At 59.5% G+C, this 56,546-nt stretch carries 54 protein-coding genes, 3 tRNA genes and 1 riboswitch (2 of these 58 only partly in view); of the genes, 23 read left to right on the top strand and 34 right to left on the bottom strand.

Annotation, left to right across the window (positions count from 1 at the left end; genetic code table 11):
• From nuoL to BSG20_RS20450, 16 genes are all read right to left on the bottom strand, one after another.
• On the bottom strand, positions 1–1,095 hold the 5' portion of the coding sequence (gene nuoL / locus BSG20_RS20375; RefSeq protein ID WP_072377922.1) for an NADH-quinone oxidoreductase subunit L. 906 nt of this gene lie to the left of the window's left edge; 1,095 of the gene's 2,001 nt are visible here — the first part of the coding sequence; it begins with the start codon at positions 1,093–1,095; its stop codon lies beyond the left edge, outside the window.
• A 6-nt stretch (positions 1,096–1,101) separates the two neighbouring features.
• Positions 1,102–1,410, bottom strand: coding sequence for an NADH-quinone oxidoreductase subunit NuoK (nuoK, locus tag BSG20_RS20380; RefSeq protein WP_072377920.1), 309 nt, complete (start codon positions 1,408–1,410; stop codon positions 1,102–1,104).
• Positions 1,411–1,439: 29 nt separating this feature from the next.
• Positions 1,440–2,054: an NADH-quinone oxidoreductase subunit J gene (locus BSG20_RS20385; protein ID WP_072377918.1), complete on the bottom strand. Its 615-nt coding sequence runs from the start codon at positions 2,052–2,054 to the stop codon at positions 1,440–1,442.
• A 141-nt stretch (positions 2,055–2,195) separates the two neighbouring features.
• A complete protein-coding gene (nuoI, locus tag BSG20_RS20390; RefSeq protein ID WP_072377916.1) occupies positions 2,196–2,687 on the bottom strand; it encodes an NADH-quinone oxidoreductase subunit NuoI in 492 nt (163 codons plus the stop codon).
• Positions 2,688–2,727: 40 nt separating this feature from the next.
• Complete coding sequence (nuoH, locus tag BSG20_RS20395) at positions 2,728–3,771, bottom strand: NADH-quinone oxidoreductase subunit NuoH (RefSeq protein ID WP_072377914.1); 1,044 nt, start codon at positions 3,769–3,771, stop codon at positions 2,728–2,730.
• A gap of 12 nt (positions 3,772–3,783) precedes the next feature.
• On the bottom strand, positions 3,784–5,865 hold the full coding sequence (gene nuoG, locus BSG20_RS20400) for an NADH-quinone oxidoreductase subunit NuoG (protein WP_072377912.1): 2,082 nt from the start codon (positions 5,863–5,865) through the stop codon (positions 3,784–3,786).
• A gap of 214 nt (positions 5,866–6,079) precedes the next feature.
• Positions 6,080–6,712, bottom strand: a complete 633-nt coding sequence (locus BSG20_RS20405; protein WP_072377910.1) for a 5' DNA nuclease — start codon at positions 6,710–6,712, stop codon at positions 6,080–6,082.
• Positions 6,713–6,717: 5 nt separating this feature from the next.
• Entirely contained in the window at positions 6,718–8,022 is a 1,305-nt protein-coding gene (nuoF, locus tag BSG20_RS20410; protein ID WP_018857053.1) for an NADH-quinone oxidoreductase subunit NuoF, read from the bottom strand.
• A 10-nt stretch (positions 8,023–8,032) separates the two neighbouring features.
• Positions 8,033–9,169 (bottom strand): NADH-quinone oxidoreductase subunit E, encoded by a 1,137-nt coding sequence (locus BSG20_RS20415; RefSeq protein WP_072377908.1) that lies wholly within the window; start codon positions 9,167–9,169, stop codon positions 8,033–8,035.
• Between the two features lie 16 nt (positions 9,170–9,185).
• Complete coding sequence (locus BSG20_RS20420) at positions 9,186–9,458, bottom strand: hypothetical protein (protein WP_072377906.1); 273 nt, start codon at positions 9,456–9,458, stop codon at positions 9,186–9,188.
• The gene (locus BSG20_RS20425) at positions 9,458–10,648 is read right to left on the bottom strand and encodes an NADH-quinone oxidoreductase subunit D (protein ID WP_072377904.1); all 1,191 of its coding nucleotides are present in this window, start codon (positions 10,646–10,648) and stop codon (positions 9,458–9,460) included. The genes BSG20_RS20420 and BSG20_RS20425 overlap by 1 nt, the downstream gene beginning before the upstream one ends.
• Before the next feature lie 73 nt (positions 10,649–10,721).
• A complete protein-coding gene (locus tag BSG20_RS20430; RefSeq protein WP_072377902.1) occupies positions 10,722–11,324 on the bottom strand; it encodes an NADH-quinone oxidoreductase subunit C in 603 nt (200 codons plus the stop codon).
• 15 nt (positions 11,325–11,339) lie between these two features.
• Positions 11,340–11,924, bottom strand: coding sequence for a NuoB/complex I 20 kDa subunit family protein (locus BSG20_RS20435; RefSeq protein WP_037117439.1), 585 nt, complete (start codon positions 11,922–11,924; stop codon positions 11,340–11,342).
• Positions 11,915–12,280, bottom strand: coding sequence for an NADH-quinone oxidoreductase subunit A (locus tag BSG20_RS20440; RefSeq protein WP_007789653.1), 366 nt, complete (start codon positions 12,278–12,280; stop codon positions 11,915–11,917). The genes BSG20_RS20435 and BSG20_RS20440 overlap by 10 nt, the downstream gene beginning before the upstream one ends.
• A 333-nt stretch (positions 12,281–12,613) precedes the next feature.
• A tRNA-Asp gene (locus BSG20_RS20445) sits at positions 12,614–12,690 on the bottom strand.
• Positions 12,691–12,742: 52 nt separating this feature from the next.
• Positions 12,743–12,819, bottom strand: a tRNA-Asp gene (locus tag BSG20_RS20450).
• A 397-nt stretch (positions 12,820–13,216) separates the two neighbouring features.
• Here BSG20_RS20450 and BSG20_RS20455 point away from each other — a divergent pair.
• From BSG20_RS20455 to BSG20_RS20465, 3 genes are all read left to right on the top strand, one after another.
• Positions 13,217–13,292 (top strand) — tRNA-Val (locus tag BSG20_RS20455).
• A gap of 405 nt (positions 13,293–13,697) precedes the next feature.
• The gene (locus BSG20_RS20460) at positions 13,698–14,744 is read left to right on the top strand and encodes a GGDEF domain-containing protein (protein ID WP_072377900.1); all 1,047 of its coding nucleotides are present in this window, start codon (positions 13,698–13,700) and stop codon (positions 14,742–14,744) included.
• Positions 14,745–14,875: 131 nt separating this feature from the next.
• Positions 14,876–15,481: a class I SAM-dependent methyltransferase gene (locus BSG20_RS20465; RefSeq protein WP_072377898.1), complete on the top strand. Its 606-nt coding sequence runs from the start codon at positions 14,876–14,878 to the stop codon at positions 15,479–15,481.
• 2 nt (positions 15,482–15,483) lie between these two features.
• Here BSG20_RS20465 and BSG20_RS20470 read toward each other — a convergent pair whose 3' ends face one another.
• Positions 15,484–15,885 (bottom strand): (R)-mandelonitrile lyase, encoded by a 402-nt coding sequence (locus BSG20_RS20470; RefSeq protein ID WP_072377895.1) that lies wholly within the window; start codon positions 15,883–15,885, stop codon positions 15,484–15,486.
• Positions 15,886–16,197: 312 nt separating this feature from the next.
• Between BSG20_RS20470 and BSG20_RS20475 the strand changes: the two genes are divergently transcribed.
• The gene (locus tag BSG20_RS20475) at positions 16,198–17,181 is read left to right on the top strand and encodes an aldo/keto reductase (protein WP_072377893.1); all 984 of its coding nucleotides are present in this window, start codon (positions 16,198–16,200) and stop codon (positions 17,179–17,181) included.
• A 64-nt stretch (positions 17,182–17,245) separates the two neighbouring features.
• Here BSG20_RS20475 and BSG20_RS20480 read toward each other — a convergent pair whose 3' ends face one another.
• From BSG20_RS20480 to clpP, 6 genes are all read right to left on the bottom strand, one after another.
• A complete protein-coding gene (locus BSG20_RS20480) occupies positions 17,246–19,456 on the bottom strand; it encodes an esterase-like activity of phytase family protein (RefSeq protein ID WP_177309866.1) in 2,211 nt (736 codons plus the stop codon).
• Positions 19,457–19,527: 71 nt separating this feature from the next.
• Positions 19,528–20,427 (bottom strand): DMT family transporter, encoded by a 900-nt coding sequence (locus BSG20_RS20485; protein ID WP_072377891.1) that lies wholly within the window; start codon positions 20,425–20,427, stop codon positions 19,528–19,530.
• A gap of 81 nt (positions 20,428–20,508) precedes the next feature.
• Positions 20,509–20,659: riboswitch (FMN riboswitch) on the bottom strand.
• Between the two features lie 122 nt (positions 20,660–20,781).
• Positions 20,782–21,057 (bottom strand): DNA-binding protein HupB, encoded by a 276-nt coding sequence (gene hupB / locus BSG20_RS20490; RefSeq protein WP_007531759.1) that lies wholly within the window; start codon positions 21,055–21,057, stop codon positions 20,782–20,784.
• Between the two features lie 207 nt (positions 21,058–21,264).
• Complete coding sequence (gene lon / locus BSG20_RS20495; protein WP_072377889.1) at positions 21,265–23,679, bottom strand: endopeptidase La; 2,415 nt, start codon at positions 23,677–23,679, stop codon at positions 21,265–21,267.
• A 415-nt stretch (positions 23,680–24,094) separates the two neighbouring features.
• Positions 24,095–25,372 carry an ATP-dependent Clp protease ATP-binding subunit ClpX gene (gene clpX / locus BSG20_RS20505; RefSeq protein ID WP_007792128.1) on the bottom strand — a complete coding sequence of 426 codons (1,278 nt, stop codon included), beginning with the start codon at positions 25,370–25,372 and terminating at the stop codon, positions 24,095–24,097.
• A gap of 293 nt (positions 25,373–25,665) precedes the next feature.
• Positions 25,666–26,295 (bottom strand): ATP-dependent Clp endopeptidase proteolytic subunit ClpP, encoded by a 630-nt coding sequence (gene clpP / locus BSG20_RS20510; protein ID WP_072377887.1) that lies wholly within the window; start codon positions 26,293–26,295, stop codon positions 25,666–25,668.
• 425 nt (positions 26,296–26,720) lie between these two features.
• Between clpP and BSG20_RS20515 the strand changes: the two genes are divergently transcribed.
• Complete coding sequence (locus tag BSG20_RS20515; RefSeq protein WP_072377885.1) at positions 26,721–27,920, top strand: GGDEF domain-containing protein; 1,200 nt, start codon at positions 26,721–26,723, stop codon at positions 27,918–27,920.
• Positions 27,921–27,969: 49 nt separating this feature from the next.
• Positions 27,970–29,214, top strand: coding sequence for a cytochrome P450 (locus BSG20_RS20520; RefSeq protein ID WP_072377883.1), 1,245 nt, complete (start codon positions 27,970–27,972; stop codon positions 29,212–29,214).
• Positions 29,215–29,293: 79 nt separating this feature from the next.
• On the opposite strand, the gene BSG20_RS20525 is transcribed toward BSG20_RS20520, so the two are convergent.
• On the bottom strand, positions 29,294–30,628 hold the full coding sequence (locus BSG20_RS20525) for a dicarboxylate/amino acid:cation symporter (RefSeq protein ID WP_177309865.1): 1,335 nt from the start codon (positions 30,626–30,628) through the stop codon (positions 29,294–29,296).
• Positions 30,629–30,865: 237 nt separating this feature from the next.
• Here BSG20_RS20525 and BSG20_RS20530 point away from each other — a divergent pair, with 237 nt between their 5' ends.
• Together BSG20_RS20530 and BSG20_RS20535 are read left to right on the top strand one after the other, a co-directional pair.
• Positions 30,866–32,731: a sensor histidine kinase gene (locus BSG20_RS20530; RefSeq protein WP_420884121.1), complete on the top strand. Its 1,866-nt coding sequence runs from the start codon at positions 30,866–30,868 to the stop codon at positions 32,729–32,731.
• Positions 32,728–34,092, top strand: a complete 1,365-nt coding sequence (locus tag BSG20_RS20535; protein WP_072377879.1) for a sigma-54-dependent transcriptional regulator — start codon at positions 32,728–32,730, stop codon at positions 34,090–34,092. Before BSG20_RS20530 ends, BSG20_RS20535 begins: the two co-directional genes overlap by 4 nt.
• An 89-nt stretch (positions 34,093–34,181) precedes the next feature.
• Here the strand turns inward: BSG20_RS20535 and BSG20_RS20540 are convergent, their stop codons facing one another.
• Complete coding sequence (locus tag BSG20_RS20540) at positions 34,182–34,526, bottom strand: cupin domain-containing protein (RefSeq protein WP_072377876.1); 345 nt, start codon at positions 34,524–34,526, stop codon at positions 34,182–34,184.
• A 1,486-nt stretch (positions 34,527–36,012) separates the two neighbouring features.
• Between BSG20_RS20540 and BSG20_RS20550 the strand changes: the two genes are divergently transcribed.
• Positions 36,013–36,294, top strand: coding sequence for a GYD domain-containing protein (locus tag BSG20_RS20550; protein WP_244551814.1), 282 nt, complete (start codon positions 36,013–36,015; stop codon positions 36,292–36,294).
• 856 nt (positions 36,295–37,150) lie between these two features.
• Here the strand turns inward: BSG20_RS20550 and BSG20_RS20555 are convergent.
• The 3 genes from BSG20_RS20555 to BSG20_RS20565 form a co-directional block, all read right to left on the bottom strand.
• Positions 37,151–37,948, bottom strand: coding sequence for a class I SAM-dependent methyltransferase (locus tag BSG20_RS20555; RefSeq protein ID WP_093041309.1), 798 nt, complete (start codon positions 37,946–37,948; stop codon positions 37,151–37,153).
• An 888-nt stretch (positions 37,949–38,836) separates the two neighbouring features.
• A complete protein-coding gene (locus BSG20_RS20560; RefSeq protein ID WP_072377864.1) occupies positions 38,837–40,120 on the bottom strand; it encodes an O-acetylhomoserine aminocarboxypropyltransferase in 1,284 nt (427 codons plus the stop codon).
• Positions 40,121–40,230: 110 nt separating this feature from the next.
• Entirely contained in the window at positions 40,231–40,659 is a 429-nt protein-coding gene (locus BSG20_RS20565; RefSeq protein ID WP_072377872.1) for a CoA-binding protein, read from the bottom strand.
• A 103-nt stretch (positions 40,660–40,762) separates the two neighbouring features.
• On the opposite strand from BSG20_RS20565, the gene BSG20_RS20570 reads away from it, so the two are divergent.
• Both BSG20_RS20570 and BSG20_RS20575 read left to right on the top strand, forming a co-directional pair.
• Positions 40,763–41,092 carry a hypothetical protein gene (locus BSG20_RS20570; protein ID WP_072377861.1) on the top strand — a complete coding sequence of 110 codons (330 nt, stop codon included), beginning with the start codon at positions 40,763–40,765 and terminating at the stop codon, positions 41,090–41,092.
• 410 nt (positions 41,093–41,502) lie between these two features.
• Entirely contained in the window at positions 41,503–42,339 is an 837-nt protein-coding gene (locus BSG20_RS20575) for a DMT family transporter (RefSeq protein WP_072377859.1), read from the top strand.
• A 1-nt stretch (position 42,340) separates the two neighbouring features.
• On the opposite strand, the gene BSG20_RS20580 is transcribed toward BSG20_RS20575, so the two are convergent.
• Complete coding sequence (locus tag BSG20_RS20580; protein WP_072377857.1) at positions 42,341–43,174, bottom strand: enoyl-CoA hydratase; 834 nt, start codon at positions 43,172–43,174, stop codon at positions 42,341–42,343.
• Positions 43,175–43,247: 73 nt separating this feature from the next.
• Between BSG20_RS20580 and BSG20_RS20585 the strand changes: the two genes are divergently transcribed.
• The 8 genes from BSG20_RS20585 to BSG20_RS20620 all read left to right on the top strand — a co-directional run bounded on the left by BSG20_RS20585 (position 43,248) and on the right by BSG20_RS20620 (position 49,010).
• The gene (locus BSG20_RS20585) at positions 43,248–43,679 is read left to right on the top strand and encodes a PaaI family thioesterase (protein ID WP_072377855.1); all 432 of its coding nucleotides are present in this window, start codon (positions 43,248–43,250) and stop codon (positions 43,677–43,679) included.
• Positions 43,680–43,902: 223 nt separating this feature from the next.
• A complete protein-coding gene (gene rplM / locus BSG20_RS20590) occupies positions 43,903–44,367 on the top strand; it encodes a 50S ribosomal protein L13 (protein ID WP_024314747.1) in 465 nt (154 codons plus the stop codon).
• 2 nt (positions 44,368–44,369) lie between these two features.
• Complete coding sequence (gene rpsI / locus BSG20_RS20595; RefSeq protein WP_072377853.1) at positions 44,370–44,837, top strand: 30S ribosomal protein S9; 468 nt, start codon at positions 44,370–44,372, stop codon at positions 44,835–44,837.
• Positions 44,838–44,974: 137 nt separating this feature from the next.
• Positions 44,975–45,277, top strand: coding sequence for a putative quinol monooxygenase (locus BSG20_RS20600; protein WP_072377851.1), 303 nt, complete (start codon positions 44,975–44,977; stop codon positions 45,275–45,277).
• A gap of 92 nt (positions 45,278–45,369) precedes the next feature.
• Entirely contained in the window at positions 45,370–46,329 is a 960-nt protein-coding gene (gene speB / locus BSG20_RS20605; RefSeq protein ID WP_072377849.1) for an agmatinase, read from the top strand.
• 63 nt (positions 46,330–46,392) lie between these two features.
• Positions 46,393–47,325 (top strand): N-acetyl-gamma-glutamyl-phosphate reductase, encoded by a 933-nt coding sequence (gene argC / locus BSG20_RS20610; protein WP_072377847.1) that lies wholly within the window; start codon positions 46,393–46,395, stop codon positions 47,323–47,325.
• Positions 47,326–47,340: 15 nt separating this feature from the next.
• A complete protein-coding gene (locus BSG20_RS20615) occupies positions 47,341–48,132 on the top strand; it encodes a sulfite exporter TauE/SafE family protein (protein WP_072377845.1) in 792 nt (263 codons plus the stop codon).
• Between the two features lie 104 nt (positions 48,133–48,236).
• Positions 48,237–49,010, top strand: a complete 774-nt coding sequence (locus BSG20_RS20620) for a bestrophin-like domain (RefSeq protein WP_072377843.1) — start codon at positions 48,237–48,239, stop codon at positions 49,008–49,010.
• A gap of 15 nt (positions 49,011–49,025) precedes the next feature.
• Here the strand turns inward: BSG20_RS20620 and BSG20_RS20625 are convergent, their stop codons facing one another.
• Both BSG20_RS20625 and BSG20_RS20630 read right to left on the bottom strand, forming a co-directional pair.
• Complete coding sequence (locus BSG20_RS20625) at positions 49,026–49,433, bottom strand: DoxX family protein (RefSeq protein ID WP_072377870.1); 408 nt, start codon at positions 49,431–49,433, stop codon at positions 49,026–49,028.
• Between the two features lie 156 nt (positions 49,434–49,589).
• Positions 49,590–50,480: an aminoglycoside phosphotransferase family protein gene (locus tag BSG20_RS20630; protein ID WP_072377841.1), complete on the bottom strand. Its 891-nt coding sequence runs from the start codon at positions 50,478–50,480 to the stop codon at positions 49,590–49,592.
• Positions 50,481–50,927: 447 nt separating this feature from the next.
• Here BSG20_RS20630 and dapA point away from each other — a divergent pair, with 447 nt between their 5' ends.
• The 3 genes from dapA to BSG20_RS20645 all read left to right on the top strand — a co-directional run bounded on the left by dapA (position 50,928) and on the right by BSG20_RS20645 (position 52,626).
• Positions 50,928–51,812: a 4-hydroxy-tetrahydrodipicolinate synthase gene (gene dapA / locus BSG20_RS20635; RefSeq protein ID WP_072377839.1), complete on the top strand. Its 885-nt coding sequence runs from the start codon at positions 50,928–50,930 to the stop codon at positions 51,810–51,812.
• A 142-nt stretch (positions 51,813–51,954) separates the two neighbouring features.
• Entirely contained in the window at positions 51,955–52,218 is a 264-nt protein-coding gene (locus BSG20_RS20640) for a hypothetical protein (protein ID WP_072377837.1), read from the top strand.
• 105 nt (positions 52,219–52,323) lie between these two features.
• The gene (locus tag BSG20_RS20645) at positions 52,324–52,626 is read left to right on the top strand and encodes a DUF1883 domain-containing protein (RefSeq protein WP_037117901.1); all 303 of its coding nucleotides are present in this window, start codon (positions 52,324–52,326) and stop codon (positions 52,624–52,626) included.
• Here the strand turns inward: BSG20_RS20645 and BSG20_RS20650 are convergent, their stop codons facing one another.
• Positions 52,627–53,943, bottom strand: coding sequence for a replication-associated recombination protein A (locus tag BSG20_RS20650; protein WP_072377835.1), 1,317 nt, complete (start codon positions 53,941–53,943; stop codon positions 52,627–52,629).
• The gene (locus BSG20_RS20655; RefSeq protein WP_072377833.1) at positions 53,940–55,343 is read right to left on the bottom strand and encodes a DegQ family serine endoprotease; all 1,404 of its coding nucleotides are present in this window, start codon (positions 55,341–55,343) and stop codon (positions 53,940–53,942) included. The genes BSG20_RS20650 and BSG20_RS20655 overlap by 4 nt, the downstream gene beginning before the upstream one ends.
• A gap of 350 nt (positions 55,344–55,693) precedes the next feature.
• Here BSG20_RS20655 and BSG20_RS20660 point away from each other — a divergent pair, with 350 nt between their 5' ends.
• Positions 55,694–56,050, top strand: coding sequence for a lysozyme inhibitor LprI family protein (locus BSG20_RS20660; RefSeq protein ID WP_072377831.1), 357 nt, complete (start codon positions 55,694–55,696; stop codon positions 56,048–56,050).
• Between the two features lie 36 nt (positions 56,051–56,086).
• Here the strand turns inward: BSG20_RS20660 and ilvD are convergent, their stop codons facing one another.
• Positions 56,087–56,546, bottom strand: the 3' end of a protein-coding gene (ilvD, locus tag BSG20_RS20665) for a dihydroxy-acid dehydratase (protein WP_072377868.1). The gene runs 1,379 nt beyond the window's last position; only the last 460 of its 1,839 coding nucleotides appear in the window; its start codon lies beyond the right edge, outside the window; it ends in the stop codon at positions 56,087–56,089.

Below are 56,546 nucleotides of genomic sequence, written 5' to 3' on the forward strand. Positions count from 1 at the left end.
CAGAGCCTTGAAGAAGGCGTGCGTGAAGAGGTGGAAGATTGCAGCGCCATAAGCACCGACGCCGAGAGCGACGAACATGTAGCCGAGCTGCGAGCAGGTCGAATAAGCGATGACGCGCTTGATGTCGTTCTGAACGAGGCCGACAGTTGCGGCGAAGAAGGCTGTGATGGCACCGATCGTCGTTACGAAGACAAGCGCATCTGGCGAAAGCTCGAACAACGGCGACATGCGGGCAACCAGGAAGACGCCTGCCGTAACCATGGTCGCGGCATGGATGAGTGCCGACACCGGCGTCGGGCCTTCCATGGCATCGGGCAGCCAAGTGTGCAGCAGGAACTGTGCCGACTTGCCCATTGCCCCCATGAAGAGCAGAAGGCAGGCCCCGGTCAGCGCATGTGCCTTGTCGAGGTGCATGCCGAAGAGGTTGAGAACGATTTCGCCGCCCGCGCCGCCGGCTTCGGCCGGAGCAAAGCTCGCTGCGTTCGCGAAGATGGTGTCGAGATTGATCGCGCCGAAGAGTACGAACAGGCTGGAAATACCGAGGATGAAGCCGAAGTCGCCAACGCGGTTGACGATGAAGGCCTTGATTGCGGCGGCGTTTGCCGATGGCTTCTTGAACCAGAAGCCGATGAGCAGATACGAGGCCAGACCAACGCCCTCCCAGCCGAAGAACATCTGGGCCAGATTGTCGGCGGTCACCAGCATCAGCATGGCGAAGGTGAAGAGCGAGAGGTAGGCGAAGAAGCGCGGGCGATGCGGATCATGATGCATGTATCCGATCGAATAGACGTGCACCAGCGTCGAGACCGTGTTGACGACGATCAGCATGACGGAGGTGAGCGTGTCGACGCGCAGCGACCAGGAAACGTCAATGCCGCCGGACTGGATCCAGCGCAGGACCTCAACCTTGATCGGGCCGCCTTCATGGTGACCCATGCCGACGGTGATGAAGACATACCACGACAGCACTGCGGCGATGATCATCAGGCCGCAGGTAACGTATTCCGATGCCTTGGCGCCGATCGCGCGGCCGAAGAGGCCGGCGATGATCGCGCCAATCAGGGGAAGAAAGACGATAGCTTTATATAAAAACATGAGCCCTCAGCCCTTCATCATATTGACGTCTTCGACGCCGATCGAGCCGCGGTTGCGGTAGAAGACGACGAGAATTGCAAGACCGATTGCTGCTTCCGCTGCAGCGACGGTCAGAACGAACAGTGCAAAAACCTGGCCGACGATGTCATTCAGGAACGACGAGAAGGCGACCATGTTGATGTTGACCGCGAGCAGGATGAGCTCGATCGACATCAGGATGACGATGATGTTCTTCCGGTTCAGGAAGATGCCGAAGACGCCGAGCGTGAAGAGGATGGCGCTGACCGTCAGGTAATGGGAAAGTCCGATGACCATTGTGTTTGTTCCTTAAGCTCGCGCCTGCCTTAAACGCCCTGCCCCGGCTTGACCTTGACCACCTCAACGGCGGTCGCCGGATTGCGGGCAACCTGTCTGGCAATGTTCTGCCGCTTGATGTGCGTGCGATGCTTGAGCGTCAGCACGATCGCACCGATCATAGCGACGAGCAGCACGAGACCAGCGATCTGGAAGAAGTAAACGTAATTCGTATAGAGCACGTCGCCGAGTGCAGCGGTATTCGTCCGCTCGGTCAGAGCCGGGATCGGCATGGCGACCGTCTTGGCGATCTCCGGCGAAATGACCGTACCGCCGACGACAACGATGAGCTCAGCCGCCAGGATCAACCCGATGATCGCACCGATCGGCGCGTACTCGAGAACGCCGGCGCGCAACTCCGTGAAGTCGATGTCAAGCATCATGACCACGAAGAGGAAGAGAACCGCCACGGCACCGACGTAAACGACGAGCAGGATCATCGCAAGGAATTCGGCGCCGAGCAGCAGGAAGAGGCCGGCCGCGTTGAAGAAAACCAGGATCAGGAAGAGAACCGAATGTACCGGATTCTTCGACCAAATGACCATGAACGCCGACGCTATCGCGACAAAGGCGAAAAGATAGAAAAATAGAGCCTGCAGACCCATGTTGGTGCCTTTTTCATCTTCCCCCGGGCAGCCGGGAGTTTCCCTGCCCGATGAAGCTTCGCATGGACGGGTCCGGCAAAGCCTCGGTGCATGTTGACCGGTGGCCGCGCGACGGGCGGCATTCCGGCATTTCAATTTCGATCAACGGTACGGTGCGTCCAGCGCGATGTTGCGCGCGATTTCGCGCTCCCAACGGTCGCCGTTCTCCAGAAGCCGCGCCTTGTCGAAATAGAGTTCTTCGCGGGTTTCCGTTGCAAATTCGAAATTCGGACCTTCGACGATCGCATCGACCGGGCATGCCTCCTGGCAGAAGCCGCAGTAGATGCACTTCACCATGTCGATGTCGTAACGAACCGTGCGGCGCGTGCCATCGTTGCGGCGGGGACCAGCTTCGATGGTGATTGCCTGGGCAGGACAGATCGCCTCGCAGAGCTTGCAGGCGATGCAGCGCTCTTCGCCGTTGGGATAGCGACGCAGTGCGTGTTCGCCGCGGAAGCGCGGGCTGACCGGCCCCTTTTCGAACGGGTAGTTGATTGTTGCTTTCTGCTTAAGAATGTACCGGAAGGTCAGCCAGAACGCACTGACGAATTCCTTCAGGAACAGCGAGCTGACAGCGTTGGACAAGCCTGCCATCTTCAACCTCCAATATTGCTTGAAACGAGGGCAGGCATGATCATGCCCAACCCGTCAGCTTCAGCACGAATGCAACGATAACGACCATGGCGAGCGACAAGGGAAGGAAGACCTTCCAGCCGAGGCGCATCAGTTGGTCGTAGCGATAGCGCGGGACAAATGCCTTGACCATCGCGATCATGAAGAACACCAGGCACGACTTCAGTGTGAACCAGATGACGCCCGGTACCCAGTTCAGGAACCATACGTCGACCGGCGGCAGCCACCCCCCGAGAAACAGGATGGTCGTCAGCGAGCACATCAAAACGATGGCCGCATATTCGCCGAGCATGAACATCATGTAGAGCGAGGAGCCGTATTCGACCATGAAGCCGGCGACGAGTTCCGATTCTGCTTCCGGAAGGTCGAAAGGCGGGCGGTTCGTTTCGGCCAGCGCCGAAATGAAGAAGATGATGAACATCGGGAACAGCGCCAGCCAATGCCAGTCGAGGAACGACGATGGCAGACCGAGGCGCGTGCCGAGGCCGGCCTGCTGGGCATGGACGATATCCGTCAGGTTCAACGAACCGACGTAGAGCAGGACTGTGACGATGACGAAGCCGATAGAAACTTCGTAGGACACCATCTGCGCGGCCGAGCGAAGCGCGCCGAGGAACGGATACTTCGAGTTCGAAGCCCAGCCACCCATGATGATGCCATACACTTCAAGCGAGGAGATCGCGAAGATGTAGAGGATGCCGACATTGATGTTGGCGATGACCCATCCATCAGCCAGAGGCACGACGGCCCAGGTCGACAGCGCCAGAAGCACGGTCACGAGCGGCGCCAGCAGGAAGACCGCCTTGTTGGCGCCGGCCGGAATGACCGGCTCCTTGAAGACGAACTTCAAAAGATCGGCGAAGGACTGGAAAAGTCCCCAGGGACCCACCACATTCGGACCCCGGCGGAGCTGCACTGCTGCCCAGATCTTGCGGTCGGCCAACAGGATGTAGGCGATGAAGACGAGCAAGCAAACCAGGAGAAGAAGCGACTGACCGACCATGAGGAGGCCAGGCAAGACATAAGTTGAAACAAACGATTCCATAGTCCCCTGCCCTTACTCTGCCGCGACTTTGAAGTTGTTGCGGGCCAATGCCGAGCACTCGGCCATCACTGCCGAAGCGCGCGCGATCGGGTTCGTCAAATAGAAGTCTTTGACCGGCGAAGCAAACCCGGATTTGTTCATCTTGCCGGCTTTTTTCGCAACTGCGGCAATTTTGGCGCTGTCGCTTTCTGCGATCTCGTCAAGCGCTGCGAAATGGGGGAAGGCCTGATAGAGCTTTGCACGCAATTCGCCAAGCGAGTCAAACGGAAGCTTCTTGCCGAGCACGTCGGAAAGCGCGCGCAGGATCGCCCAGTCTTCGCGGGCGTCACCCGGTGCGAAGCCGGCTCGATTGCCCATCTGAACGCGACCCTCGGTGTTAACCCAGGTGCCGGACTTTTCGGTGTAGGCAGCCGCCGGCAGGATGACATCAGCATTGTGGGCACCGTTGTCACCGTGCGATCCGATGTAGACCGTCAGCTTTGCCTTCTTGGCGGCGAAATCAAGTTCGTCGGCGCCAAGCAGGAAGAGAACGTCCATTGATGCCAGCATCTCTGCAGCGTTGACGCCCTTTGCGCCGGGCACGAAGCCGAGGTCGAGACCACCGACGCGCGATGCCGCCGTGTGTAGAACAGCAAAGCCGTTCCAGCCTTCGACGACTGCTCCGACCGTGCCGGCAAGCTTTGCAGCAGTTGCGAGAACACCAGCACCATCGCTGCGCGACAGAGCGCCCTGGCCGATGATGATCAGCGGCTTCTTGGCATCCGCCAGGACCTTCGCGAATGCATGGTTGTCGTCGACGAGGTCCTTCAGCGTGTCCGGGCCAGCGCCGAGATATTCATGGCCGTAGCGCAGTTCGCCAGCTTCGCCGATCACGCCGATCGGGAAGTTGCCGCGACGCCAGCGCTTGCGGATGCGGGCGTTGAGCACGGCGGCTTCGAAACGCGGGTTGGCGCCGATGATCAGCAGTGCGTCCGCCTGCTCGATGCCTTCGATCGTCGGGTTGAAGAGGTAGCTTGCGCGGCCGAGCGACGGATCAAGTGCCGTCCCATCCTGGCGACAGTCGAGGTTCTCGGAACCGAGCGACTTCACGAGTTCCGACAGTGCGTACATTTCTTCGACGGATGCGAGGTCGCCGGCGATTGCGCCGACCTTCTCGCCGCTCGTCGCGGCAACGGCAGCCTTGATCGCGCCGAAAGCTTCGCCCCAGGTCGCTGCCTGCAGGCGGCCGTCCTTGCGGACGTATGGGCGGTCGAGGCGCTGCGTCTTAAGGCCATCCCAGATGAAGCGGCTCTTGTCGGAAATCCACTCTTCATTGATCTGGTCGTTGACCCGCGGCATCACGCGCATGACTTCGCGGCCGCGCGTGTCAACACGGATTGCGGAACCGAGTGCGTCCATGACGTCGATCGTTTCGGTCTTGTTCAATTCCCACGGACGGGCCGTGAAGGCGAACGGCTTCGAGGTCAGAGCGCCAACCGGGCAAAGGTCGACGACATTGCCCTGCAGCTCGGAGGTCATCGCCTGCTCGAGGTAGGTCGTGATTTCGGCGTCCTCGCCACGGCCGATCAGGCCGAGTTCGGAAATGCCGGCTACCTCGGTCGTGAAGCGGACGCAACGCGTGCAGTGAATGCAGCGGTTCATGACCGTCTTGACGAGCGGTCCGATGTACTTGTCTTCGACGGCGCGCTTGTCTTCCTGATAGCGCGAGCTATCGATGCCAAAGGCCATCGCCTGGTCCTGCAGGTCGCATTCGCCGCCCTGGTCGCAGATCGGGCAATCCAGCGGATGGTTGATCAGCAGGAACTCCATCACGCCTTCACGGGCCTTCTTGACCATCGGCGTGTTGGTGAAGACCTCCGGCAGTTCACCGTTCGGGCCGCCGCGGATATCGCGCACGCCCATGGCGCAGGATGCCTGCGGCTTCGGCGGGCCACCCTTTACCTCAACGAGGCACATGCGGCAGTTGCCGGCAACCGAAAGGCGCTCATGGAAGCAGAAGCGCGGAACTTCAGCACCGGCTTCCTCACACGCCTGAATGAGGGTGTAATGATCCGGAACTTCGATCTCGTTACCGTCAATCTTCAGTTTTGCCATCGTCACTCAGTCCTGTTTTCCGTTTGCCGGATGGCGGCAAACAAACCCACTTTGCAACAGTTTCGCTGCCAGGCCGGATTCTCGTCCCGTTGGCATCGGTGTCGCTCAAATTCTCTGCCGATCCCGAGACCCGGGATCAGCCTTCGGCCTCCGCAGTTTCGGGCGCCTGCCCGTCACTAGCCTTGCCCCTGCTCCGGCCGTTTCGGCCGAAAATTCACTTCCGCTTTCGCCCCTTGGCGATCAGCGCCTTGGCCTGCGCAACCCAGCCATCGCGGGCGATCCGCCCGTCGAAGCCGAGTTCGGCGTCGATGTGCGCCGCGGCCTCGTCCGACCAGCCGGCGATTATGGCGAAGGAGCGAATGCCCCTGGCATTCAGCACCTGCTCGATCTTCGGACCGACGCCGGAAATCTGCTTCAGATCGTCCCCCTTTCGAGCGCGTGAAGCGGGTTTGGCAACCACTTCAGGCTCGGCATCCGGTTGCCTTGCCGGAACAACCGAAAGCTTGACTTTGTCTGCAACCTTCCTAGAAGGCGCCGGGCGAACATTCTCCGGCCGGACCTCGACTTGCGGCTTGCCCTCATCAGGCGGCGTCTCGTCGAGAACGGAGGCGAGCTTGCTCGTTGCATCGAGCGCGCCCTGCAGCGCTCCGAAGAATGCGCCGGCCATCTGCGTCGAAAAGCCGAAACCGATCGCGGTAGCCGCCGCCATTGCCGCAGCCGGATTGACCATCACCGACGGCACCGGCAGCGCACGGGCGTTTTCCAGCATCGCGGCGGCAAGACGGCCGAAGTCGGCCGAGAAATCAGCCACCCCTTGCTTGTCAGTGCTATCGGACGCCTTCGTCATCAGCCTTACTCTGCAGCCTCGAGAACCGCCCCGTGATCCAGTGCGCTTGCCGTATACTGGTCGATACGCGCTTCGATCTCGTGACGGAAATTACGGATCAGACCCTGCACCGGCCATGCGGCAGCATCACCGAGCGCACAGATAGTGTGACCTTCGATTTGCTTGGTGACCTGGAACAGCATGTCGATTTCGCGCTTCTGGGCATTGCCTTTGGCCATGCGCTCCATGACGCGCCACATCCAGCCGGTACCTTCGCGGCACGGCGTGCACTGGCCACAGCTCTCATGCTTGAAGAAGGCCGAGATGCGGGCGATGGCCTTGATGACATCGGTGGATTTGTCCATGACGATCGCAGCGGCCGTACCGAAGGAAGAACCGACAGCGCGCAGGCCATCGAAGTCCATCGGGCAGTCGATGATGTCCTTGGCCGGAACGATCGGGCACGATGCACCGCCCGGAATCACTGCGAGCAGGTTGTCCCAACCGCCGCGGATGCCGCCTGCGTGGCGATCGACGAGCTCACGGAACGTGATGCCCATTTCCTCTTCGACGGTGCACGGCTTGTTGACGTGACCCGACAGCATGAACAGCTTGGTGCCGACGTTGTTCGGACGACCGATCGACGAGAACCAGCCAGCGCCGCGGCGCAGAATGGTCGGAGCAACGGCGATCGATTCGACGTTGTTGACCGTCGTCGGGCAGCCGTAGAGACCCATGTTGGCCGGGAACGGCGGCTTCAGGCGCGGCTGGCCCTTCTTGCCTTCCAGGCTTTCGAGCAGCGCGGTTTCTTCGCCGCAGATATAGGCGCCGGCGCCGTGATGGACGAAGATGTCCATGTCCCAGCCCAGCTTGTTGTTCTTGCCGAGCAGGCCGTAATCATAGCATTCGTCGATCGCCGCCTGCAGGGCTTCACGCTCACGGATATATTCGCCGCGGACGTAGATATAGGCCGCGTTTGCACCCATGGCGAAGCTGGCGATCACGCAGCCCTCGATCAGCGTATGCGGATCATGGCGCATGATGTCGCGGTCCTTGCAGGTGCCGGGCTCCGATTCGTCGGCATTGACGACGAGATAATGTGGGCGTCCGTCGCTTTCCTTCGGCATAAAGGACCACTTGAGACCGGTCGGGAAACCCGCGCCGCCGCGGCCGCGAAGGCCCGATGCCTTCATCTCGTTGATGATCCAGTCGCGACCCTTTTCGAGGATCTGCTTGGTGCCGTCCCAGTGGCCGCGGCTCATCGCGCCCTTCAGAGACTTGTCCTTGAGGCCGTAGATATTGGTAAAGATGCGGTCTTTATCTTGTAACATGCTTCACCCCTTACCGCGGCTTCTTACCGAAGACTTTAATGTATTCGGCTTCGCCGCCCTTGGCGAGCGCCTTGGCCTGCTTGACCCAGTCGTCGCGCTCGATGCGGCCCTTGAAATTCAGGTAGCCATCGACCCATTCCCGTTCGGCCTTCTTCCAGCTCGCGACCTGCGCGAAGGTGAAGATGCCGAGTTCGTGGAGGGTGCCTGCGATCTTCGGACCGACGCCGGAGATCAGCTTCAGATCATCCGGAGCAGCCGGTTTTTCGATGCCGGCCGGACGGTTTTTGTCGGTAAGCGAGGGCTTTGCCATGGCAACCGGAACCGCTGCCGGCGCAGCAGCCGCCTGTTCTTCGACAGCCTTCACGTTCCTGGCGGCCGCCTTCGGCGCCGTTGCCGGCGTCTTCAATGCAGCGTTGGTTTCAGCATCGGTGCTCTTCGGGCGCGCAGCTTCAGACGGCGGAACCGGAGCAGCATCGACCTTTGCCGTCGCAGCTTCGGCAATGGCCTTCTTTGCGGGCGCCTTCTTTACCTTCGGTTCGTCTTCCGTCAAGGAAGTCGGGCCGCCTTCCGGCGACGAGAAGTGACGGTCGATCTGCGGGCCGGGCGTGATGCTCGCGCCATTGCCGGCCTCGAAGGTATCAATGATTTCTTCAAGACGTTCCGGCGTCAGGTCCTCGTACGTATCCTTGCCGATCATGACCATCGGCGCGTTGACACAGGCCCCAAGACATTCGACTTCTTCCCAGGAGAGCGTGCCGTCGGCGTTACGCTCAAAGGGGTGATGGTGGATCTTGCTCTTGCAGACCGCCATCAGGCTTTCTGAGCCGCGCAGCATGCAGGGCGTTGTGCCGCACACCTGGATGTGGGCGCGCGTACCGACCGGGTTCAGCTGGAACTGCGTGTAGAAGGTCGCAACTTCGAGAACGCGGATATAGGCCATGTCGAGCATGTCGGCGATCTTTTCGATCGCGGGGCGCGTGACCCAACCATCCTGCTCCTGGGCCCGCATCAACAGCGGGATGACCGCGGATTGCTGACGGCCAGCGGGATATTTCTTGATCGTCTTTTCCGCCCAGACCGCGTTCTCGTCATTGAAGGCGAACGCGGCAGGCTGGAATTGATCTTCGGCTAATCGACGAACGGACATTCTTCCTCACGCCTTGTCAGTTTATGGTCCCACACTGCGATGCCGTCAGAGACTTCATCTCGCACGCGTAGGCCGACTGGTCTTTTTGCAAAAACACAACGAACTTGCCGCCGTTCGGAACGGCGGCCTTGATTTCATAGCCCTTGGACAACAGGTCGCCCATAGAGGCCTTTGCTGCCGGCGGCTGCACCTCGCCCTGGCCCAGCTTCGGGCCCATTCCGCCGACTTCCTGGGCAACGACCCCGGAGGCAGCAAGGAGAACGACAGCAGCAAGCGGCAGCAGCTTCATCAGCGGTCTACCTCACCGAACACGATGTCGAGCGAACCGAGCACGGCCGTCACATCAGCGAGCATGTGGCCCTTGCAGAGGAAGTCCATCGCCTGCAGGTGGGCGTAGCCCGGTGCGCGGATCTTGCAGCGGTACGGCTTGTTGCTGCCATCGGCGACGACGTAGACGCCGAATTCGCCCTTCGGTGCTTCGACGGCCGCATACACTTCGCCGGCCGGCACGTGATAGCCTTCCGTGTAGAGCTTGAAGTGGTGAATGAGCGCTTCCATCGAACGCTTCATCTCGCCGCGCTTCGGCGGAACGACCTTGCCGTCGATCGACGAGACCGGACCGGTCTTGGCACTGCCCATCAGGCGCTCGACGCACTGCTTCATGATGCGAACCGACTGGCGCATCTCGATCATGCGGATCAGGTAGCGATCGTAGCAGTCGCCGTTCTTGCCGATCGGAATGTCGAATTCCATATCGTTGTAACACTCGTAGGGCTGCGAGCGGCGCAGATCCCAGGCAGCGCCCGAACCGCGCACCATGACGCCCGAGAAGCCCCACGACCATGCGTCTTCCAGCGATACGACGCCGATATCGACGTTACGCTGCTTGAAGATACGGTTGTCGGTCAGCAGGCCTTCGATATCGTCGAGGATCTTTAAGAACGGATCGCACCACTTACCGATATCCTCGACCAGTTCCGGAGGGAGGTCCTGGTGAACGCCACCCGGACGGAAATAGGCCGAGTGCATACGGGCGCCGCAGGCGCGCTCATAAAACACCATCAGCTTTTCGCGCTCTTCGAAGCCCCAGACCGGCGGCGTCATCGCACCGACGTCCATGGCCTGCGTCGTCACGTTCATGATGTGCGACAAGATTCGGCCAATTTCCGAGTAGAGAACACGAATGAGCTGACCGCGAATCGGAATTTCGAGCTTCAGCATCTTTTCGACGGCGAGCGCGAAAGCGTGTTCCTGGTTCATCGGCGCGACGTAGTCGAGACGATCGAAATAGGGAACCGCCTGCAGGTAGGTCTTCGTCTCGATCAGCTTTTCGGTGCCGCGATGCAGAAGGCCGATATGCGGATCGACGCGCTCGATGATTTCACCATCGAGCTCAAGCACGAGACGCAGAACACCGTGCGCGGACGGATGCTCCGGTCCGAAATTGATCGTAAAATTGCGAACGTTATGTTCAGTCATAGCGACGCGCTCCGCGCTGGCAATTGGCATGAGACGAAAAGCAGAGAGGCTTCAAGAAATCCGAGCCTCTTCTTCACTTCGCCGCCTTCTCGTCTCCCGGCAGCACGTAGTCCGTGCCTTCCCAAGGGGACATGAAGTCGAAATTGCGGAATTCCTGCTTCAGTTCGACGGGTTCGTAGACAACGCGCTTGGCGGCATCGTCATACCGCACTTCGACGTAACCCGTCGTCGGGAAGTCCTTGCGCAGCGGGTGGCCCTCGAAACCGTAATCAGTAAGAAGACGGCGCAGGTCCGCATGACCGGAGAACGGAATGCCGTACATGTCCCAGGCTTCTCGCTCGAACCATTCGGCACCCTTATAAACGGCGGTTGCCGACGGCACCGACTCGCCGTCAGCCACGGCAACCTTGACACGGATGCGCAGGTTTTGCTTCGGCGACAGCAGGTGATAGACGACATCGAAACGCTTTTCGCGCTGCGGCCAGTCTACACCGCAGATATCGATCATGCTGATGAAGCCGCAGCGTGCGTCGTCGCGCAGGAACGTCAGCAGTGCCAGAATCGTTTCCGGCGTCGCAGCGACGTTCAGCTCATCGTAGCTGATGGATGCATCGAGAAAGAGATCGCCGCGCATCTCGCGGAGATACGAAGACAATTCGCTCAAGGCTTCAGTCATGACAGTCCTCCGCCCTTAGCGCTCGATCGTTCCGGTTCGACGGATCTTCTTCTGCAGAAGCAGCACCCCATAGAGCAGCGCTTCTGCCGTGGGGGGACAGCCCGGCACGTAGATATCGACAGGAACGACACGGTCGCAACCACGGACGACCGAATAGGAATAGTGATAGTAACCGCCGCCATTGGCGCAGGATCCCATCGAGATGACGTAGCGCGGCTCAGGCATCTGGTCGTAGACCTTGCGCAGCGCAGGCGCCATCTTGTTGGTCAGCGTGCCGGCAACGATCATAACATCCGACTGGCGCGGCGAAGCGCGCGGAGCAACACCGAAGCGCTCCATGTCGTAACGGGGACCGGAAACCTGCATCAGGCCTTCGACGGCACAGCATGCCAGACCGAACTGCATCCACATCAGCGAGCCCGTACGGGCCCAGGTGATCAGGTCGCGGGTCGAGGTAACGAGAAAGCCCTTATCGGCCAGTTCATCGTTGATTTCGCCGAAGAAGGCGCTGTCGCTGCCGATGGGCTTGCCCGTTGCCGGGTCAATGATGCCCTTCGGGTGTGGCGCGACGAGCGCCTTATCGCTTTGGGCTACTCCCATTCCAGGGCTCCCTTTTTCCATTCATAGATAAAGCCGATGGTCAGCACAGCGAGGAAGACCATCATGGACCAGAAGCCGAACCAGCCGATCGCGCCGAACGAAACGGCCCACGGAAAGAGGAAAGCGACTTCGAGGTCGAAGATGATGAAGAGGATCGATACCAAGTAGAAACGGATATCGAACTTCATGCGAGCGTCATCGAATGCGTTGAAGCCGCACTCGAAGGCCGAAAGCTTTTCGGAATCAGGCGCCTTGAAGGCAACGGCAAACGGCGCGATCAGAAGCGCCAGGCCGATTACAAGGGCGATACCAATGAAAATAGCGATCGGAATATAGGAACTGAGCAGTCCAGTCATCAGGTTCATCCCTGCTTGCGGGCTGCGCCAGGAAGGCGCAAATGGGCAATTGCCCGGCAAGCGAACGTGCGTTGCAACACCGCCGTGGTTAGCGCAGCCAGCGCCACGGCGCAAGACTTTTAGAGCACCAATTCGACTGTCGAGGCGCGACATTATCAAGCAGATGCAATGATGTCGCGACAAATCCACAGAAGTCGATTCAGACTGCATGCCAGCCCGTCGGATATTGCATGGCTCGCGGCGAAAGACGAACTCCAAGCCAAAGGAAAGACCGGAACCGGTGACCAAGCAGGCACCCAACAAAGAGAGAAAAACAGCATATCCGGGACGGAATGGCGCGAGTGACGGGGCTCGAACCCGCGACCTCCGGCGTGACAGGCCGGCACTCTAACCGACTGAGCTACACCCGCGCATGGTGGACCAAAGGACCGGATCAAGCACCAGGTGGTGCCTTTCTTGAAATGGCGCGAGTGACGGGGCTCGAACCCGCGACCTCCGGCGTGACAGGCCGGCACTCTAACCGACTGAGCTACACCCGCATTCATTTCAAGTATCCGGAAGCTTTCGCGTCCATGTCAAAGCAGCCTCGCCGCTTCGATGAGCGGCTAACTAAGGGGTTCGCATTTCAGTGTCAAGCAGCTTTAGAGACAAAACGATGACAGTCCGCGAATTGTTTTCGGGGCCTCAAATTCCATGGGCAAAATCGGTGTACTGTTAGGTGAGTGCCTGCCGAGCTGCGGGCAGGCAACCAACTCCCCAGCCCTCGCCTGACCAGCCTGCGGTTTTCCACAGTTCAGAAATCGCCGAGACCAAAGCAAGGTGAGCAGCTTCACTCAAAAAAATCAAAAAATCTTCGCAAACACTCTTGCGGTTTGTCTGCGATCCGCATAGATCACGGCCACCGACGCGGCGGACCGAACCGGACCGTTCTCGCGAGGGCGATTAGCTCAGTTGGTAGAGCGCCTCGTTTACACCGAGGATGTCGGGAGTTCGAGTCTCTCATCGCCCACCATTCTTTCCGTTCGTATCCGCAATGTCATTTGCTACTGGCAAGAGGTCTTTCGCTGCCCGCGCCAGCAGACGCCTGGCTACCGGCCAGAAGCGAAGACCACCGGTCTCAAGCGGCTGGGAGCCAAACGCGCGCCAGCAGGTTCATATCATTCTATGCCAAGTTCGGCATTTACTCCGTTTTAATTGAGCGCGCTCAATATTGTTCTTATAAGTTGTCTGCCGTGCGAGCATGACGCTCTGCGGTTTCTCTCATACATATCTCTTATGCTTTTCGGCACGGCCCAAGGTCGCTGCAGGAAGTCCCCAGCATACCTTGCCCAAACAGTGACTGCCATGCTGGCCGGTGATCCGGCCCCTTCCCGCAGTTCATCGATGGTAAACGCAGAGTCACGGTGGAGAGCATCTGGTGCAGCCCAATACGCACACGAATCTGGCCTTTCGCGTTGCAACGGTCTTGCAACAATTAGGTATCGAGGGGCTGCCGCGCAACTATGAGCTCGTGTTCGAGGCCATGACCGGCAACAGTCCGGATCTCGCCCGCGAACTCCGGTCGCTCGGCCCGGTCAAGACGCAGGATGCTCTGGACGCGATTTGCCGTCGTTACCTGCCCCATCACTTCGAAGGCAGCCTACTCGAGGCGCGTTCCGGCCAGGTGCAGCAGGAGCTGCAGAGCATTCTCTCCCTGCTCAACGAGGAGAAGTCCGCTCTTACGCGTTGCGGAAGTGTCATTAGCCAAGCTGCCCGAATCTTCGAAGCCAATGATGTGACAGACAAGGTCGCTCTCACCCAATCGTTGCAATCGGTGAGCTCGGCCACACACGCTCGCGAGGCACAAAGCTCAATGCTCGCCTCGAAGGTGGTGGAGAAATCGCAGAAACTCGAGGAGGTGCAGCGAGAGACCGCCGCGACGAACGCTGCCAGATTTGTCGATACGCTGACCGGGCTGGGGAACCGCCGGGGGTTCAACAAGGAACTGGCCAAGATCTACGAGAAATCAGGGCTGCCCGATCTTTGTGGAATCGCATTTGCGGACATCGACGGCTATGAGACTATTGCCGCCGTTCCGCACCTCCTCGAACCCGTCCTCAAGAAAATAGGCGAGCTGATCCAGCAGATCTCCAGCCAAGAAGACCTGGCCTGCCGCTTCGATCGCGGTCGCTTCGGTTTCGTTTTCCGAACCGCAGACGAGACGGAAATCATGCGGCTCATCGACAGGCTCCGCGATCGAATAAAGGGGCTTCCGGTGGTGCATCCAGTATCCGGAAAACGGGCCGCTGCGCTTTCATTCTCGGTCGGGATATGTATGTCGAGGGAGGCCCTGACTGCTGATGCCCTGATCGCATTCGCCGAGCAAGCGCTCGCTATGGCAAAGGCATCGGGCGGAGACAATGTCTCCATACATGGCGTGGCGAATGTCTCGCACGTGCCGAAGGACTGGCTCATCTATCGATAGAATCAGACGTCGGCGATCTGCGTTGTGCCTTCCTCAGGAAGAAGCCTAGCCAACTTTACGTCGCACTGGCTATAAGGTGGTTCTCACGGGCCGCACGGTCCAATTTCACAAGCATCATCCGAGACATCATCATGAAAACACGCGCGGAACGGCAGGCACAACGGGCGAGCATGCCGAGGACCCAGCTTGCCGCTCATCACATGGAGAACGCAAGGCTGCTGCCGGATCGGGGCGAGTTGCTCTATCGTATCCCGAACGGCGGCATCGGTGTCGAAGTCGGAGCTGCCTTTGGGGAGTACACGGCGGAGATCCTCGAAAAGAACCGGCCAGCGCAACTTTACCTGATCGATCCCTGGAGCATGGACCGCTATAGTTCGGGGCTCGATCAAATCCACAATCAATTCAAAGACCAGATCGAGAGCGGACAACTGCACCTGATGCAGGGCACATCGCTCGAAAAGCTCGCCGAGTTCGACGATGACTTTCTCGACTGGGCCTACATCGATACGGACCATTCCTTCGAGCTCACCTGGCAGGAACTCCTCCTTTGCGAGAGGAAAGTGAAACGAACGGGAAGAATCGCCGGGCACGATTTCTGCACCGGCAACACTGTGAAGCCGATCGTCTACGGCGTCGTCGAAGCGGTCACCAAATTCTGCAAGGATTATGGCTGGCAGTTCGAGTTCCTAACGGTCGAATCGCACGCGCATTTTTCCTACTGTCTGAAGCGTCTCTGACCTCAGGCCGTTCCAGCGTATTGCTCGTCGGTAACGTGTTCCATCCAGTCGGCGGCGCTGCCGTCAAGCGCTTCATGGATCGCGATGTGCGTCATCGCGGTATCGGGTGCGGCGCCATGCCAGTGTTTTTCGCCCGGCGCGAACCAGACCGTGTCGCCGGCGCGAATTTCACGAAGGGGGCCGCCCTCGCTCTGCGCCAGGCCTTTTCCGGCGGTGACAAAGAGGGTCTGTCCCAGCGGATGCGTGTGCCAGGCGGTTCGGGAACCTGGTTCGAAGGTGACGCTCACCACCCGCACCCGGGCCGGGCTCGGCGCATCCATCAATGGATCCTGGCGGACGGATCCCGTGAAATACTCTGCCGGCGCCTTCATCGAGGGTCGTGATGCGCAGGGTTTGATCTCCATCAGATTTTCCTTTCGAACTTGACCTGCCCGTCTGAGCCGACCGTAAGCCAAGTGTGCGCATCATCCAAGCGATGTATGGCTCGATCGCACAGCCTGTCTTGTTGACCGGCAGGCCCTCAGTCACCGGCCAGTGACTACGACGCGTCCGACGACAGCGGTGTCTGGCAAATCGGCCGCCGACCGCGCCGTTTGCGTCGCTCTTCGCCAGAATTGGCAACGCTCGGCAGATGCCGCCCTATCTCCGCTGCAGGCGCTTGCTCCTTACCTGGGCGACTGCTAGTGCCTTGGCATTTCATCACGCGGAGGATTTCCATGAAACAGCATTCTTTCGGTCACCTGCCCCACACCGTCACGAATATTGGCTTCGGCGCATGGCAGATCGGCGGCGCCTGGGGCGATGTCAGCGAAGCAGACGGTCGTGATGCGCTGAATGCGGCCCTCGACGCCGGCATGACCTTCATCGATACCGCCGACGTTTACGGCGATGGCCGGTCGGAAAAGATCATTGCCGACGTTCTCGATAGCCGCGGCGAACGGCCGATGGTTGCGACCAAGGCAGGTCGGCGGCTCAATCCGCATGTTGCCGACGGCTACACCAAGGCCAATCTCGAAGGCTTCATCGATCGCAGCCTGACGAACCTGCGCGTCGACAGCCTCGACCTCGTGCAATTGCATTGCCCGCCAACCGAGGTGCTTTATCGCCCGGAGGTCTTCGAAGGCCTGAATGAGTTGCAGAAGGCCGGCAAGATCAGGGGCTACGGCGTCAGCGTCGAAAAGGTCGAGGAAGCGCTGAAGGCGATCGAGTATCCTGGCGTCGTCAGCATCCAGATCATCTACAACCTCTTCCGCCAGCGGCCCGATCACCTGTTCTTCCAGGAGGCGCGACGAAAGAACATCGCGGTCATCGCCCGCGTGCCGCTCGCAAGCGGGTTGTTGTCCGGGAAGATCACTCGCGAGACGAAGTTTGCGAACGACGATCACCGCAATTTCAATCGCCACGGCGAGGCCTTCGATGTCGGCGAGACATTTGCCGGCGTTCCCTTCGAGGTCGGCCTGCAGGCTGTGGAGGAAGTGCGCAAGCTCGTGCCGGCCGGCGCAACAATGGCGGCCTTCGCGCTGCGCTGGATCCTGATGAGCGATGCGGTAACCGTCGTCATCCCCGGCGCACGCAACGCCGAACAGGCACGCGCCAACGCAGCAGCTGCTGGCCTCGCACCACTATCGCATGACGTGATGGACGCAACACGCGAGATCTACGAGCGGCTGGTCGCTCCCTATGTCCACCAGCGCTGGTAAGACGACCACAAGAAAAAATGGCCGCGCGTAGACCCGGCCATTCTGTTTCCTTGATAGATCAATCTCAGTTCGTGTCGACGAGATTGACCGGGAAGAACAGGGTTTCACCCGAGGAATCGTCGACGCCGTCATTGTCCGTGACCGCGTAGGCCTTGCCGGAGGCATCGAAAGCGAAGCCTTCGAGCTTGTCTGGAACATAGCCGTTGGTGGCGGCCTTTAACTCCGGAAGGAAGTCGTGAGCCTCAGTCTTCCTGACCACCGGCAACTCGCCGCCCAACTTGGCGGGCTTCAGATCTGATATCGCCACCTTGTAGAGTTTCTTCAGCTTTGCCGCGTCACCGACCAGATTGTCGCGTTCGATGATGTAGACGCTGTCGCCGTGAGCGGAGATTTCGGAAAGACCGACCCAGCCCCCTTCGGACTTGTCGAGCGGGTAGCGGACAGCACCCCACTCCTTGCTCTTCGCATTGTAGGAAACGAGTTTGACAAAGCCCTTCTCGTCATCCTTCCACTCACGCTGAACGGCCATCCAGAGTGTCGCGTCGTCGCCGGAGCCGACGATCGTCACGCCTTCGAAGCCGTAGCGGATTTCGTTAGCCGCCAGCTCCTTCGGGAGTGCTATCTCTTCCTTGATCTCGCCCTTTGGGTTGACGTGATAGAGAGCGTGCGGCACCAGCTTCTCACTGTTGCCTTCCGACGCCAGCCAGACCCAGCCCTTTTCATCGACAGCCACACCCTCGATGTCGAGCTTCTGTGCCGGCTGGCCGTCGCGCTTCACGGTCAGCGCCTCGGTGATCACGGCTGGCTTCTTGGTTACGTCGATCGTGTAGATCGTCGGCTGCATGCCGAGCACGCTATCGCCGACGGCAAACAGCTGGCCCGGCTTTTCCGGAACGGCAGCAAGGCCGGAGAGCGCCGAAAAGCCAACCGGGTTGCCGTCCTTTTCGGCGGCAACGATCTTCGGATAGGCGATCTCACCCTCGGCAAGTTCATAGATCATCACATGCGACCGCGGGCCACCATCCTTGCCGAGATCGACTTCGTTGGCGGTGGCGAGAAGATTGCGCGACGGAACGGCGACAGCGCCCTCAGGTGAAACGCCGGAGGGAAGGATCTGGACGAGTTGAGGCACGGCACCGGTATCCTTGTAGACGCCGACGACAGAGGCGCGCTCCGCGAGCAGGAGTATATATTTCTGACCTCCGATCGTTGCCACTTCCAGGCCTTCCGGCTCGACACCCTTGGCGGATGAACGCTTGTCTGGATAGTGACCGATATTGGCAACGGCGCGTTCGAAGGAGGCACCGGACTCATAGAGTACCTTGCCGGTTGTGTCGAAAATCGTGAAACCGCGCGAACCGCCTTGATAGTCGCCTTCGTTGGCGACAACCAGACGATCATTGTCGAGCCACTTCACAGCGTCAGGCTCGCGTGCGACGTTCTTGAGCTCACCGGTGAACTTCAGCGCGCCATCGCGCCTGGTGTCGATGCCTGCAAGATCGACGCTGCCCGCGGAGAAGTGCGTTTTCACAGACGCAGTTACCGCGTCAATGATGACGATTTCGTTGTTTTCCTGAAGGGTCAGGGCGATCTCGTTCTGATCGTTGAAGGAGACGAATTCCGGTTCCGGGTCGTCGGCCGCGATCCCGGCAAGTCCGCTCAGCGCGACGTGCTTGATCGAGCCGCAATCAACCGTGCCATCCTTGACCTGGAATACGACCAGGTCGCCTGCTGGCATCTGCGGAATCTTGCCGTCGTTCACCTCTTCGTCACGCTCGTTCTCGATTGCGATCGTGCCGAGGGTCTTGTCCTTGTTGAGCGCGATGGAATCCGGCTGACCGCCAAGATCACAGGTGCTCTCGATCTTTTCGGCGGCAATGTCAACGATCGCCAGGCGCCCCGAGGGCTTTGCCTTGCTCTTCGACGTATTGACGGCAACCAGCGCCTTGCCCGCGGCGGATGTCACGGATGTCGGCTCGCCGTCCATCATGAGCGCGCCGCCAGCCTTTGGTGCCTTGGCGTCTGAGATATCGACAAAGCCGATCGCACCGAGCGGGCTATCGCTGTAGATCAGCGTCATGCCGTCGTCAGTGGCCGTAATGATTTCCGCCGAAGTGGCCGAAAGCTTGTCTTTTCCCTCCGGCAGGTTGGATGCCACCGGGAAGGTTGCGATGCGGTTGAAAACGGGCTCTGCGGCGGCCGGAAAGGCCGCCGTCGTCAGAAGCGCGGCAACAACCGCTGTCTTGCGCGAAAATACTGTCATGAAATCCCCCATGAATTCAAACACAGGGTTTTTGCGCGACGGGCATGACAGCGCAATGACACCGGCGCCGTATTCCGGCTGCGTTAGCCGGCCCCCCGCTCCTTCTTCATTTCGTTCCGCATGATAAAGAGCGATGCCCCGAGGATCAGCAGCGCACCCAACCAGAGATAACCGGTCGGGGCATAGCCGAAGACCAACCAGCCGGCGAAAACATTCAGGGGAAGCTTCAGATCGTCGAAAGGCTGGATGTAAGCGGCATCGGCTGCGTTGTAGGCGAGCGTCAGGAAATATTGGGCCATGACGGTCAGCAGACCTGCCGCGACAAAAAGGAGAAGCGTCAGGCCGGAGGGAATGCTGAAGCCGGCGGCCATAGCCAAGCCGCCGTTGATCGGAGTGAGGAGTGCCAGCAGCCAGACGGTGATGGTTTCGGGCCGTTCCACTCCGGTGAGACTTTTGGTGATCAGCGACGAGGCGCCCCAGAGAAGGGCAGAGAGGATCGGCAAAAACGCCGCCCAACTGAAGCTGTCGGACCATGGCTGCAGGATGATCATCGCTCCGACGAAGCCGGTACCGGTCGCTGCCCACCTCGCGCCACCGATATATTCACCAAGGAAGATGCGTGCACCCATGATGATGAAGAACGGCGAGGTCATCACCAGCGCAATCGCCTGCCAGATCGGTACGGACGCGAGTCCTGCGACCCAGGTCGTCACGCCGAATGCCGCGAAGGCAACGCGCACGACATGGCGCCAGGGATGGCGCGTTCGCATAGCCCCGAGGCCGACGCGCCGGAGAAAGGGCAACGAGAAGACCAGCGCAATGGCATATTGCCAGAAGGCTGCCGAGGCCGAGGGAAAGGCGAGCTTCATCGTCAGCCACTGTATGAGGACATTGAGGATCGAGAAGGCAATGCCCGCGGCGACCATCCAGGCAGCACCGACGATTGCACGCGAGGCAGAAGATATTTGGGAAGTCTGATCCATGTCTTTCATCCGAAACCAACACAAATCAGGACGCATGAGCGCGATGTCACGGCAAGGACAGATTTCGCCCTCGCCTGCTCCGCTCATTCTCTTTCATCCGGACTGTGACCGTCGGCTCCGGAGTTGCACCGGATCTGCTGACCCTTTCGGCAGATCGGCCGAAAGACGCTCGCGGGCTTGAGCCGAAGCTCTTACCGCCGGTGGGGACTTTCACCCCGCCCTGAGAACAACCATTTCATAGGACGTGCTTCGTGTGCCGACAAGGCCGCGAAAAGCAAAAAGGGTTCGGCCGTGGCCGAACCCTTCGAAACTTACACCGCCGGTCTCGTGGTCCGGCCGCCAAGCAAATTCATATCAGCCGTTTACGGCATCCTTCAGGCCCTTGCCGGGCGTGAACTTCGGCACGTTGCGAGCCGGAATATCGACTTCAGCGCCGGTGGACGGGTTGCGGCCCTTCGTGGCAGCGCGATGGGAAACGGTGAAGCTACCGAAACCAGCGAGACGAACGTCGCCCTTGCCCTTCAGTTCAGCCTGGACGACTTCGAAAACAGCATCAACTGCGGAAGCAGCGTCGGTCTTCGAGAGTCCTGCCTTTTCGGCAACTGCGGACACGAGTTCATTCTTGTTCATGTTTCCACCCCTTTCTAAATGGTTCGAAACGACTCAAATCTATAAGCTAGGCGCAGAACGGAGTTCATCAGGCCCGCCGCACCCCAAAGACCCTGCAAATCAAGGAAATGCAAGCGTCTGCGTGTCGATTTCACAAAAAAAGGCTGGCGAAAACGCCAGCCTTTTCAGGGTTTTTAAGCAATTGGGCGCGAATGTGGCAAACATGGCTCAGTGAGCTATGGTTGCACCCGTTTCGTCGAGCCCTTCGACCGTTGCAATGACCGGCGTTTCCACCGTGCCATCCCACTCGATCGCCTCGGGTCTGCGGACCAGCGCATGCTTGATCACCTCGCCCATGCGGGACACCGGGATGATCTCCATATTGTTCTTCACGTTGTCCGGAATTTCCGCCAGATCCTTGGCATTTTCTTCCGGGATCAGCACCTTCTTGATGCCGCCGCGAAGCGCTGCGAGCAGCTTTTCCTTCAGACCGCCGATCGGCAGCACGCGGCCGCGCAGCGTGATTTCACCGGTCATCGCGACGTTCCTGTCAACCGGGATACCGGTCATGATCGAGACGATCGCGGTTGCCATGGCGACACCGGCCGACGGACCATCCTTCGGCGTCGCGCCTTCCGGCACGTGCACGTGGATGTCGCTCTTGTCGAAGAGCGGTGGCTGGATGCCGAAATCGACTGCGCGCGAGCGCACATAGGATGCCGCTGCGGAAATCGATTCCTTCATGACTTCCTTCAGGTTGCCGGTAACGGTCATGCGACCCTTGCCTGGCATCATCACGCCTTCGATCGTCAGCAGTTCGCCACCGACTTCCGTCCAGGCAAGACCGGTTACAACGCCGACCTGATCTTCGCGTTCGGCTTCGCCATGGCGAAAGCGCGGAACGCCCAGGTAGTCGTCAATGTTCTCGGCGGTCACATGAACCGACTTCGTCTTGCCCTTGATGATCTCGGTGACCGCCTTGCGGGCGAGCTTCATCAATTCGCGTTCGAAGTTACGAACACCGGCTTCGCGGGTATACTGCTGGCTGATCGCCATCAGTGCATCGTCGCTGACCGAGAATTCGTTCGGCTGCAGCGCGTGTTCCTTGATGGCCTTCGGCAGCAGGTGCCGCTTGGCGATCTCGCGCTTTTCGTCTTCGGTGTAGCCGGCGATACGGATGACTTCCATGCGGTCCATCAAAGGTGCAGGAATGTTCAGCGTGTTCGCCGTCGTGATGAACATCACGTCCGACAGGTCGTATTCGACTTCCAGGTAGTGATCCATGAAGGTCGAGTTCTGAGCCGGATCCAGCACTTCGAGCAGAGCCGACGACGGATCGCCACGGAAATCCTGGCCCATCTTGTCGATTTCATCGAGCAGGAAGAGCGGATTGGATTTCTTTGCCTTCTTCATCGACTGGATGACCTTGCCGGGCATCGAACCGATGTAGGTGCGGCGGTGACCGCGGATTTCGGCCTCGTCACGAACGCCGCCAAGCGCCATGCGGACATACTCACGGCCGGTCGCCTTGGCGATCGACTGGGCAAGCGAGGTCTTGCCGACGCCCGGAGGGCCGACGAGGCATAGGATCGGCCCCTTGATCTTGGTCGCGCGAGCCTGAACGGCCAGGTACTCGACGATGCGCTCCTTGACCTTGTCGAGACCGAAGTGATCGGCTTCGAGGATCTTCTCGGCGTTGTTGAGGTCTGACTTGATCTTCGACTTCTTGCCCCACGGAATACCCAGCAGCCAGTCGAGGTAGTTGCGGACGACGGTCGCTTCAGCAGACATCGGGCTCATCTGCCGCAGCTTTTTCAGCTCGGCATCGGCCTTTTCGCGGGCTTCCTTGGACAGCTTCGTCTTCGTGATGCGCTCTTCCAGTTCGGCCATCTCGTCGCGGCCTTCCTCGCCGTCGCCGAGCTCCTTCTGGATCGCCTTCATCTGCTCATTCAGGTAGTACTCGCGCTGGGTCTTCTCCATCTGGCGCTTGACGCGCGAGCGGATGCGCTTCTCGACCTGCAGAACCGAAATCTCGCCTTCCATGAAGCCGAGCGCCTTTTCGAGGCGAGCCTTGACGCTGGTGGTTTCCAGCATCTCCTGCTTTTCGGTGATCTTGATCGACAGATGCGAAGCGACCGTATCGGCGAGCTTCGAATAGTCATCGATCTGGCTGGCCGCCCCGACAACTTCCGGCGAGATCTTCTTGTTGAGTTTTACGTAGCTCTCGAATTCGGAGACAACCGAACGGCTCAGAGCTTCGAGTTCGACCGGATCGTCCTGCGGCTCTTCGAGAACATGACCCAGGGCTTCATAGAAATCCTCGCGATCGGTGTAGGCATCGATCTCGGCGCGTGCGCGACCTTCGACCAGGACCTTAACGGTGCCATCAGGCAGCTTCAGCAACTGCAATACGTTGGCGACGGTGCCGACATTGTGGATGGCCGACGGTTCCGGGTCGTCATCGCTCGCGTTGATTTGTGTGACGAGCATGATCTGCTTGTCCGATCCCATCACCTCCTCCAGCGCACGGATCGACTTCTCGCGGCCGACGAACAGCGGCACGATCATATGCGGGAAGACGACGATGTCGCGCAGGGGCAAAACCGGATATGCGATGCTCGCAGCTGACGTTTTCTTCGTCATTTTATTTCCTTTCCATCGTCCCGTTGCCGGGCTCTTCTGGCGCGGCCACTAGAACCGGGCCGCACTCCACTTGAGACACAAGTGGAGGTTCTGATTATGCTTTTCAAGCTGCGCCATGGCCGGTGTCCCCTCGGACATGACAGCTATGCTACAACGGAACACCTTCACTCTGAAGCGCCAGGCTGGACCGGCGCTTGCCACTTCCACGCCGGCTAACACACAAGACCGAAACACACCAAACGGAATCATTCCATAATTGCCACGGACGTGGGAATCCGCAACGGCAGCAGAGGCGCTTTCCGACCTCTTTAGCAAGATTTATCAGGGTCGTGCACTGGTTTTGAAATAGAAAGAGGCCTGCCGACGGCAAGCCCCTTAAATTCACGGTTCGTATCGCAAAGATATCTCTAACGTCTCACGCCGAAGCGTTGGCCTTCTCGTCCTGTCGATCGGCGTAGATGTAAAGCGGACGGGCAGAGCCGCGTGCCACTTCCTCGGAGATGACGACTTCACGTACGCCTTCCAGCGCCGGCAGTTCGAACATCGTATCGAGCAGGATCTTCTCCATGATCGAGCGAAGGCCGCGAGCGCCGGTTTTGCGGACGATGGCCTTGCGGGCGATCTCGCGAAGAGCATCCTCGTGGAAGGTCAGTTCCACGTCTTCCATCTCGAACAGGCGCTGGTACTGCTTGATCAGCGCGTTCTTCGGCTCGGAAAGGATCTGGATCAGCGCATCCTCGTCGAGATCCTCAAGCGTCGCCAAGACCGGCAGACGGCCGATGAACTCAGGGATGAGACCGAACTTGACCAGATCTTCCGGCTCGAGTTCACGCAGGACTTCGCCGACACGGCGGTCGTCTGGAGCCTTCACCGTTGCACCGAAGCCGATCGAGGTCTTCTCGCCGCGGGCAGAAATGATCTTGTCGAGGCCGGCAAAGGCGCCGCCGCAGATGAACAGGATGTTCGTCGTGTCGACTTGCAGGAATTCCTGCTGCGGATGCTTGCGGCCGCCCTGCGGGGGCACCGAGGCAACCGTGCCTTCCATGATCTTCAGAAGCGCCTGCTGAACGCCCTCTCCCGAAACGTCGCGGGTGATCGACGGGTTGTCGGACTTGCGGGAAATCTTGTCAACTTCGTCGATGTAGACGATGCCGCGCTGGGCGCGCTCGACATTGTAGTCTGCAGCCTGCAGCAGCTTCAGGATGATGTTCTCGACGTCCTCGCCGACATAACCGGCTTCGGTCAGCGTCGTCGCGTCGGCCATCGTGAAGGGAACGTCGATGATACGGGCAAGCGTCTGGGCAAGATAGGTCTTGCCGCAGCCGGTCGGGCCGACCAGCATGATGTTCGACTTCGCCAGTTCGACTTCGCTATTCTTCGTGGCATGCGCGAGGCGCTTGTAATGGTTGTGAACGGCAACCGACAGGATCTTCTTCGCCTGGCGCTGACCGATGACGTATTCGTCGAGTACCTTGATGATGTCCTGAGGCGTCGGGACGCCGTCACGGGACTTGACCATCGAGGATTTGTTCTCCTCGCGGATGATGTCCATGCACAATTCGACGCATTCATCGCAGATGAAAACGGTCGGTCCGGCAATAAGCTTCCGGACTTCGTGCTGGCTCTTTCCGCAGAAGGAGCAGTACAGGGTGTTCTTAGAGTCGCCGCCGTTGCTGCCGCTGACTTTGCTCATATCACTTTCCTTCCAGCACGCCGCATTTCAAGGTGAAATAACGGTCCACTCATTGGCCTGCTCCATGCTTGGAGCCCCAGCCGGCCAAGGCCGTTAAGGGGTACGAACCGGTCCAAACTATGCTGTCCTGGCTCCGGCGGCAACGAATTCCCCTTCGACTGCCGATGCTATGTCGTAAAAATTCAACATAGCATTAATACTTGAGATTGCCGCACCCGCCACCGGGTTTCTTCCCTTGTTCGATCACAAATGAGATAGAACTGTGGCGGATACAACACCATCCCTACTTCTCACTAGGCGGCATCACCTTCCATCTCGACACGAGATGTCAGGACCTTGTCGATGACACCCCAGGCCTGGGCCTCGTCCGCATCCATGAAGTGGTCGCGATCAAGCGTCTTTTCGACTTCCTCGTAGGTTCGACCGGTGTGCTTGACGTAAACTTCGTTGAGGCGGCGCTTCATCTTCAGAATATCGCGCGCGTGACGCTCGATATCCGATGCCTGGCCCTGGAAGCCGCCCGATGGCTGGTGCACCATGATGCGGGAATTCGGAGTGGCAAAGCGCATGTCCTTGTGGCCGGCAGCCAGCAGCAGCGAGCCCATCGAGGCGGCCTGGCCGATGCAGAGCGTCGAGACCGCCGGCTTGATGAACTGCATCGTATCGTAGATCGCCATGCCCGCTGTTACAACGCCGCCCGGAGAATTGATGTAGAGCGCGATTTCCTTTTTCGGGTTTTCAGCCTCGAGGAAAAGAAGCTGGGCGCAAACGAGCGTCGCCATGTGATCCTCGACCGGGCCCGTCAGGAAGATGATGCGTTCCTTGAGCAGGCGCGAATAGATGTCGTAGGAGCGTTCACCGCGGTTGGTCTGTTCCACGACCATCGGCACGAGGGCCATAGCGGTATCGACTGGGTTTCTCATGTGCGTCCTTTGTCAACGTCTGCCGGCTATGGCCGGGAATCAAAGAAAATGCCTTATCCCTACATAGAGCTTCCCTGCCCTCCTCTTCAAGACGCGCTGATGGATAACGTTAAGAGGGGCCGGTGCAATGCGAACAACTTTTCGCCCGATGTGGAGTCATTCTTGCAAATCGCCTCAAAGAGCGAGCGGCGATCACGCTGTCGCACAGCTTTTGTCGGCGTCAGGATGAACGAATTCTGAATCCGTTTACGACTGTGCTGCGTTTACAGACCAGAAAGCCTAACGACAAGTCCGCACAAAAATGCACCGACGGGCCAAGCGCAATTAATGAAGTTGCCAGTTTCTTCCGAAAGAATGCGCGCAATGCAAGGGGTATTGCCGTGTTCAATATTACGACTGGATTAGCCATTTGGTGCTCGGAAGCCATGACGCTCGCGCTGGTAGCGTTCATGGCCTGGCGCCACAATGTCCGAAACAAGACCTATTTCTATTGGGGAATGGGTTTTCTTCTTAGCGGCGTGGGTTTTGCAATGGTGGCCCTGCGCGGGCAGATATCCGACATTCTCTCCATCGAAATCGGCAACGCGATCGCGCTATGCGGGCAGAGCGCGTGGGTTGTCGGATATCTGGCGCTTGACCGTCGCAAGGTCGAATGGTGGGCGCTGCTGCCCCCACTCGTATGGCTCGCAGGCGTCTTCCTGCCGTGGGTCAACGACGACTACACCAATCGCGTCATTCTCTACAACCTGGCCTCAGCCACCGGCGCGACGGCGCTAGCAATGGCTGTATGCACGGCCGCCTGGCGCAACGAGGGCTCGAGAAGCAAACTGGGCGCTATCTTTGTAATCCAGAGTCTCCTGTGCTTCGGCACGGCGATGGCAATGGCGGTCATCGGCCCCACCGAGGCGGAAGCCGCCAATTTTGCGGGCGCCGCCGCTATGGCGACAGGCTTCCTGCTGACTTTGGCGTGCGCCCTCACCTGCCTTGTCATCATGGAACGCTCGGAGAAGCACCTTCGCATGCTCAGCCTGACCGATTCACTGACGGGTGTCTTGAACCGACGCGGTCTTTTCGGCCGGTTCGATGCCATTCAGGAGAGCGCATTCCAAAACAACCGCCAGGTCGCCGTGCTGCTCTTCGACCTCGATCATTTCAAACGCGTCAACGATCGGTTCGGCCATCAGGCTGGCGACATCGTACTGACTGTCTTCGCGCGCATGGCCCGACAGTTTGTTCCTGCCGGTGCCTTCGGCCGCATGGGCGGCGAGGAGTTTGCTGCCTTCGCGACGGCGGCCGACCAGACCGAGGCGGAAGCGCTCGCAGAATCGATCCGCGCCGAATTCTGCCGGATCCCGGTGAGCACCGGTGATGCTATCATTCCAGCAACGGTCAGCACCGGCGTCGCTCTTGCCTCTGCGATTGAGGCCAACAGGGACAAGCTGGTTTCGGCGGCCGATCGCGCGCTGTATGCCGCCAAGGCCGCCGGCCGCAACTGCACCGTCATCTTCGGTGAAGCCGAAGCTGCGGCACCGCCGCCTCCGGAACCAGATCAAACAAGTGGCGAACTCGTCCCCACACTCGACGACCAGATTCACGCGCTTCGTCGCGTCGGCTCACTGTCTTGAGGTTGAACCCATCTTTTCGAGGCTTGGCAAATCCGCTAAGCCTCGAGGCATGATGATCCCACCTTTTCTTTCCATCGATCCTGCCACGCGTCACGTCTCCCTCGACGCAAGCAATCCGGCTTTCTACCGCGATCCGAACGCCGTTTACGTCGCTTTGCACGCACACTGCCCCACATTCTACTGGGAGCAGCAGAAGCAATGGTTTTTCACCGGCTACGACCATGTCAACAGCCTGCTTCGGGACCGTCGCTTCGGCCGCCAGATCCTGCATATCGCCACGCGCGAGGAGCTTGGCCTTCCCGAGCCGGATCAGCACGTGGCGAATTTCGATCTCGCCGAACGATACTCCTTGCTTGAGCTGGAGCCACCCGAGCACACCCGTCTTCGAACGCTCGTCAACCGCGCTTTTGTCTCTCGCCACGTCGAGAGGATGAAGCCGGAGCTTGCCGAGCTCGCCAACAAACTCATCGACAGCTTCGAGAAAAACAACCAAGTCGAGCTGCTTTCGGCATTTGCCGATGTTATCCCGGTGACGATGATCGCCCGTATGATCGGCATTCCGGAGGAAATGGGACCGCAGCTCCTGAAGTGGTCGCACGCCTATATCCGCATGTATCTCTTCGGCCGCAACCGCGAGGACGAGGATGGCGCCGAACGGGCCGCGAAGGAGTTCTCGGATTATGTAAAGACGGTCATCGCGCAACGCCGCGCCAATCCGCTGGACGACCTGCTGACGCACATGATCCACACGGAGCACAAGGGCCAGTACCTGACCGAGGACGAACTTGTCTCGACGACGATCGTGCTGCTCAATGCCGGCCACGAGGCGACGGTCCACCAAATCGGAAACTCGGCCCGCATCATCTTGGAAAGCGGGCGCGATCCGGCCGCTCTCTTCAAGGACGAGGCGACGACCGAACGAACGGTGGAAGAGTGCTTGCGTATCTGCGCGCCGGTTCACATCTTCCAGCGTTGGGCGCTGGAACCTGTCGAAATCGACGGCATTTCGTTCAAGCGAGGCGACAAGGTGAGCCTCATTCTGGCCGCGGCCAATCTCGACCCGGCGAAATACAGCGATCCCCTAACGTTCAAGCCTGACCGGAACGAGGCTCCCAACCTCTCCTTTGGCGCGGGCATCCATTTCTGCATCGGGGCGCCGCTGGCAAGACTGGAACTGAACGTCGTCCTGCCAATTCTGTTCGAGCGGCTGCCAGGGCTCAGGCTCGCCCATACACCGATGGTGAAGGACGTCTACCACTTCCACGGGCTGGATCGCCTGGATCTCGCCTGGTAGGCCACCGATAAAAGAACCCGCGCTCCGGAGAGAGCGCGGGCTTTATCGTTGCTTTCTGGCGCCTTATGGCAAATGCGCGCTATTCCGCAGCCTGCAGAGCCGGTACGCCGTCTACCGGTTCCGGCGGCAGCTTGCCGGCCATGGCAGCAGCAAACTTCGTCTGGTCAAGCTCATTTTCCCAGCGGGCGACAACGACCGTCGCAACGGCGTTGCCGACAAAATTCGTCAGCGCGCGGCATTCCGACATGAAGCGGTCGATGCCGAGGATCAGCGCCATGCCGGCAACAGGAACCGAGGGTACCACGGAGAGCGTCGCGGCAAGCGTGATGAAGCCGGCGCCGGTGATGCCGGCAGCGCCCTTCGAGCTCAGCATCGCAACCAGCAGAAGCAAGATCTGATCTGCCAGGGTCAGCGGCGTGTCCGTCGCCTGAGCGATGAAGAGGGCCGCGAGCGTCATATAGATGTTCGTGCCGTCGAGGTTGAAGGAATAGCCCGTCGGAATGACGAGACCGACGACAGAGCGCTTGCAGCCTGCCTGTTCCATCTTTGCCATGAGACCGGGAAGTGCCGCTTCCGAAGAGGACGTGCCGAGTACCAGCAGCAACTCCTCCTTGATGTAGCGGATCAGAGCCAGGATCGAGAATCCGTTGTACCGGGCAACAGCACCGAGAACGACCAGGACGAAGAGCAGCGACGTCAGGTAGAAGGTCCCGATCAGCATTGCCAGATTTGCAATAGAGCCGATGCCGTATTTGCCGATCGTGAAGGCCATGGCACCAAAAGCGCCGATCGGAGCAGCCTTCATCAGGACCGCGACCAGCTTGAAGATTGGTGCCGTCAGGGCCTGCAGAAAATCGACGACCGGACGGCCGCGATCGCCGACCATGGCGAGCGCGATGCCGAAGAGGACCGAGAAGAACAGCACCTGAAGAATGTCGCCGTCGGCAAAGGCACCAACGATCGTGTTCGGAATGATGTTCGTCAGGAAACCCGTGACAGTCGTGTCATGAGCCTTCGCCGCGTAGCTTGCCACGGCCTTGGCATCCAGCGTTGCCGGATCGATATGCATGCCGGCGCCGGGCTGTATGACGTTGGCGACCAGCAGACCGACCGCCAGGGCCAGCGTCGAAAAGACGAGGAAGTAAAGCATGGCCTTGCCAGCAACGCGCCCAACCTTCTGCAGATCGGACATGCCGGCGATGCCGGTCGCGACCGTCAAGAAGATGACGGGGGCGATGATCATCTTGACGAGCTTGATGAAGGCATCGCCGAGTGGCTTCAGAGCGGTGCCTATGTCGGGATAGAAATGGCCGAGCAGGATACCAGCACAGATGGCGGCAAGAACCTGCACGTAGAGAAGCCGATAGAAGGGAACCTTGCCGCGCGGCTGCGCGACTGGAAGTGCTGCACCCATGATGTCCTCCATGTGCCCCAAAACCAACGTGGCCTCCCGGGGCGATTGCGTTACCAAGTCAACAGCCCACACGGCTGTTTGCAGAGGTTTTGCAACATGCGTGCCAACTCATAGACAGCAGCTTTACATTATTGATTTATAATAATTTTTTCTCGGAGACCGTTGATAGGATCGAAGACGTGCGCGCATTTTCGCACAAATTGATTTGACCTCAGTGCGAAATTACGCACACATTGCATGATGCTTCAGTCGTCATCGATGTCAGGCTTGGGCTCTTTCGACCGTGTCCGCCGTCGGGCACGGCGGGTGTGGATTCTGTTTGCCTCCGTTTCAGCCGCGCTCATCCTTGCCGCTCTGTTTGGTGCTGATGTTTATGGGCGACGCTCCGCCATTGCCGCGATTGAGGGTCAAAGCCGAACCGACGCCAACCTCAAGGTCGCACTCCTCAACGCAGTCCTGGAGAGACCTCGCGCGCTACCGCTGCTTCTTGCGGAAGACCAACAGGTTCTCGATGGCCTCTCCTCCAAAGGCAACGATGCGATCGACATATTGAACCGGAAGCTTGAGCGACTGGTCACGGGAACACAGGCCGCTGTGCTCTACGTCATCGGCCCCAATGGTATCGCCGTATCCTCGAGCAATTGGCGGGAACCGATCAGTTTCGTCGGCAACGACTACACCTTCCGCGACTACTTCCGAAAGGCGATGGAAGAAGGAACCGCCGAGCATTTTGCCCTGGGCAGTGTCAGCAAGCGCCCTGGCCTCTACATTTCCCGACGTGTGGGCAGTGCTGCTGCGCCGCTTGGCGTGGTCGTCGTGAAGCTTGAGTTCGACCGGCTTGAGAGTGACTGGCGCGACACGCATCGCCCGGTTTATGTCACGGATGATCGCGGCGTCGTTCTGATCACCAGCATTCCCTCCTGGCGCTTTATGATGAACAGGCCTGTGCCGGCGGCCGACCTTGCTGCCATACGCGACAGCCTTCAGTTCGGCGATGCGCCGCTGGCGACATTGCCAATCATGCGCCCACAGCCCATCGACGCCGAAGCATCGCTTGTTTTCGCTGTTCTTCCCGGTGGTGGCGAGGGTCAGTATCTGCGCCTCGCGACACCAGTCCCCACCACCCCATGGCATCTCGAATACCTCGTGCCCACCGACGCGCCGGTCGCGGCCTCGGTTCGTGAAATTCGGCTGATGTCCCTGGCCGTGCTTCTGCCCCTTCTCGCCATCGCAGCGCTAATTCTTTGGAGACGCCAGGCGGCTGCGACGAAGATCGCGGAAGAACAGGCCATGCGCGAAGAACTGGAGCGGCGGGTGGTTGAGCGAACAGACGATCTCAGCCGGGCACGCGACAGTCTGCAGGCCGAGATCTCCGACCATCGGGAAACGGAAGCTAGGTTGCAGATCGTCCAGCAGGAGCTAGTGCAGGCAAACCGGCTCGCAATCCTCGGCCAAGTGGCCGCAGGCGTTGCGCATGAGATCAATCAACCGGTCGCGACCATACGTGCCTACGCAGACAATGCCCGCGTCTTTCTGGAGCGCAAGCAAACCAATCCGGTCGACGAAAACCTCGAGGCGATCGCCGGCCTCACCGAAAGGATCGGCGCGATTACCGAAGAATTGAAGGCATTCGCGCGTAAGGGCCGAGTGGCGCCGGAGCCCGTGGAATTGCGCAGCGTCATTGATGGGGCTGTCGTCCTGCTGAAAAGTCGATTTGCCGGCCAGCTGGAAGCGCTCGATATTCGGCCGCCGCCCGCAGGGTTATGTGTGCTCGGCAACCGGATCCGGCTTGAGCAGATTCTGATCAACCTCTTCCAGAACGCCTTGGAAGCCCTCGATGGGCGCACCGACGCGAAGGTCGACGTCTCTGTGACCGAGACGCATGATGAGGTTGCAATTGACGTTGCCGACAACGGCCCGGGCATTTCGTCTGCCATCCTGAAGTCGCTTTTCACGCCATTCAACACATCCAAGGAACGAGGCCTAGGTCTCGGCCTCGTCATTTCCAAGGACATCGTGGCTGACTACGGGGGCCGCATCGACGTGACGAGCGGTGAAAACGGGACCTGCTTCACGGTGCATTTGCGGAAGGCCATGGAATGAGCGATGTAACGCCGATTTTCCTCGTCGATGACGACAGGGACCTGTTGCGGGCAACCAAGCAGACGCTTGAACTCGCCGGCTTTTCCGTTTCCGCCTTTTCCGACGCTGGCGAAGCGCTGGCGGCATTGAACCCGGATTTCGCAGGCGTTCTCGTTTCCGATATCCGGATGCCGCAAATCGATGGCTTGCAACTCTTCGACCGCGTGCGACAGCACGACGAGGACCTGCCGGTCATCCTGGTCACCGGCCACGGCGACATTCCGATGGCGGTGAAAGCCATGCAGGATGGCGTCTACGACTTCATCACGAAACCCTTCGCGACGGACCGGCTTATCCAAAGCGTTCGGCGCGCTGCTGAAAAGCGTCGTCTGGTCATGGAGAACAGATCTTTGCGGAAAGCGACCGAACAGGCGCGTGACGACCTGCCGCTGATCGGCCAGACACCGGCCATGGAACGGCTGCGCCACACCTTGCGGCAGATTGCCGATACCGATGTCGACGTTCTCCTGATGGGAGAAACCGGCAGTGGCAAGGAGGTGGTGGCAAGCCTGCTCCACCGCTGGAGCCGGCGCGCATCCGGGAATTTCGTCGCGCTCAACTGCGGGGCGCTGCCGGAAAGTGTGGTTGAAAGCGAGCTGTTCGGACACGAGCCGGGCGCTTTCACCGGCGCGCAGAAGAAACGCATCGGCCGTATTGAACATGCAAGCGGCGGAACGCTCTTTCTCGACGAGATTGAGAGCATGCCGCCGGCAACGCAGGTGCAGATGCTGCGCGTGCTCGAAATGCGCGAGGTCACGCCGCTCGGCACCAACGAGGTCCGACCCGTGGACCTGCGCGTTGTCGCAGCCTCCAAGATCGACCTCGGCGATCCCCGCCAGCGCGGCGACTTTCGCGAGGATCTCTATTACCGGCTTAACGTCGTGACGATCTCCATTCCGCCGCTCAAGGAGCGCCGAGACGACATTCCACTTCTTTTCGGCTACTTCGCCGAGCGCGCCGCGAGCCGCTTCAAGCGGGACGTGCCCACGATCCCCTCGTCGATTCACCGTCACCTGCGGGAACACGACTGGCCGGGCAACGTGCGCGAACTGTCACATTTTGCCGAGCGGTTTGTGCTGGGTGTCGGGCACGTCTTCGACCGTATTCCGGCAGCAGCACCGGGGGCGGATGAAGCCCTGTCCCTGCCTGACCGGCTCGAACGGTATGAGGCTCACATCATTCGCGAAGCTCTGAACGCTAACGACGGCGACGTACGTCGTACCATCGCGGACCTCGGCATCCCCAGGAAGACGTTCTACGACAAGCTCCAGCGCCACGGCATCGTCCGTAGCGATTTCGCGTCGTCTTCCGAAAGGAGTTAGGTCCTATCCAGCCTTTCGAAAGGACAAGACGGAAACGCGTCAACTGACCATCCTTGGGCACCTTGCCTCAGCCTGTTGCTGCGCTGAAATCAGAGCCGGATGACGTAGTCTTTGCGCGTAGTTTCAACCACTTCCCAGGTTCCCTTGAAGCCTGGCTTGAGGATCATTCGATCACCCGCCTGAAGATGCACGGCATCGCCGCCATCCTCCGTCACGATGGAGTAGCCCGAGAGCACACTGAAATATTCCCACTCGTCATAGATGATGCGCCACTTGCCGGGGGATGCTTCCCATATGCCGGAGTAGAGGCCGCCATCGGCCTCCTCGAGATTCCAGGTCTTGAACTGCGGTTCGCCTGCCAGCACACGGTCGGCATCCGGGGCGCCGAGCTCCGGTTCGACGCCATTGGTGTCAAAGGTCAGGTAGTTTGCCATATCGTTTTCATATGTCCTTAGCAGCAAATCGTTGCATGCGGTCGCTTGAAATCGTTAGCAATTTGTATCCAGTCGCAAAATACGTCCAGCACATTCGCAGCATACCGTTGTTCGGCTGCGAGGTGATCGCAGCATACCTATGTTCAACTTTGCAACCAGAAGAACATGCTCACCGCGGCAAATTTAGTGATGCGCTTCTCGGCTGGATCGAAACTTGTGCTCGAGTGGCTCAAAAAGCGGGGAGGACAAGAAGACAGCGTTGTCTGGCGATTTCGTCGAAAGACAGATGGCGCTTAAACAGGCTGCCTTGCCCTACGGCACCGTTGAAGCCGGCTGGTCGCCGGGGTAGATGAGAACCTGAAAGCCGGAACGCCCCCTCGCTGTCCGGCTGGGTGGGAGCATTTCACAGTCGCCTCCCGCATCAGATGCTTTGCAGCAGGCTGGCGGTCGCCGCGTCATGAGCGTAAAGGATGCTGCTGTCGGAGAACATATCTGTGGCCGCGGCAGCGTCGAGGACAAGCATCGTTGCGGTTGGCATCCCGAGGGCCCTCACCGAAGCTCAACACAACAACGACATCATACTCCTGCGTTGGGTTTGAGTAATGCGAAATTGCATCGACCCGTCCAAATCCATATGTGGATCGTCGCTATGCTGGTCTCCAAGGATTGCTCGCAGCTTGCAGGCCGGGCAACGAGCGGAGAAACGCCAATATCTCGCCTCCCTCAACATTATCTGCTCTATGTCTTTGTCGACTACTCCGGCAAACCCGCTAGTCGCAGACCTTCGATGTATTTCGCCATGAGTCTCTTATCGAGATATGGAGCACGGGCGCTGTAGCGTCCGATCGAGAAGTCCGGATTTACTTTCAAAAGTTCGGCCGCGGCCAAGCGCGCCTCCTTCGACCGTCCGAGCTGGGCATAAGTCGCTGCAAGTAGACGGTATGCGGGTCCAGGCTCCGCCATTTTCTCAAGGAGAGATAGCGCCTCCGAATAAGAGATTTGGCTGCGGCGATATCCCAAAAACACCAGTCGGGGCGGCTTGGATTGAGCCGGACGGCAACTTCTCCCATCCTGACGGCATCTTCCGCGAGGAGATCACGGTTGTTCGGAGCCAGTTCCCGAGCACGCTCATAGCAGGCCGCGGCCCGCTCAGCCTCCCCTTCCAAAGGTGGACAGTGCCGAGAGCCCAATGTGTATCAGCGTCAACCGGATTCAGCCTGAAGGCTTTGCTCAGTAGAACCGATGCGGTCTCGAGTGCAGTGTCGATCTCGACCACTTCGTGCCATTTTTTGTTTACGCAGCCACTGCGCGTCGCCGAGTTGTGCGCGACTAATCTAGCGCTCTGCAGCGGACGCTCGTCTAACACCAAGTTTTTTGAGATAGTGAGTATTCGGCAGATCACCCGATCTGCCGAATTATCGAGGGAGGATGTCCTATGCCACTTTTCGTAACAACAGGGTGCTATACAGCCACGTCAGCGAAGGGAATGCTTGACAATCCATCGAACCGCGAAAAGGCGGCCCGTGGCATCATGGAAGCAGCGGGCGGGAAACTGCATTCTTTCTACGTCACGACCGGCGAAACCGACTGGATGGCAATCACGGAATTCGACGATGGTGCTGACCTGATCCCCGCACTTCTCGTCATCGGCGCATCGGGAGCCGTATCGAATGTCAAAACCGTGCGAGCCTACACGGGCGCGGAATTCAAGGCTGCGCAAGAGAAGGCGGGCACAATCGCATCTACCTACAAGCCCCCGGCAAAATAGGCAGCCACTGGTTGAAACATCTCTGGCAGCGGATCGAACTCCGCTGCCAGAAACGATGTGTTGGCGCATTTTCCCCGACGCAGGTTCCTCCCGCCACAGTACAGTGCCGCGCTTTGGTGTTGTACTTGGCGACAATGTTCACGTGTTCGCTCGCGATAGTGACCGGCACGCCCTAGTCATAGTCGCATGTTCCGCCCGGATAGTGAGCGGATAATCGAAGCAATGCACCCTTATCGCCATCAGTCGCCCCCTGGATGTCAACTTCGGATGCGGAGAGCTGACACGCGATCCTTCTGAGCTACGCGTTAGCGACCGCCCAGTGACCAGCAGTGAGATAGCGCAGGTGGCGATGAGAGGCGGCGACGCGCGCGAAAGGAAGTATGTTTCCGCGCTCGTGAAACGTGTGCCCAAAGCCCTCCGACAGTAACGCGACGAGAGCAACGATTGATCGCTCAGGGACCACCAGGGGAACCACGCATGGGCGAGAAAGGGGTCTAAGATCGCATGATCCCTAGACCACCGGGAATAGGGCTGGATGACGGCTTTCGGGCGCTGAGCGGCCGTAGCGCTCCCCGGTTGATCGTCGCGTTCGACAGTGGTTTCACTTGGCCGTGTTTGAGTTTGGATTTTCCCCACCGAAACTGTTCGCGTTTGTACGCGACCAACGCGGTGATCAACCGCCGTCTGGGAAGGTCCGCAATGGAGGCGCTTTCCGGAAGCGATTTTATGCTATCGGCCCTGAGTCGACCTACACCGAATTGACACCAAGCGAGTCGTGGCTCGCGGCAGGTTATGGCAGCGCTATTTGAGCGGGTCTGCCGCTCGCAGCGAACTCGTCCACTTTGGCGCGATGAGGTTAAGCCATGCCTCGGACCGCAAAGGCAACGCTCGAAAATCCACGAGGACCGTCGTCGCCATCGCCGCCAAGATAGGCTGCTCTCATCGCGTCTCGAAGACGATCGCGCCTCACCGTGGGCAACGCGTCAAAAAAGGCTGCGAAGGTCCCTTGCCCGTAAACCTTCGGATGCCAGAAATCTTCGAAATTGGCATAGTTCATAGGGATCGTGAGCATCGTTTCGGCAACGCCCGTGAAGCCGGCACTCTCAAAAACCTCACGTAATTCGCCTTCGGCTGTCAGCGGCCGCCTGCCGGATGGCACACCTCTGCCGGTTGCTTCCGGCTCGAGTGCGAGGACCGTATCCCAAAACAAGCGCCAACTCGGCATGCCGCCGTAAGACCAAACTGCAGCCGCGGCGATGGCACCCGGGCGCAGAACGCGCCGCATTTCCCGCACCGCTCGATGTGCATCGGACACAAATTGGAGCACCAGCAGGGAATAGACGCCATCGAACTCCTGGTTGTCGTAAGGTAAGGCACAAACATCGCCCTGTTGTGCCCTTATCCTGACATCGGTCGTGCGCGAGCGCAGGGCTGCCACGAAGTTTTCCTCGAAATCCAGGGCTTCGATGGCGTCCAACTCGGGGAAAGCCGCCAAGGCCAGGGTCAGGCTGCCGGTCCCACATCCCGCGTCGAGGACGCGACCGCGGGATGGCACGCCGGAAAAATTGAGGAATGGTGCGGCCAGCCGCTGGCTCCAGCGCCCCATGCTGGCTTCATAAGCCTTCGCACCTTTGGCGACGAAGTTGGATGGCATATGCTCCCTGACGTCTCCCGATCCCTCTTAGTGAGGCGCCTCTATCGCTGCACGACTATAGCGCATGCGTCGGGACAGTCCATCTTCGCGGAGATTGGCAACTGTTCAATTGCCAGGAGGTTTGCTGTCCCTCTCCGCAAAAATCTTGCCACCACAGCAAAGAGCGAAAACAGCAAGTTGGTGGAGTGGACGCTTTGCGCGTTGAGTGGCGGCCCTGATGATCGCTCGTGGCGCAAAGATGACCACCAGAGCAACCCACTCAACTCTCGGGTTTCCGGCTCCCACGGTACGCAGGCCCGTGCCGCGGTTCGCTTGTGGCGGCGTCTTCAATTCCTGGCGCGTCCAGAATGATATCCTCATGACCGCCTGAGTGGATAGCTCGGAAGACGTTCCCGCTCTCTTTAATACGACCCCGCGCGCCGAACGGACCCTGCCGATGCCGGACCGACCTGATGGCAAGCAATGCGGGACATCAGGTTGGCGTCTGTTACTACAATACGCGATGGGGTCTCCATAAAGCACCGATGTAGTTTACATGGCGGCTGCACGGCTGGGTGCTCAGGGATTCGGCACCCCATTCTTCCTGCGCAACGAGTTCTTCTATTTTTCCGGCTGCTTTTGGGGGCTATTGGGGCGCGGGCGTCGGACAGGATTGGGTTTCCGCAGGTCGCCTTTTGGCTGGCTGGCCGAGCCTGATTGGTCGCTAGGAGTTAACAAAACGCCTCCAAGCACAACCAAGAAAATTTTTTAGGAGGCTGCTTTTTTAATGGTTCGGCCGCCGAAACTGCCCTGTTTTCAGGGGTTTTGCGGCGGCCGACTCAATACAACCTGTTCAAAAAAGTTGTCAAAGGAACTGACTTAGGTGTCAAAGGTATGTGACGAACCACATCATATTTTCGCCAGCGATTGCTCGAGATCGGCGATGATATCCTTTACATCCTCGATGCCGACCGAAAGTCGAACGACATCGGGACCAGCACCGGCGGCGATCCTTTGCTCGTCCGTCAATTGGCGGTGCGTGGTCGACGCCGGATGGATCACGAGCGAGCGGGTATCGCCGATGTTGGCGAGATGCGAGAACAGCTCCAATCCCTCGACCAGCGTCTTGCCGGCCTCATAACCGCCCTTGACGCCGAAGGTGAACACGGAGCCGGCGCCCTTCGGCGAGTAGCGCTGCTGCAGCGCATGGTTCGGATCGTCGTCGAGGCCGGAATAATTCACCCAGGCGATCTTGCTGTGTGCCTTCAACCACTTTGCGACAGCGATCGCGTTGTCGCTGTGGCGCTGCATGCGCAGCGGCAATGTCTCGATGCCCGTCAGGATCAGGAACGCATTGAAAGGCGAGATGGCCGGACCGAGATCGCGCAGACCGAGTACGCGGCAAGCGATGGCGAATGCGAAATTGCCGAAGGTCGAGTGCAAGACCACGCCATTATACTCCGGCCGCGGGGCGGAGAGCATCGGGTAGTTACCGGACTTCGACCAATCGAAGGTCCCGCCGTCGACGATCATGCCGCCCATGGAATTGCCATGGCCGCCGAGAAATTTCGTCAGCGAATGCACGACGATATCGGCACCGTGTTCGATCGGCCGAATAAGATAGGGGCTGGCCATGGTGTTATCGACGATCAGCGGCAGGCCATGCCTGTGCGCCACCGCGGCGATCGCTGCGATGTCGACGAAGGTGCCGCCCGGATTGGCGAGGCTTTCGATGAAGATCGCACGCGTCTTGTCATCGATCTGGCTTTCGAAGCTTGCCGGATCTGCGGAATCGCCCCAGCGAACCTCCCAGCCAAAATTATTGAAGGCATGGCCGAACTGGTTGATCGAGCCGCCATAGAGCCGCTTCGCGGCAACGAAGTTCTCGCCCGGGCGCATGAGCGTGTGGAAGACGATCACCTGCGCCGCGTGGCCGGACGCAACGGCGAGCGCCGCAGTGCCGCCTTCGAGCGCCGCGACGCGCTCTTCGAGCACGGCCTGGGTCGGGTTCATGATACGGGTGTAGATGTTGCCGAACTGCTGCAGACCGAAAAGGGCGGCCGCATGATCCGAATCGTTGAAGACGTAAGCCGTCGTCTGGTAGATCGGCGTCGCGCGTGCGCCGGTCGCGGGGTCCGGCTGCGCCCCCGCATGGATTGCCAACGTATTGAAACCCGGACCGTTATTGGCCATGAAGCCCTCCCATTCAGCTTGATCGAATGGCGGCGAGCATAGCCGACGATCGCGAAAAGTTAATCGCGTTCCATTTCAACCCAGGCACGTTATTTGAAAAATCCAACCCTTCAGCCGATCAGGCGTGGATACTCGATGGCCGGGCAGCGATCCATGACCACCTTGATGCCGGCCGCCTCGGCTCTTGCGGCTGCCGCATGATCACGCACGCCAAGCTGCGCCCATATCACCTTCGGTTGCGGGTTCATCGCCAATGCCTCATCGACAACACCGGATAGATATTCCGAAGCCCGGAAGACCTCGACCATGTCTACGGGTCCAGGCACATCGGCGAGCCGGGCGTAAACCGTTTGGCTCTGGATCTGCCTGCCTGCCTGGCCCGGATTCACAGGGATGACGTTGTACCCCCGTGACAGCAGATAGCCCATCACGCCATTGCTCGGCCGAGCGGGATTCGGCGAAGCGCCAGTCAGGGCAATCGTCTTCACGGAACGCAAAATATCGAGGATGTAGTCATCCTCATATTTATCGTGATTCAAGGGCTTCGCCTCCAAGAACAATCGCGTTTATTTCGCGCTTCGTTGAAACCGGCAGGTGGTTTCCGCGTATATAGGAATTAGGACGCCGACGGAGGATGGTCCCATGAAAAAATTGGTTGTTGTGGTCGCCTTTGTCATGGTCGCCTCCCCGGCGCTTGCCATTTCGCGATACAATTCGCTCACGATAAGCTGCCAGGCAGCGCGCGCAGCGATCCACAATGAAGGCGCCGTGATTTTGCGGTATCCATCGAAGCGGGTGCCCGGCATGACACTGTTCGGCCGCTACATTCGTAACAGCAATTATTGCGACGCCAACAAATACGCCGAATGGACGACCATCCCGACAAAGGACAATCCGAGGTGCCGTGTCCTGAATTGCCAGAATATCGACAACCTCGAGGGGATGTTTATCATCCCCTATTACTCGCTGTAAAAGTCGGCTCTTGCTATACTAAATCGCGATGCGTGAGCCTTGTTGGCACAAGTGCGCGCTCCACGAAGATCGGGTTGATCGAAGGATTTCGTGATGGCTTTGTCACACTCCTGTAAAATTAGAGGCGACACACCCGCATCCGACGCCAGAGTTCTATGTATATCCTGTGTATGTTCACATATGTTCTTGCGTATGTTAGCAACGCCTCATAGTTGAATAAGTGAGCGCCAAATAAACACTTCTGGTGTACGTTCCTCTTTTTATCGGGCTGGGAAAAGGCAGCTTCCGGTTGTCTGACACACAAGAGAACCGAAGCGCCCTCCCTCGCTTCATCAAACGGGATTGCTTTTTACCGACAGGGGCGTAACAAGCAATTCTCAGTTGCTGTTTTCACACCATTCGGTGGTCTTTTGCCGCTCCACGTCATTTTGCTCGTCCTGTTTGGTGCTCTGCTGCACGCGACATGGAACGCCATGATCAAGGCGGGCACGGACAAGTCGCTGGATGCCAGCCTGATATCGGCGGGCGGCGCCGTTTGCGCCCTTCCCTTCCTGATGTTCCTGCCATTGCCGAACTCGGCGGCGTGGCTTTTCATCGGCGCTTCGGCCGTGCTGCAGTTCGTGTATTTCCAGCTTGTTGCCGGCGCTTATCGTGCAGGCGATATCGGCCTCGTCTATCCGTTGATGCGCGGGTGCGCGCCGCTCCTGATTGCCGCCACCAGCGGCTTCGTTCTGAATGAGAAACTGTCGACGGGCGCTCTCATCGGCACGATCACCATCTGCGCCGGTATCCTGACGCTGGCTTTCGAAGCACGAAAAGGCAGCGGGCACGCGATCAGGCTGGCGCTCGCCAATGCGTGTGTCATTGCGACCTACACCTATGTGGACGGCATCGGCGCCCGCCTCTCTGGCAATGCGGTGTCATATACCCTGTGGATGTCGCTGCTGCCGCCCGTGCTGCTCTTCGCCTGGGCGATTTCCAACAGGGGTGCCGTCGCAGTCGCAATGCATGTCCGCTACAACTGGTGGCGTGGCCTGATCGGTGGCGGCGGATCGATTGCGTCCTACGGCCTCGCGCTCTGGGCAATGACCAAGGCGCCCGTCGCAACCGTTGCAGCGCTGCGCGAGACGTCGATTCTCTTCGCCCTGCTGATTTCCGTCATCGTGCTGAAGGAAAGGGCGAGTCCCTGGCGCTATCTCGCCGGCGCAATCATCGCGCTCGGTGGGCTGATCCTGAAACGCGGCTAAGCTATTCGCCCGTCCACTGCGGCATGCGCTTGGAAAGGAAGGCTCCGATTCCCTCTTCGGCATCGGCCGTCAGCATATTGTCGACCATGACTTGCGCGGCGTAGCCGTAAGCGTCCTCGATCGGCATTTCGAGCTGGCGATAGAATGCCTCCTTGCCGACCTTCAGCGTCAGCGGCGATTTGCTTGCAATGACGGCCGCATATTTGGTGACGACCTGCGTCAGATACTGCTTCGGCACGATGCGGTTCACGAGGCCGAAATCCTTGGCGGTAGAGGCATCGATCGTCTCGCCGGTGAGCAGCATCTCCATCGCCTGCTTGCGATGTGCTGCCCGCGAGACCGCCACCATCGGTGTCGAGCAGAACAGGCCGATATTGACGCCCGGCGTGCAGAAGGTCGCCGTATCGGTGCAGATCGCGAGGTCGCAGGAAGCGACCAACTGGCAGCCGGCGGCGGTTGCAAGGCCGTCGATCTCGGCAATGACAGGCTTCGGCAGGCGCGTGATCTCCAGCATGAGATCAGCTGCCAATGCGAAGGTTTCTTCGAAGAATGCCTCGCCTCCATCGTCATCGGCGCGATGCGCGGTCAACTCCTTGAGATCGTGACCTGCGGAAAAGACATTGCCCGTCGACGCGATGATGACCACGCGAACAGCAGCGTCTTCTGCGACGCTTTGGAGTTCACCAATCAGGGTCTCCATGACGGCGATCGACAGTGCATTTGCGGGCGGATTGCTGAGCGTCAGCCGCAGCACGCCGTCGCTCAACTGCGGAATGACGAGCGCGCCATCGCCGGCTTTGCTCGGGTCCTTTCGAAAGGATACGACTTCGGCCATGGTCTAACTCCCTGCATTGCTTTTTCGTGCTAATTGTTCTGCCACAGGCGACAAGCAATTTCGAGGCAAAGTCATGCAGCCGATCATGACGATCGACGAGCTCCACCGTTTTTTGGATACGGACTTTCCGCAGATCCACACGGATGGGCGCGCGCTCACGATTACCGAGATCGGACCCGGCAGCGTCTCGATGCGGCTCGACCCGAGCGAGAGGCATTTGCGACCCGGCGGCACCGTGTCCGGCCCGGCCCTCTTCACTTTGGCGGACGTGACGGCCTATGCGGCAGTCCTGGCGCATATCGGCCCGGTCGCGCTGGCGGTTACCACCAATCTCAGCATCAATTTCCTGCGCCTGCCGAAGCCGAGGCCAACGACCTGCACCTGCCGTGTTCTCAAGCTTGGTAAGCGCCTCGCCGTCATCGACGCATCAATTTTCCAGGAGAATGCAGATGAGTTGATCGCCCATGCAACCGCGACTTACTCCATTCCTCCGCGAGAAATATGAGGTATCAAAATACCACACAACTAAACTACTGATTTTGCTCGTACATTTTTATCCGTCGCCGACCTGAGAATATTGACCGCGGTCCGCTTTGCCTCTATACACACCGCCAGAAATGCAGCCTTTCCGGGCTGCTTTCTTTTTGGTGTGTCTTCGGACAGCCAAACCAAGCAACAAGAAACGCCCTCTCGCCTTCGGGCCGAGGGATCAAAAGAGAGTAACAACTATGGCAACCTTCTCCCAGAAGCCTGCAGAGGTGGAGAAGAAGTGGGTCATCATCGACGCCGAAGGGCTTGTCGTTGGTCGTCTCGCTTCTGTTATCGCTATGCGTCTGCGTGGCAAGCACAAGGCTACCTTCACGCCTCACGTTGACGACGGCGACAATGTCATTGTCATCAACGCCGACAAGGTCGTCTTCACCGGCAAGAAGTATTCCGACAAGGTTTACTACTGGCACACCGGTTTTGCCGGCGGCATCAAGGAGCGTACCGCTCGCCAGATCATCGAAGGTCGCTTCCCGGAGCGCGTTCTCGAGAAGGCTGTTGAGCGCATGGTTCCGCGTGGCCCGCTCGGTCGTCGCCAGATGAAGAACCTCCGCGTTTACGCTGGTTCCAACCATCCTCATGAAGCCCAGCAGCCTGTCGCTCTCGACGTGGCCAAGCTGAACAAAAAGAATGTAAGGAGCGCCTAAGAATGGCTGACCTCTCCTCCCTGAAGGATCTCGGCACGTCCGAAGCAGCGACTGCTCCGGTTCACGTCCGTAAGGTCGATTCGCTTGGCCGTTCCTACGCGACCGGCAAACGCAAGAACGCCGTTGCCCGCGTTTGGCTCAAGCCGGGTTCCGGCAAGATCATCGTCAACGGCAAGGAATTCGCGGAATACTTCGCGCGGCCGGTTCTGCAGATGATTCTGCGTCAGCCGATCGTCGCTGCTGCCCGTGACGGCCAGTTCGACATCATTGCAACGGTTGCAGGCGGCGGTCTTTCCGGCCAGGCCGGTGCCGTTCGTCACGGTCTTTCCAAGGCCCTCACCTACTTCGAGCCGGGCCTGCGCGCGGTCCTGAAGAAGGGCGGCTTCCTGACCCGCGACAGCCGCGTTGTTGAACGTAAGAAGTACGGTAAGGCCAAGGCCCGCCGTTCGTTCCAGTTCTCGAAGCGTTAATCGCTACTGGACTAGGGAATTGCGAAGGCCGGGCTCTTGCCCGGCCTTTTCTTTTGGCGAGCGCTTGAAGTGGCCACGTTCCCTTGCCAGTTCTACCGCATTCCACGCGCTTCACGCGCAGGCCAAGGGAGGCAGGAATGACCAAGCAAGCAATCTATGTAGAACTGAAAGCAAGGTCCGGCAAGGAAGACGAAGTGGCCACGTTCTTGAAAAGCGCCCAGGCTCTTGTCGCGCAGGAACCGGGCACGGTGACATGGTTTGCCGTTCGCTATGACCAGAGGACATTCGCCATCTTCGATGCCTTCGATGACGAGGCCGGCCGACAGGCGCATTTGAAGGGCAAGGTGGCCGCGGCGCTGATGGCCCGAGCAGAGGAGCTGCTTTCCGAGGCTCCGCAGCTGAGGACTCCCGACGTGCTGGCGGACAAGCTGCCGGGCTAATCCAGGCTTGGCCGAGCGACCAGCTTTGCCCATTCGGTTTGAGATTCGTTTCTGATAGGCATAGCGGACAAAACACCCTCGAGGAGCATTTCTTGGCCAACAAGTCGATCGATCATGCTTTTACGGCAACGAACCTGACCTCGGCAGCCAGCGACCCGACCTTTGCCGGCGCGCTGTCGTTCATGCGACGCCGTTTCACCAAGGACCTGACCGGCGTGGACGCCGTGGTCTGGGGTATTCCCTTCGATGCCGCGACCTCCAATCGGCCTGGGACGCGATTCGGGCCGCAGGCGATACGGCGTGCGTCGGCGATCTTCGACAACGACCCGCAGTATCCTTTCAATCGCGATCTTTTTGCCGAGATGGCCGTAATCGACTACGGCGACTGCCTGCTCGACTACGGCAATCACCACGAGACGCCGGATGCAATAGAAAGGCAGTCCAAGACCATTGTCGACAGTGGCGCCTTCATGCTGACCCTTGGCGGCGACCATTTCGTTACCTGGCCCATCCTCAAGGCCCATGCCGCTAAACACGGGCCGCTGGCACTCGTCCAGTTCGACGCGCATCAGGACACCTGGTTCGACGACAACAGGCGGATCGACCACGGCTCATTCGTGGCAAGGGCTGTGCGCGATGGCATCATCGATCCAGATCGCTCTATCCAGATCGGCATCCGCACCCATGCGCCCGAGGATTTCGGCATTCATATTCTCTATGGTCATCAACTTGAGGAGATGAGCGCCGGCGACGTCGCCTCGACGATCATCTCGCATACGCGTGGCGCGCCAGCCTATTTAACCTTCGATATCGATTGCCTCGACCCCGCCTATGCGCCCGGCACCGGTACCCCCGTATCGGGCGGTCCTTCGAGCGCCAAGATCCTCTCCGTGCTGCAGCGTCTGCACCAGCTGGATATCAGGGGCGCCGACGTCGTCGAGATCTCGCCGCCTTACGACCATGCTGACATCACCGCCATTGCGGGGGCGACGGTCGCAATGTATATGCTGGGGCTGCATGCCGAGCGCCGCGCCAGCGCGTCACACGGCTGACTCATCCTTCTTGCAAAATGATTCCGGACTTCTTTCTAACCTATTGAAAGTGTGAGCAAGACAATGGCACCGAAGATCTTCATCGATGGCGAACACGGCACGACGGGCTTGCAGATCCGCACGCGCATGGCCGGCCGTCGCGATGTCGAGCTTTTGTCCATCCCGGAAGCTGAGCGTCGCAACGCCGCGATGCGCGAGGATATGCTGAACGGCGCAGATATCGCCATCCTCTGCCTGCCTGACGACGCTTCGAAGGAAGCGGTGCAGATGGTCTCGGGCAACAACAACGTGCGGGTGATCGACACCTCCACGGCGTTCCGTGTCAATCCCTCCTGGGCCTACGGCTTTGCGGAAATGGACAAGGAACAGGCAGACAAGATCAAGTCGGCACGCTTCGTCGCCAATCCGGGCTGCTACCCGACCGGTGCGATCGGCCTCCTTCGGCCGCTGCGCACTGCCGGCATCCTGCCCGACGGCTATCCGGTCACGGTCAATGCAGTCTCCGGCTATACCGGCGGCGGCAAGCAGATGATTGCGCAGATCGAAGACCAGAACCGCGACGATGCGATCGCCGCACCGCACTTCCTCTACGGCCTGACGCTGACGCACAAGCACGTCCCCGAGATGAAGATCCACGGCCTGCTGGATCGCGCGCCGATCTTCTCCCCGTCAGTCGGCAAGTTCCCGCAGGGCATGATCGTTCAGGTGCCACTGCATCTCGATGATCTGGCGGAAGGCACGACGCTTGAAAGCATCCATGCTGCTCTTGTGGCCCACTATGCGGGTCAGGAGATCGTGACGGTTGTGCCGCTGGAAGAAAGCCGCAAACTCCCGCGCATCGATGCTGTCGAGCTTGCTGGCAAGGACACGATGAAGCTCTTCGTGTTTGGCACGCCAGGCGCGTCGCAGATCAATCTTGTTGCGCTGCTCGACAACCTTGGCAAGGGTGCTTCGGGGGCCGCTGTCCAGAACATGGACCTGATGCTCGCCTCGTAGTCCCGGAACCGATCGGTGTCGCTTGACACGCTGCTGGTGAACACGAGCGCGTGGTTTGTCGCCGCCTTGCCGGATCACGGCATTCTGTCACTCGTCGCCATCGCCTTCATTGCGGGACTGGCACGCGGCTTCTCCGGATTTGGAGCTGCGCTGATCTTCATTCCGCTTGGCGGCGCAATCATCGGTCCGAAGCTGATTTCGCCCGTCCTGCTTGTCATCGATGGTCTTGCGACGATCGGCATGATTCCGCCGGCCTGGCGCAGCGCCAACCGCCGCGAAGTCTTCACCATGGCTGCGGGCGCGGTACTTGGGGTGCCCGCCGGTACAGCAGCCCTGGCGTTGGTGGATCCGCTGACGTTGCGCTGGGCGATCACGGCGATTGCCATTTGCCTGCTTGCATTGCTTGTTTCCGGGTGGCGGTACCATGGCGAACCGCGAACATCGCTTACCTCCATGACAGGTCTCGTTGCCGGCCTCTTCAGCGGCGCTGCCCAGCTTGGTGGACCGCCGGTCGTTGCCTATTGGCTCGGCGGCAAGACCAATTTTGCGCGGGTGCGAGCAAACGTCATTCTCTATTTCGCGATCTCGACCTGCTTTAGCGTCGTCAGTTACTATTTCGGTGGGCTCTTCGTTCAAGCCGTCTTCGCTCTGACGATCGTGATTCTGCCGAGTTACGCCATCGGCCTGTACGTCGGCTCGAAGCTGTTCGGGCTTGCCAAGGAGAGCACGTTCCGAACGATCTGCTATCTGCTGATCGCAGCCTCCGCCATCATGGGAATGCCGGCGCTCGACGGGATCCTCCGCTGAGCATATTGCTTCGTCAAATTGCTGAATGAAGCACCGAGCAACCGTCGTTGATCAATTTTTGCCAGCCGCCTAAAGTCATGGGTGACCTTTGGGGGGAGCGCGGCATGAATGCAGTCGTCCTGTTCGGTATTGCCTTTGTCGGCGGTACGATCGTCGTAACTCTCGTTTTCTATTTTCTGATGCGCCTGATCATGGGCAGCGATCCGACCGGCAAAGACAGGGAACTTGCCGGTGCCATCGTCATGCGGATCTCGTCACTGCACGCACTCATCCTGGCCCTCGTCTTCGCTCAAGAGATGATCGAGTATCAGCAGCTAAAATTTGAGAGTGTCACGGAAGCGAACGCGATCGCGGACGTCTATTTCGATGCGGATCGCTACGGCGCCAGCGAGAAGGCCCCCATCCAGCAAGCGCTCTTCGAGTATGTGCAGATCGTCGTCGACGAGGAGTGGCGCCTGCTCGGAACCACTGGGCAACTATCTCCCGCGGCGTGGAACAAGTGGGATAACGTCTATCAGCGGGTGCTCGACCTGACGCCAACGAATGCGCGCCAACAGAGCATTCGCGAGCACATGCTCAGCGATGTGCACCGCATCGCCGAGGCCCGAGACAAACGGGAAAACAGCGGCACCGATTCCATTAGCATCATCTTCTGGTTCGCGGCGGTTTCAGGCGTCGTGTTCATGGCGCTCGGCTACTACCCCTATCCGCCGGATCCGCGAAACCTACTTCTACTTTCGGTGCTCGGCGCCTTCACCGGTATCATACTCTTCTTCATCTACGCATTCTCCGATCCCTACAATCCGCCGGCCACGCTGAAGCCGACAGCGTTCGAACGCCTGCTCGATGAATTGGCGACGCCTCCGGCCTCCGGATAGTGTGACCGTCCGTGCCTATCGCGCCATCAATGGCGAGCGCGCCTTCACGACCAGCGCGTTTCCCGGACCGTGCACGGCTGCGAAAAGCAGGCCGGCGAGGAAGGTGAAGTGATCGACGAAGAAGCCGAACTCCGCCTGATTGCCGCTCCAGCGGCTGGGGCCATGGAACGCAAAGGCCAGGAAGACCACGTAGATGCCGGCCAGGAGCGAGGCTTCTGAAAAGAAGGCCCCCGTCAGGAATGCCAGGGCCAGGGCAAGTTCGAAGATTGCCGCTATCCAGGCGAGGAAGAGCGGGACTGGAAAGCCTGACGCGGCGATATAGCTTGCGGTGGACGGAATATCCATGAACTTGAAGCTCATGGCCATCGCGAAAACGGCGCCAAAGATCAATCGCGCCAGCAGAATTGCAATCGTCTTGCTCATCTCATCTCTCCTCGACCCGAAGCCGTTCAGCGTCATTGTCCAGACTTCCAGCTTCCCCGCACCTGCGATTGCGAAGCCTTCGCCCAAAGGACGCAGCTGCATCCTCCCTCCCGACATGCAGTCGCCATTATTTTCGACTGCGCGATCCCGAGGGTCTCAGGCCCAAGCCAAATGATCGGCCAGCACGCCGTCTATGACCTGCCACGACCTCTTGACGTCTACGGGATTTGCGCCTGTCATGCCGGCAACGACTATCAGCGACTTCCACAGCGTCCATCCGCGGCCTCGCGCCCACGTTCCCGCGTCCAGCGGGCGTGCCTTGCGAAAGACCTCGCGGCTCTCCCCCTCGAAAAGGTGCCAGGTGATTGCGAGATCACAGGCAGGGTCGCCAACGCCCGACGTCCCGAAATCGATGACGGCATCGAGCCGACCGTTTCTGACCAGAAGATTGCCGTAGGCGATGTCACCGTGGAACCAGACGGGTACACCTTGCCACGAAGTCGAAAGAGCTGCGTCCCAGACCTGCGTGGCCAGTCGCGTGTCGATCCGGCCATCCAGCCGCACAAGCGCCTCGTGCGTTTGCGCGTCGTAGACTTTCAGTGAACCGCCGCGAAAGAAATTGTGCGAGCCAGGCGGAGGTCCTCCCGTGGCGTCTGCTGCCTGCAACGCATCGAGGAAGCCAGCCAGGGTCGTGGCGAACTCGCAGAGATCGTCGATGCGCTCCGCCAGGGCCGTCTCACCGTCACGCCACTCGTAGATGGACCACGGCCAGGGATAGCTTTCGTCCGGCCTTCCCATCGCCAGCGGTACGGGTATGGGCAATGGCAGCTGCTGCGCAAGGATCGGGAGCCACTGCTGCTCCTTGGCAACCTGATCGGCATAGTGAGCTGCGCTGGGCAGCCGAACCGTCATCCCGGCGCCGAGGTGGAATGTCCTGTTGTCCCATCCGCCGAAATCAACGGGTCTGATGGGCAGGGCCGACCACTCGGGAAATTGCGTGGCAATCAGCCGACGCACGAGCGCGGTATCGATAACTGGGTCATCCATTGTCCTGACATTCCTCCCGGATAAGGGGATCTATTGTTCGCGTTTCGGCGACGAGATCAACCCTGGGTTCGCTTCGGCCCCTCGGACGTTGATTCAAGTTCCTAAGAGGATGATTCGGGATTTTCTAATAACCATCTGCAATTTCAGAAATTTTCTCCGGAGTGAATGCCTTCGGCAGGTCCGCTCCTTTATGAGATTTCTATATCTGCGCACCTACCCAGGAATGGAATTCCTACCGTGAACGGCGTTAGCCTTTCCCATGAAATGCGAAGGTTGAAAGCCATGCGAGACTTCATGCTGTCGAACGCTCCTCTCACCCGCCCGCGCCGCCCGGCACCGAAAAGGCAGATGCGCGAACGACGTACGGCCCAGGCGCTCATCCTGTTCGGCATCGTGCTTGCCGTGGTCGAACTCTACGTCATTCTCGGTGGACTTTGAGCCACAGGGATGCCCGCAGACAGAGCATTGCGCCTCGGCGCCACGACGACTGCGCTCATAACGCCGTTTCGGGACGGACCACTCGATCTTTCCAAAATGGAGCAACTGGCTGAGCGGCAGATCCGCGGCGGTGTTGACGGCCTTGCCGTCTGCACGCTGACTGGTGAGGGACCGAACCTCACCAGGAGCGAGCGCGCCGCAGTTATCCTTACTTGTGTTCGCGTCGCCGGTGGTCGTGTCCCCGTGATTGCCGCAACCGGCACGAATGCGACGGCAAGCACGATCGCCTTGACGCGCGATGCCGAAGAGTTGGGAGCGAGCGCAGCCCTTGTGACGCTGCCCTACTATTCGAAACCTAGCCAAAAGGGGATTGCCGGTCACTTCGCTCAGCTTGCGGCCGCGACGCACCTTCCCCTGATCGTTGAAAACCACCCGCTGCGCACGGCAATCGACTTGACCTTGCCTACACTCGCGGCCCTTGCCGATATCCCGTCAATCGTCGGCATGCTCCTTGCCGACGGCAACACCGCTGCACGGGCCATGCCTTCGGACTTATGCCAGCGCTTCCTACGGCTTTCCGATCGGGACGCAACGGCGCTGCCGTTTCTGAGCACCGGTGGCCGCGGCATCATCTCGGCTGCGGCGAACGTATGCCCGCGTTTGTATGGATCGCTGCAGCAGGCGGCGCGCGGCGGCAACCTCTCGGCGGCGCGCCTGCTTGAGGACAGGCTGGCTCCGCTGACGGCCGCGTTGGGTGTTGAGGTCGATCCCGCGGCGATTAAGCACGCGTTACAGACTTTGCAGCAGATCGATCCGGAGGTCCGTCTGCCTCTTCTGGCTCTTGACGACGATGGGAAACAGTCGGTATCGCAAGCGCTGACGTGCCTCTCCTAGATCCAAAAAATCGCTATATCTATATGATATTTTTATATTTTCTCTAGATCCAACCAATGGAAGGTCAATGTCATTGCCACTAGCTTCATGAACGTCGCAACTGCCTGTTCCCAAGGCGGAACACGATTCGAAAGGAAAATCGATGCCCTCTCTTCAATATGCTTCGGCAATCGACCCCCTCCAACACCAGGACTCAGCGCGCTTTATCATCGGCAAGGATCGAAACGGCAGCTGGGTCGTACAAGACCGGAAGGGGCTCGTGGGAGGCGTATTCATCAGCGAGCAGGCCGCGCGCCATTTTGCGGCCGACGAGTGCGATCATCATCCCGAGCAGATTTGCCGCGCAGCCGAGGAGGTTATCCTGCGGTTCAGCGCGCTCGACCGCGGCGACAACGACACCTACTAATTTGATACGAGTGGCGGCAGGTCGCCAGGTCCGCCGCACATGGCGAACGCTTCCTTAACTGGAATGGGCTATGGTGTTGGCAGAGACGAGCCACGCCATAGACCGATGCCGAAACCGAACTTCCGCTTTACCCACTACGATCTGAAGGAACAGCGCGCCGGGACGATCATCGAGGTGACGTTGAACGCGGTCGCGAATGTTCGCCTGATGACGGCACCAAACTATCAGCGCTTTACCGAAGTTCTCGACTTCAAATATGTCGGCGGCGTCGCCCGAAAGTCTCCCATCCGTCTATCCATTCCCGACAGCGGACATTGGCATCTGGTCGTCGACATGGAAGGCCATCACGGGCTTGCGGAATCCGCCGTCAAACTTGTCGCGCCCGCGGGGCAGGTGCGTGCCTCCTGATCAACGCTGATTGCGTTCCTTCCTGAGCTTTGCCCACCATTCAAGCCGCTTGCGGATATCCCGCTCAAAGCCGCGCTCCGGCGGATCGTAGAAAGTCTGCCGGCCCATTTTCTCCGGGAAATAGTCCTGGCCGGAAAAGGCGTCCGGCTCGTCGTGGTCGTAGCGATAGCCTTCACTGTAGCCCTCCCCCTTCATCAGCTTTGTCGGTGCATTCAGGATGTGCTTGGGCGGCAGCAGGGAGCCATTCTGCTTGGCAGCCATCGTCGCGGCCTTGAAGGCTGTGTAGACGGCGTTCGATTTCGGCGCAGTCGCCAGATAGACGCAAGCCTGCGCCAACGCCAGTTCGCCCTCCGGCGAACCGAGGTAGTCATAGGCATCTTTCGCTGCGTTGCAGATCACCAGCGCCTGCGGGTCGGCCAAGCCGATGTCTTCGACGGCCATGCGAACGAGCCGCCGGCCGAGGTAAAGCGGATCTTCGCCGGCGTCGAACATGCGAGCGAGATAGTAAAGCGCTGCATCGGGGTCGGAGCCGCGGACGGATTTATGCAGTGCAGAGATGAGATTGTAGTGCCCATCCTGCGCCTTGTCATAGACCGGGGCGCGACGCTGCACGATCCGGGTCAGGGCCTCCGTGTCGAAGGTTTCTCCCTCCCGAGCAGCACGCCAAACCTCCTCCGCAAGGGTCAGCACGGCGCGACCGTCGCCGTCGGCCATTCGCAGCAGGCTTGCGCGCGCGTCTTCCGCCAGCGGCAATGCCTTGCCCTCGACCGCCTCTGCACGCTTCAGCAATTCCTCAAGGCTTTCATCGTCGTGCGATTTGAACGTCAACACGCGAGCGCGCGACAGCAAGGCCGCGTTGAGTTCGAAAGACGGATTCTCGGTGGTAGCGCCGACAAGGATGACCGTGCCGTCCTCCATGACAGGAAGGAAGCTGTCCTGCTGCGCCCTGTTGAAGCGATGGATCTCGTCGACGAAGAGTAGCGTTTGCCGGCCGTCCATCCGGCGCATGCGCGCCGTTTCAAATACCTTCTTCAGATCCGCCACCCCGGAGAAAATCGCGGATATCTGCTCGAATGCGAGACCTGCCTCGCCCGACAGCAACCGGGCGACGGTGGTCTTGCCGGTTCCAGGGGGCCCCCAGAAGATCATCGAGCCGAGCGAACCACTCTCGATCATGCGTCGCAACACACCGTCTTCACCGGTCAGGTGCTCCTGGCCGGTCACTTCCGAGAGTGTCCGGGGTCGCAGGCGATCGGCGAGAGGCCGCCGATTAGCGACCTCTTCTGGAATATGCGGTGCAAAAAGATCGTCACTCATCGGAAGAACTGTCTGATGCGTTGGCCATCGCGCTCGATCTCGACGCGCCAGAAGCTCGGATCCTCGTCGGCGACGGCGGCCAGTTCCTTGGTCGTCCTAACTTCGGTGCCGTTGATCGAGATGATGATGTCCTTCGGCTCAAAACCGAGGCGAGCGGCAAGGGAATCCTCCTTCACCTCGGAAACAACGACGCCGGTCGATTCGGAGGGCATACGAAGCTCGTCAGCGACGCGAGGCGACAGGTTCTCGACTACGGCGCCCGTAAAGGGCGTGCGGCCGCCGATCGTGCGCTGATCGCGTGGAGCTGTCTCGGGCGCTCTGGCGAGTGCCAGCGCGATCTGCTGCTCGCGGCCGTTCTCAACCACGGTCAACTGCACCGATTTGCCCAGCCCTGCCGTTGTCAGGCGATAGAGAAGCGCATCCGGATGCTCAACCGCAATGCCGTCGACGGCGGTCACGATTTCACCTGTCTTCAAACCAGCCTTCGCAGCCGGGCTGCCGTCACTCACCTTGACCACGAGGGCGCCGCGCGCCTTGTTGAGCCCGAGCGCCTCGGCAACCTCGGATGTCACCGCATCGAACGTCGCGCCGACATAGGGGCGCTCGAAGGATTTTACCCCCGCATCGGCCGAGGCGAGGAACACCTTGACTAGATTGGCGGGGATCGCGAAGCCGATGCCGTTTGAGCCGCCGCCGCGCGAAAAGATCGCCGTGTTGATGCCGATCAGCTCGCCCTTCATGTTCATCAGCGCGCCGCCGGAATTGCCGGGGTTGATCGACGCGTCCGTCTGGATGAAGAAACCGAACTCGTTCTTGACGACCTGGTTGCGCGCCAGCGCCGAAACGATGCCACTCGTGACCGTCTGGCCGACACCGAATGGATTACCGATCGCCATGACGAGATCGCCGACTTCGACGGCATCGGAATTGCCGAGCGGCAGCGTCGGGAAGCTTTCCTTCGTATCGACCTTGAGAACAGCGAGATCGACGCGGTCATCCCTCAAGACGACCTTGCACGGAAATTCCCGCCCGTCGGAGAGCGCAACCTTGATATCATCGGCGCCTTCCACGACGTGATTGTTCGTGACGATCGTTCCGTTTGCTTCAACGATGACGCCGGATCCCAGCGACGACTGCTTCTCGCTGCGGTTCGGCATCTGCTGACCGAAAAACTCCTCGAAGAAGGGATCGCCGGCAAAGGGAGACTGCCTGCGTATCGTCTTTTCCGCATAGACGTTCACGACGGCTCCGGACGTCTGTTTGACCAGCGGCGCGAAGGAAAGCTGCATCTCCATCTGGCTCTGCGGGACAGTCTTGGCCGTCTGAGCGTTGGCGGAAACCGGTAGCGCGAGCACCAGAGCCACAAAAGGCAGGGCAGCGCGCTTCAACAGGTATTGCATGGGGAGTCCTTCTGAAATTCTCTTGTGAAGACGTTGTAGCGCCGGACGCTAGAAAGGAAAGAGGGCGGAAGCATGGAAGAATAAAGCGGCTCACGAACTGCTGAACACGCCTCGCAAATCGATTCAGGAAGGAGCTCCATGCGACTGATATCTAATGACAAAGGAGGCCAACGTCACCCGTGAGAGACATCTTGACTCTACGGATGGCAGCGAGGCGCCCTTCTCGGATGGCGATAGAGAACGTCTCCCCGTCAATTCACCCTGCAAACGCGACTCTGTTCTTGCCGAAGCCACGGCGTGCATCATCTACCCACGGGCAGCTCCACAGCCAATTGAACAGGAACTCATGCATGAGACGTCTCCGCAGCACACTTCTCCCTTTCGCGATATTTATCCTTTGCACGCCCCTTGCCAGCGTTTCCTATGCCGCGAGCTTCGACTGCGAGGCCAAGGAGTTGAAGCCGGACGAAAAGGTGATTTGCGAGAACCGCGCGCTGAACGACGCCGATGTGAAGATGGTGACGACCTTCGATCTGCTTTCCGGGCTTATGGCGATGGGTTCGCGCGGCACGTTGCAGGACGGGCAAACGGCCTGGCTGAAGAAACGCCAGGAATGCGCTTCCGATGCGGCTTGCATCAAGGCCGCCTACGACGAACGCCTGAAGCAGCTGGACGAGACCTATAAAAAAATAAACCGGCCGCTTTAGCGACCGGTCCATCAATGCACGCCTTTGATCAGCAGTTCAGCGGCTGCCAAGGTCGCGAACAGCGCCGCGGTCGGCGCTGGTTGCGAAGGCAGCATAGGCCTTCAGCGCCGTCGTGACGTTGCGCTTGCGCTGTTCGGCCGGATGCCAGCCCTTCTCCTCCTGCTCGGCGCGGCGGTTCGCCAGCTCCTTGTCATCGACGCGCAGGCTGATGATGCGGTTCGGGATGTCGATGTCGATCATGTCGCCCTCGCAAACCAGACCGATGATGCCGCCGTTTGCGGCTTCCGGCGAGACGTGGCCGATGGAAAGACCGGACGTGCCTCCCGAGAAGCGCCCGTCGGTGATCAGCGCGCACGCCTTGCCGAGACCCTTCGACTTCAGATAGCTCGTCGGGTAGAGCATTTCCTGCATCCCGGGACCGCCCTTCGGACCTTCATAGCGGATGACGACGACATCGCCGGCAACGACCTGGTTCGACAGGATGGCCTTCACCGCT

Source organism: Rhizobium tibeticum (assembly GCF_900110205.1).
GTDB classification, from domain to species: Bacteria; Pseudomonadota; Alphaproteobacteria; order Rhizobiales; family Rhizobiaceae; genus Rhizobium; species Rhizobium tibeticum.

Coding starts and splice junctions, on each gene's coding strand:
- nuoK (WP_072377920.1), bottom strand. CDS start 1,410: ATGGTCATCGGACTTTCCCATTACCTGACGGTCAGCGCCATCCTCTTC.
- BSG20_RS20385 (WP_072377918.1), bottom strand. CDS start 2,054: ATGGGTCTGCAGGCTCTATTTTTCTATCTTTTCGCCTTTGTCGCGATA.
- nuoI (WP_072377916.1), bottom strand. CDS start 2,687: ATGGCAGGCTTGTCCAACGCTGTCAGCTCGCTGTTCCTGAAGGAATTC.
- nuoH (WP_072377914.1), bottom strand. CDS start 3,771: ATGGAATCGTTTGTTTCAACTTATGTCTTGCCTGGCCTCCTCATGGTC.
- nuoG (WP_072377912.1), bottom strand. CDS start 5,865: ATGGCAAAACTGAAGATTGACGGTAACGAGATCGAAGTTCCGGATCAT.
- BSG20_RS20405 (WP_072377910.1), bottom strand. CDS start 6,712: ATGACGAAGGCGTCCGATAGCACTGACAAGCAAGGGGTGGCTGATTTC.
- nuoF (WP_018857053.1), bottom strand. CDS start 8,022: ATGTTACAAGATAAAGACCGCATCTTTACCAATATCTACGGCCTCAAG.
- BSG20_RS20415 (WP_072377908.1), bottom strand. CDS start 9,169: ATGTCCGTTCGTCGATTAGCCGAAGATCAATTCCAGCCTGCCGCGTTC.
- BSG20_RS20420 (WP_072377906.1), bottom strand. CDS start 9,458: ATGAAGCTGCTGCCGCTTGCTGCTGTCGTTCTCCTTGCTGCCTCCGGG.
- BSG20_RS20425 (WP_072377904.1), bottom strand. CDS start 10,648: ATGACTGAACATAACGTTCGCAATTTTACGATCAATTTCGGACCGGAG.
- BSG20_RS20430 (WP_072377902.1), bottom strand. CDS start 11,324: ATGACTGAAGCCTTGAGCGAATTGTCTTCGTATCTCCGCGAGATGCGC.
- BSG20_RS20435 (WP_037117439.1), bottom strand. CDS start 11,924: ATGGGAGTAGCCCAAAGCGATAAGGCGCTCGTCGCGCCACACCCGAAG.
- BSG20_RS20440 (WP_007789653.1), bottom strand. CDS start 12,280: ATGACTGGACTGCTCAGTTCCTATATTCCGATCGCTATTTTCATTGGT.
- BSG20_RS20465 (WP_072377898.1), top strand. CDS start 14,876: ATGAAAACACGCGCGGAACGGCAGGCACAACGGGCGAGCATGCCGAGG.
- BSG20_RS20470 (WP_072377895.1), bottom strand. CDS start 15,885: ATGGAGATCAAACCCTGCGCATCACGACCCTCGATGAAGGCGCCGGCA.
- BSG20_RS20475 (WP_072377893.1), top strand. CDS start 16,198: ATGAAACAGCATTCTTTCGGTCACCTGCCCCACACCGTCACGAATATT.
- BSG20_RS20480 (WP_177309866.1), bottom strand. CDS start 19,456: ATGGGGGATTTCATGACAGTATTTTCGCGCAAGACAGCGGTTGTTGCC.
- BSG20_RS20485 (WP_072377891.1), bottom strand. CDS start 20,427: ATGGATCAGACTTCCCAAATATCTTCTGCCTCGCGTGCAATCGTCGGT.
- hupB (WP_007531759.1), bottom strand. CDS start 21,057: ATGAACAAGAATGAACTCGTGTCCGCAGTTGCCGAAAAGGCAGGACTC.
- lon (WP_072377889.1), bottom strand. CDS start 23,679: ATGACGAAGAAAACGTCAGCTGCGAGCATCGCATATCCGGTTTTGCCC.
- clpX (WP_007792128.1), bottom strand. CDS start 25,372: ATGAGCAAAGTCAGCGGCAGCAACGGCGGCGACTCTAAGAACACCCTG.
- clpP (WP_072377887.1), bottom strand. CDS start 26,295: ATGAGAAACCCAGTCGATACCGCTATGGCCCTCGTGCCGATGGTCGTG.
- BSG20_RS20515 (WP_072377885.1), top strand. CDS start 26,721: ATGACGCTCGCGCTGGTAGCGTTCATGGCCTGGCGCCACAATGTCCGA.
- BSG20_RS20520 (WP_072377883.1), top strand. CDS start 27,970: ATGATGATCCCACCTTTTCTTTCCATCGATCCTGCCACGCGTCACGTC.
- BSG20_RS20525 (WP_177309865.1), bottom strand. CDS start 30,628: ATGGGTGCAGCACTTCCAGTCGCGCAGCCGCGCGGCAAGGTTCCCTTC.
- BSG20_RS20530 (WP_420884121.1), top strand. CDS start 30,866: ATGATGCTTCAGTCGTCATCGATGTCAGGCTTGGGCTCTTTCGACCGT.
- BSG20_RS20535 (WP_072377879.1), top strand. CDS start 32,728: ATGAGCGATGTAACGCCGATTTTCCTCGTCGATGACGACAGGGACCTG.
- BSG20_RS20540 (WP_072377876.1), bottom strand. CDS start 34,526: ATGGCAAACTACCTGACCTTTGACACCAATGGCGTCGAACCGGAGCTC.
- BSG20_RS20550 (WP_244551814.1), top strand. CDS start 36,013: ATGCTTGACAATCCATCGAACCGCGAAAAGGCGGCCCGTGGCATCATG.
- BSG20_RS20555 (WP_093041309.1), bottom strand. CDS start 37,948: ATGCCATCCAACTTCGTCGCCAAAGGTGCGAAGGCTTATGAAGCCAGC.
- BSG20_RS20560 (WP_072377864.1), bottom strand. CDS start 40,120: ATGGCCAATAACGGTCCGGGTTTCAATACGTTGGCAATCCATGCGGGG.
- BSG20_RS20570 (WP_072377861.1), top strand. CDS start 40,763: ATGAAAAAATTGGTTGTTGTGGTCGCCTTTGTCATGGTCGCCTCCCCG.
- BSG20_RS20580 (WP_072377857.1), bottom strand. CDS start 43,174: ATGGCCGAAGTCGTATCCTTTCGAAAGGACCCGAGCAAAGCCGGCGAT.
- BSG20_RS20585 (WP_072377855.1), top strand. CDS start 43,248: ATGCAGCCGATCATGACGATCGACGAGCTCCACCGTTTTTTGGATACG.
- rplM (WP_024314747.1), top strand. CDS start 43,903: ATGGCAACCTTCTCCCAGAAGCCTGCAGAGGTGGAGAAGAAGTGGGTC.
- rpsI (WP_072377853.1), top strand. CDS start 44,370: ATGGCTGACCTCTCCTCCCTGAAGGATCTCGGCACGTCCGAAGCAGCG.
- BSG20_RS20600 (WP_072377851.1), top strand. CDS start 44,975: ATGACCAAGCAAGCAATCTATGTAGAACTGAAAGCAAGGTCCGGCAAG.
- argC (WP_072377847.1), top strand. CDS start 46,393: ATGGCACCGAAGATCTTCATCGATGGCGAACACGGCACGACGGGCTTG.
- BSG20_RS20620 (WP_072377843.1), top strand. CDS start 48,237: ATGAATGCAGTCGTCCTGTTCGGTATTGCCTTTGTCGGCGGTACGATC.
- BSG20_RS20625 (WP_072377870.1), bottom strand. CDS start 49,433: ATGAGCAAGACGATTGCAATTCTGCTGGCGCGATTGATCTTTGGCGCC.
- BSG20_RS20630 (WP_072377841.1), bottom strand. CDS start 50,480: ATGGATGACCCAGTTATCGATACCGCGCTCGTGCGTCGGCTGATTGCC.
- dapA (WP_072377839.1), top strand. CDS start 50,928: ATGCCCGCAGACAGAGCATTGCGCCTCGGCGCCACGACGACTGCGCTC.
- BSG20_RS20640 (WP_072377837.1), top strand. CDS start 51,955: ATGCCCTCTCTTCAATATGCTTCGGCAATCGACCCCCTCCAACACCAG.
- BSG20_RS20645 (WP_037117901.1), top strand. CDS start 52,324: ATGCCGAAACCGAACTTCCGCTTTACCCACTACGATCTGAAGGAACAG.
- BSG20_RS20650 (WP_072377835.1), bottom strand. CDS start 53,943: ATGAGTGACGATCTTTTTGCACCGCATATTCCAGAAGAGGTCGCTAAT.
- BSG20_RS20655 (WP_072377833.1), bottom strand. CDS start 55,343: ATGCAATACCTGTTGAAGCGCGCTGCCCTGCCTTTTGTGGCTCTGGTG.
- BSG20_RS20660 (WP_072377831.1), top strand. CDS start 55,694: ATGAGACGTCTCCGCAGCACACTTCTCCCTTTCGCGATATTTATCCTT.